The organism is Streptomyces sp. Edi2, assembly GCF_040253635.1.
GTDB lineage: Bacteria > Actinomycetota > Actinomycetes > Streptomycetales > Streptomycetaceae > Streptomyces.
Genome location: NZ_JBEJGX010000003.1, coordinates 1030946 through 1088616 on the forward strand (window position 1 = coordinate 1030946; position 57671 = coordinate 1088616).

A 57671-nucleotide genomic window follows, 5' to 3' on the forward strand; every position below is an offset into this window, starting at 1 on the left:
GCGGGATGCCGACCTGGTGCGGGAACGGGGTGTCCAGCGCGCCGTAGTCGAGCGGCAGTCCGGCGAAGTGGCCGGCGGGAAGGAGGGCCAGCGGCCGGTCCAGTACGGGCTCCAGCCAGCCCCGGCAGTCCAGGACCTCGGCGGTGCGCGGCTGCAGATTCAGCGCTTTGGACTGGCCGCTGCGGTGGGGCAGCCGCTCCGCGATCGCCGTCCGCACTCCGGCCAGTCCAGCTCGTTGGCGAGCAACAGGCCGGTCGGGCCGGCCCCCACGATGAGTACTTCGATATCGGTGTCCACGGCTCCCCTACAACTTCAGGCCGTGCCGGGTGAGGTACCAGTTGTGGAACGCGAACAGCCCGCCGAGCATCACCAGCCAGAGCACGGTGCTGGTGAGCGGGAAGGCGTCCAGCGGGATCGTGTACACCAGCACGACCCGCAGCAGCGCGTCGAGCAGGAAGACCGCTCCCCACACCGCCGTGACCAGTCGCAGGTGGTGACGGAACGCCGGCTCCTCGTCCCACCGCGCCTCCCAGGCCGCCAGTCCGGCCTCGCCGACCTTGGCGATGACGATGCCGCGCGAGGCCGTCATGATGAACGGGCGCCGGGTGAGCAGCGTGCCGAGCACCCAGAGCCCGATCGCGGCGGTCAGCCAGCTGTCCCGGATCATCAGCACCCGCGGACTGCCGGTGATCAGCGACAGCAGCGTTCCGGCCACCACCAGGCTCAGTGTGAACACCGCCATCGCTTCGACGCGGCGCTGCCGCACGATGCCGTAGCCGATCCACGGCAGGAGCAGGACACCTCCGACGACCATCGAGAGCCACTGGCCTGCTCCGGCCGCCCGCAGCCCGTAGTAGGAGCCGAGCGGGATGACCAGCTCGAAGAGCAGTTGTGCGGCGAGCCGGCGGCGCAGCGCCGCCGTGCGGCGTCGGGCGGTCGCCGCGGCGGCGCCGTCCGTGTCGGTCTGCGGTGCCTGGTGCGTTGCCATGATGTGTGCCCCCGTGTCCGCTGTGGTCATGACGTGTTCCTGGTGGCGCGGTCGAACAGGTCCGCCAGCTCCCGGCCGGCGGCCCGCACGTCGAGATCGGGATCGTGGGTGGCGCGGCGCACCACGTCGTCGATGGCGGCGCGGATCGCCCGCATCATCACCCAGGGGTCGAAGTCGCAGAACTCGCCCGCGCGCTGCGCCTTGCGGATCTGCTCCACCTGGACGGCGAGGTTCGCCTCCGTCGAGTCGAGGAAAGCGACCATGCCGGGGTCGCCGCCGCGGAGGTTGGCAAGGATCTCGACGATCGCCGCGAGGTGGTTCGGGTACTCGGCGCACAGGTCGAGGTTGCCTTCGATAGAGGCGCGCAGGCGGGCCGCATAGCTCTCGTGGGCCTCGATGCGGGGGCGGATGTACCCCTCCGCGAGCCGCATCACCTCGGCGACGACCTCGCGCATCAGGTCGTCCCGCCCGTCGAAGTGGTAGGAGATCATCCCCGTGCTGCTCAGCCCGGCGCGCTCCGCGATCTTCGCGAACGAGGCCCGGTGGTACCCGACATCGGCGATGACATCGATCGCCGCGGCGACGATCTGCGCGCGGCGGCCCGTCTCGGTGAAGGAAGCCTTGGTCTTGCGTGCCGCCTTTTGCTTGGCTGTGCTGTTCCTTGCTTGCATGAGCAAGGAGGTAGCGGGGTTTGCTCACCCAAGCAAGATGGTGGTGGCACGCTTGTCCGCGGCGCAGGGCGGCCGGGGGGGGCGGTGCGGGAACGGCGCAGGAGCCCACGGCGCAGGCATGCGCGGTGCGGGCTTTCTCGGTGCGGGCATGCGCGGTGCGACGGTCCGCGGTGCGGCGCAGGACGGGCGTCAGCGGTACGACGCGGTGGGGGCACTCGCCCCCGCACGGGACAGGCAGGCAGCCGACTCGGCCCGTGGAGCGGGTGCCGCCCTACTCGTCAATGGCGGACGGCCGGGCGCCATACTCGGCGGACGACTGAGCGCCGTACTCAGCGGACGGCCGAGTGCCGCACTCAGCGGACGGCCGGCCGCCGTACTCAGCGGCCTCCCGCACCGGCAGGCCCCGCAGCAGGCTGTCCAGGAAGAGGTCGAACCGAAGCGGCGCGTCGCCGAGAAGCCGCTGCTCCTGCGCGCCGAGCCAGGTGACGAGCACGGTTCCGAACACGTACCAGCTCTGCTCGGCCGACTCCGGGTCCGCGCCGCCCGCACGGAACGCAGCGACAACGGCGTCCCGCATCTTGAAGAAGCCGCGGGTGTGCCGGTGGGGGCGGGAGATGCGGGTGGCGTAGCCGGGAGTGGCAAGGAACTCGTCGTGTGCGGCCCAGGCGAGGCGCCCCAGCCACGCACGCCAATTGCCCGGCGTGGGTGCATCGGTGGGGACGATGCGGTCGATCAACGTCTCACTGATCAGGTCGATGACGCCTTCCCGCCCCGGAACCCAGCGGTAGAGGGCGGAGTGCGAGACCCCGAGGCGGGCCGCCAACTGCCGCATGGACAGCGACTCCAGGTCGCCGGACGCGAGCGCGGCCGCCACGATCGCGCCCCTGCTCAGTCGCGCGGGCGGGCCGGGCCGCTTGCCAGGACCAGTCATGCTCCGGACCTTACCGACCCGCCGGGGGCTCCCGCTGACGGCCACCCCTGTCGGTGACGGCCCCCCGTCCGCGACCGCTCCCCACGCAGTAGTGACCAACGGTCTCTATTGGGTTAGTCTCACCTAACTTGGCGACTCGGCTCGCCGAACTCACCTCTGCTTCTCCGGTTTCCTCATGCCGAAAGGAGGGAGTGCTGTGTCCGTACGCACGGAACAGGACGCGCGCCCCCGGAACGGAACGACCAGGCGCCCCGCGAGGGCCGCCGCACCTCCCGGGCTGCTCCTGCTGCTCGCCTGCGGCGCAATGTTCCTGGTCGTCCTCGACGCCACGATCGTCTCCGTCGCCCTGCCCGCCGTCGGGTCCGAACTCGGCTTCGGCGGTGCGGGACTGGGCTGGGTGGTGAACGCCTACACCCTGACCTTCGCCGGTTTCCTACTGCTCGGCGGGCGGTTAGCCGACCTCTTCGGCACCCGCCTGCTGCTGGTGACGGGTCTTGTGATCTTCACCCTCGGCAATGTGTGGTCCGGCCTGGCCGGCGGTCCGGCCCCGTTGGTGACCGCCCGCGCCCTGCAGGGCATCGGCGGGGCGCTCCTGATGCCCGCGACGCTGACCGTTGTGCACCAGGCGTACCGCGACCCCGTACGGCGTGCCCGCGCACTGAGCCTGTGGAGCATGGTGGGCGCGGTCGGCGCCGCCGCCGGAACGGTGTCGGGCGGGGCTCTCACCGATGCGCTCGGCTGGCGCGCGGTGTTCTGGGTCAAGGTCCCCCTGGGTCTCGCCATCGCTGTGGCCGGATGGCTGGTGCTGCCCCGCCGGGCAGCCTCCACCGGGCCGGGCACCGGGCGCCGTCACGTCGACCTGCTCGGGGCGCTCCTGGTGACGGCCGGTCTCGCCGCCCTCATCTACGGCGTCGTGGCGGTGCGCGCACCCGGCACGCGGGGGGCGGCGTTCGCCGGCCTGGGCGGCGGCGTGGCGCTGCTCGCGCTCTTCCTCGTCCATCAGGGCCGCTGGGCTCGCGAACCCCTCGTACCGCTGCGTATCTTCACCTACCGCTCGGTCAGCAGCGCCAACGCGGTCGTCTTCGGTCTGGGCGTCGCCTACCTCGCCAGCCCCGTACTGCTCGCGCTCTATCTGCAACAGGTGCTCCACTACAGCCCCACCCGCGCGGGGTTCGGCTTCCTGCCGACCGCCTTCGCCGTCATGATCGGCGCTCACCTGGCCGGGCGCCTGACCCCGCGCTGGGGCACCCGCCGCACCGCTGCCGTGGGAACGGCCGTCGCAGCCGCCGGCTTCCTGTGGCTGTCGGGCATCGGGGCCCACAGCGCATTCCTGGTGGACATCGCGCCGCCTGCGCTGCTGTTCGGCCTCGGCGCCGGAGTGGCATTCACGCCCATCACCGTGGCGGCCACCAGCGGTATCGACCCCTCGATGACCGGGCTCGCCTCGGGCCTGCTCAACACGACCCGACAGGTGGCCACGGCACTCGGCATCGCCGTGCTCACCACCCTCGCCGAGGCCCGCGGCGGCGCCCCCGGCTTTGCCCTGGCCTTCGCGGTGGCTGCGGCACTGGCCCTCCTCGCCTCCCTCGCCGCCGCGCTGTGGATGCCGCCCCGCGTCGAAACTCCGCACTCCCCACAAACCCCGGACTCCTCGCACTCCCCGGACTCCCCAGTCGCTTGAGCCCGGTTTCCCCTGCAGCCGTGGAAGGACGGCACGGCCGCCTTGGGGGGTGCTATTCCACCCGCCCCGAGCGGAGGAAATCATTCGGAAACGACGTCAAGTACGACAGCCGCACTTCACCCGAACGAGGTCCCCACAGCGGATGGATTCACCCGATCGCCCCCCGTATTCTCGAACCCGCTTCGGGTGAACTACCGGAATGGGAGAGCCACGTGGGCGCACTACTGGATCAGAAGTACGAAAAGCTCTTCTCCTTGCTGGACACCAACGGCGACGGGGTGATCGCCGAAAACGACTTCGAGCTGATGGCCGGCCGAGTACTGACCGCCACCGACGAGGAACGCACGGAAAAGGGCGAGAAGTACGCCGACGAGATGAGGAACTACTGGCGGGCGCTGCGTGATACCGCCGACGCCGACGGCGACGGCCGGATCAGCAAGGACGAGTTCCACCAGGCCCTGCACCAGGTGAGCAACACTTTCGACACGCTGGTCGGACCGCTCTACCAGGCCGGTTTCCACCTCGCCGACAGGGATGACGACGGCCTGGTCGGCAGGGAGGACTTCGTCACGGTCCTCGCCGCCATCGGCGTCCGGGCCCCCGAGGCCGGGGCATCCTTCGACCGGCTCACCGAGCAGAGCGGACAGCTGACGAAGAACCAGCTGATGGCCGCCGCCACCCAGTACTACTGCAATGAGGACCCGGCCGACACCGCAAGTCATCTGCTCTTCGGCGCACTGTGAGGTAATCCCACATTGGACCTGATCGCGGTGGCGGAAACGGGCACGTGCACTACGGCGGACACCACAGCCGCCCCGGTGAACCGAGTGCAGATGCTGAACGATGTGCTCTTCGACGGGCGTTTCGACGATCTGCACAAGCCATGGACGATACTTTTCCGCCGGGAAATTTTCCGCTACCGCGACGGGTTGTCATCTTCAGAACGTACCGACCTCGCTTATGAGCGTTTACGGGTCGTGAACGAAGAAATCGACGACGTCGAGGACTTGGTCAGCGCAACTGACCAACTGGTTTCACTGCACGAATGGCTGGGAGTGGTCGACGGCACGCTGACCACTCTGGCGACCATCCACTACAACCTGTTCCTGGGCAGCCTCCTCCGCCTCGACCCGCGACGCACGGTGGACCTCACACCGTTCACCCGGCTGCGGCGGTACGGCACCGTGCTGATCACCGAACTCGGCTACGGAAACAACGCGGCCGAGTTGGAGACCACGGCGACCTACCAGCCGGAAACCGACACCTTTGTGCTGCACACCCCTTCGCGCGGCGCCCAGAAGTTCATGCCCAACACCGGCCCCGCCGGCGGACCCAAGAGCGGCCTGGTCGCCGCCCGGCTGACCGTCCGCGACCAGGATTGCGGCGTGTTCCTGTTCCTCGTTCCGCTGCGCGACGAACACGGGCCGCTGCCCGGCATCCGGGTGCGCCCGCTCCCCCAGACACCCGGGTCCGCGGTGGATCACGCCATCACCTCGTTCGACCGGGTCGTGCTCCCGCGTACGGCGCTGCTGGCCGGCGACCACGGGGACCTGACCACGGAGGGGGCCTTCCACAGCGCGCTCGGCAGCCGGCGGCGCCGGTTCCTGCGGTCCATCCAGCGCGTCACCACGGGCAAACTCTGCCTGAGCGCGGGTGCCCTGGCCGGAGCCCGGGCGGGTCTCACCATCGCCGTACGGTATGCCCACCGCCGGCACACCTTCGCCCCGGCGAGCAGGTCCGGCGTCCCGGTCTTTGCCTACCGCTGCCACCAGACGAGGCTGCTCGGGGCCGTGGCCCGCGCCTACGCGGCGACGTTCCTGCTGCGCGAGACCACCCGCAGCTGCGCGGACGCGGACGCCGCCGAACGGGCCGACGCGGAGGTTCTGGTCGCCGCGGCGAAAGGCTGGATCACGTGGCAGGCCAGGGACATCGTGATCGAGTGCCGGGAACGCTGCGGGGCTCAGGGGCTGCTGTCGACCAACCGGATCGTCGATCTGCTGACGCCGATCGAGAGCACCATCACCGCCGAAGGCGACAACCTGGTCATCTGGACGAAGGCCGGCGCCGACATGCTGATCGGGCGCGGCTACCGCCCTCCCCCGGCCCCCGCGGTACGCACCGGCGCGCTGACCGACTGCGCCGTCCTGTTCGACTTGCTCGTGCGGCACGAGCTGTACTGCTTCCGGTACGCCCGCGGCCGGCTCAGCCGCCCCGGCGCCGACCCGATGGACCGCTGGAACCACGCGGTGAACCCGGCCCTGGACCTCGTGGGCGCGTATGCCACCCGGCGCGCCGCCCAGGCATTCCTGGCCGCCGCGGGCCGCGTCGGCGACACCGCCACGCGCAGCCTGCTCGCGCAGGTCTTCCCACTGTTCGCGCTGCAACATCTCGCGCCCCACGCAGGGTTGCTGCTGGCGGACGGCCACCTCACCGCCGAGGCGGCCCGGGATCTGGCCCCCGCCGTCGACCGCGTCAGCGCCGCACTGGCCCCCCACGCGCTCACCCTCGTGGAGGCCTTCGCCGTTCCGGACGCCATTCTCCAGGCCCCCATCGCCACCGACGGCTACGACGCCGCCTACGACGACCCGGCGGGACCCTGGCAGCAGGCACCGTCCCTCTGAACCTGAACCTGAACCTGAATCTGGGGTGGCCCGGTCTCGCCCTTCCCGTCCTTCCTGTCCTTCCCGCCCCTCGTTCCGGGGAGCGCTATCGGCCGTGAGCGGAGCGTCCACCGGGGCCCGGCCCGCAGGCGGCGCGTCAGCCGAGGTCCAGCAACTGCTCGTAGAAGCCGCCGATTTCCCGTTCCCTGTCGATGAGGTGGATCTCCAGGATCCAGTGGCAGTGCCGGCCTGACTTGTCGGTCCGCCGCATCGGGGTGTCGTTGGCCGGGGTGATGTAGGACTCGGTGTCGGCGCCGTCGATCTTCTCGTGCGGGAATTCTCCGACCAGGTGGCCCGCGTGCCACCCTCCCAGGGCCCAGCCGGCTTCGACAGCAAGGTCCTCGACCCGCTCGTACAGCTGCTTGCCGGTGATGTCCGGGGCGGCCTCGAAGGCTTGGCGCCCGGCCGCGAAGATCTTGGGCAGGTCGTCGCGCAGGCGGTGTTTGACGGGGTCGTCGCCCAGGACGTAAGTGCGGCCGAAGTCGGCTTCGTACTCCTCGAAGATCGGGCCGAAGTCGGCGAAGGCGATGTCGTCGGCACCGATGGTGCGGTCCGGCGGGTTCTCCCGGTACGGGTGGAGGGTGTGGGGTCCGGAGCGGATGATCCGTTTGTGCCAGTGGCGGGTGGTGCCGAACATCTCGTTTGCCAGGTCACGGACACGGTCACTGACCGCGCGCTCGCTCTCGCCGGGGGCCACCAGGCCGCGGGCCGCGATCTCGTGGAACAGCGCCTCGGCCTTGGCCTGGGCCTCCAGCAGCCGCTCGGCGCGTACGGATTCATTCGCCATGCGACAAAACCCTAAGGGCTGTGCCGTCCTCCCTGCTGGACCGGCACACAGCGGCAGGCTGCCCTCCGGGCACGCGAAGGCTTCGATGGCTCGCCGACGGGGACGGAAGGCCAGGGACGACCACCGCCTGGGGGTCAGGCCGGCTCCCCCGCCAGTGAGTAGGCCCGGTGAGTGGGCCCGCCTCCCCCCAACTCCCGCAGCACGTCGGGCAGATCAGTTAGCCGCTCTCAACTGCCGCATAAGGGGGAAACCTGCCCTTTCCCTTCCTGATGGCAAGGGTCTTTGCCTGCGCGACGACCAGCGCCGGACTGCGTCGCCCCCTGCGGCGCCCCCACCGCGAGACCGCCGCAAGTGGATCTTGTGCTTTAGAACCAAAGGCGAACGCCCCTTTTGGATCTCTGCATAACAGGCTCCTGCAGGGGACTGTCTTTGCATGAGCGATTACACGAATTACATCCGAACTCCCTTGTGGTCTATGCCACTTTCGATGAGTGACTTGAGCCACATCGCCATCCCAGTCAGTTCGTGAACAGGGAATATCACCGCTTGTAACCAACCCTTCACGGCGATCGACTTGGCGTGCCGCTCGAAATACCCCGGCCGCCAGGGCAAGATGGAGGCATTGACCGCTCGGTCGGTGACGTAGATCACTAAATACCTGAAGTGCTTGCGCTTCGGATTGAGCGAAAACCAAGAAGGGCCCTGCCTCCTAGGCGCCAACCCGGCGGAGACAGGACCCGGCTGCAGCGGCCTCGGCTCACCAGCCGAGGCCACACTGCTCAGTGGAGATGCTGAAAGGCCTCCCGCAGGAACTTCAATGCCGCAAAGAGCGGACCGAACCAGCGGACCTTCCGAAAATGGCCTTCCCACGTGCAGCGCCTGCAGCAGCAACCATCCGGGCAAGCGCCCATCGGCCACCACCTCCAATCCAGGGCCGGACTGTCGCAGCCCCGCGGGAGCCGCGAGCTGAAGCCCCATTGGCTGGAGGTAAGGCATCACATTAGCCGGGCCCACCGTCATACACCGTCCCCCATGCCCTCGCCCCGCCTTCCACGACGCCCCGAATCGGGCACCGAGGGCCGCCAGTTCATCCGGCCGCGCCATACTGGCCGCCCGCTTTGCGCCTCGGACCTGCAGGCTCGCTTTTACCGGCGGGTAGTACCGGGTGCCAGTTCCCCACGCTCAAGTTGTCTAAATCACACGGAAACCGCGCTCCCGTGATAGGGAAGCGCGGCCACTGGGGTGCGACATCCGGCCACTCCCACACTGCTCCGTACCGGCGGGAGTCCTCATTCCGTATCAACGGGCGGGCCTTCGCTCCGTATTGCCTGGCGGACCCTCGCTCCGTACCGCCGGGCGGGCGGTCAAGTCGGGGAAGGTCACAGCCACATGGGCAACTGCCGTGTCGGGCGGACTGTCTTGGTGGGGCGAGCGTGAGCCGTCATGGGCCTCGGCGGGCGTTGAGCCGGGCGGCCTGGCGCGTCAAGTGGTCGCGCTCGGCGAGGTTGGGTGCCTGGGCGGCCGCCTCGGCGTACAGCCGTGCCGCCGTCGCCAGGTCGCCGTCGCGCTCGTGGAGGTACGCCGCCACCGCGGCGTAACGGGGCACGGGGTGTCCCCTGCTGGAAGTGCCGGGGGAGGAGTCGTCCAGCTCCGCGAGTGCCGCCAGGCCGGCGCGCGGTCCGTCGGCCTCGCCGACGGCCACCGCGCGGTTGAGTCGGACGACCGGGCTGTCGGTCAGGCGCGCGAGCTCGTCGTACCACTCGACGATCTGCACCCAGTCGGTCTCCTCTGCGGTGGGGGCGTCGGCGTGGAGTGCCGCGATGGCGGCCTGGGCCTGGAACTCACCCAGCCGGTCGCGGGCGAGGGCCGCCTGCAGGATCCCGATGCCCTCGGCGATCAACCCGGTGTCCCACCGGCCGCGGTCCTGTTCGGCGAGCGGCACCAGGCTGCCGTCGGGCGCGGTCCGGGCGGCGCGCCGGGCGTGGTGGAGCAGCATGAGGGCGAGCAGCCCCGCCACCTCGGGGTGGTCGACCTGGGCCGCGAGTTGCCGGGTGAGCCGGATGGCCTCGGCGGCGAGGTCGATGTCGCCGGAGTAGCCCTCGTTGAAGACCAAGTAGAGGACGCGGAGCACGGTGGCGACGTCGCCGGGCCGGTCGAACCTTCCCCGAGCCCCCGGCTTCGCTCGCGCAGGGGATACCCCCGTGCCGGAGACGGTGCGCTTGGCCCGGCTGATGCGCTGCGCCATGGTCGCCTCGGGCACCAGATAGGCCTGGGCGATCTGGCGGGTGGTCAGCCCGCCGACGGCGCGCAGGGTCAGGGCAACCGCGGAGGACGGCGACAGTGACGGGTGGGCACACAGGAAGTAGAGCTGGAGCGTGTCGTCCACCGCGGGCACGGGGCCGGGCGCCGGCTCCTCGTCGAAGCGGTCTTCGCGCCGGCGGCGGGCGGCCTCGGCGCGGGTCGCGTCGAGGAACCGGCGCCAGGCCACGGTGACCAGCCAGCCCTTCGGGTCCCGGGGCGGATCGGCCGGCCAGACGCGGATCGCCTCGACCAGCGCGTCCTGCACGGCGTCCTCGGCCGCCGCGAAGTCGGCTCCGCGGCGGACGAGGATCCCGAGCACGCTCGGTGTGAGGCTCCGGAGCAGGACCTCGTTCACCTCAGGGTCACTCCGTGATGGTGGGGGGCGCGGTCAGGAACGGACGCACTTCGAGCCACTCGTGGATCGGCTTCCCGCCCGCCCCGGGGGCGGCCGACAGCTCCCCGGCCAGCTCGACGGCGCGCTCATAGCTGTCGACGTCGATCACCATCCAGCCGGCGATGAGGTCCTTGGTCTCGGCGAACGGACCGTCGGTGACCGGCGGGCGCCCCTCGCCGTCGTACCGGACCCACGTCCCCTCGGGGGCGAGCGCCTGACCGCCGACGAACTCGCCGGTCCCCTCGAGCCGGTCCGCGAAGTCCTGCATGTACTGCATGTGGGCCGAGATCTCCTCCGGCGTCCACCGGTCCATGGGTACATCGTTCACCGCAGCCGGAGCGCCGCGGTAGTGCTTGAGCAGCAGGTACTTGGCCATCGTGATTCTCCTCGGTGCTGGTGCGGCCCATTGTGGTCGCATTCACTGCAGGGACGGAGCCGGTCACGGGTTCTCGACATCGCGGGCCACATTTTTTTCGCTCTCGTAGAGGAGCCCGGGTGAGCCGTCCAGGGGGTGTCTCCCCGATCTCGGTGGAAGTGCAGGTGGAAGCACGGGGGCGGGACCTCGCCGACGGCATCGTGCAGGCAAGATCAGGTTGCGGGGGGGCAGGGAGGACTCCGGGTACGGTCCGCGAGCGGACGCTCACCGTCCCGGATTGCGGTTGCCGCGGCATGGGCGGTCCCCTCGTGCGGGTCGCATAGGTCGTACGCGTCGCACGGGTCGGCCGCGGTGAGCGTCACCAGGGCGAGGGGCGCGGTCACGCTCACCCACCGGCCGCTGCGCACACCTGCCGCCCCGGCCGGCGCCTGCTGATCGGGGCCGCCGGTCCGGACCGGTCCGGGCAGGGTCGCCTCTGGCGGCTGTTCGCTCTTCATCCGAGCGCTCCGCACCTGTCCGTGTCAGGGGATTCCTGCATTTTCTTCGATCCCTCTCCCCAAGAACCGCCGGACGGCGGCCCCCTGGCCTGCGGCGCGTCTGCGCCATCGGGCAGTGGCTCTGCCGACCGGCTCATCCGATCACACGGTTACGATGATCTCCGCTGCGGCACCATGTCAGGGGCATGCCGCCCCTTTGGCGTGCCACGTCAAGGCGGGCACCACAGAACAGAACACACGGGGGATCGATGGCCGGCAATTCCGGATATCACGTGCAACAGGGCGGCATGGACGCCGAGGCGAAGAAGCTCGACTCGGCGGGAGACGACACCGGCGACATCAAGGCCGCCATAGCCGACGCGGTCTGCTTCGACGACGACATGCTCGGCGGCTCCGATTCCGGCCCCGCCTACCGGTCGTTCTCCACCGCCTGGCAGCAGGAAGCGAAGACCCTCGAAAGCGCGCTCCACGAGCTCGCCGACAAGGTCCGGGCGTCCAAGGGCAACTATGACCAGGCCGACCATGAGGTCATCTCCCAGGTCGGCGGTGCGGCGGGCGCGGGGAACCCGTCATGGACGACCAGGCCGGCCCCCGTGACCGACCGGTCCCCCTTCGGCTGAGCCGGCCTGAGCCTTCCGCCCGACGACAACTTCGCACACAAAGGTCTGTTCACACCCCATGGCCGAGCAGGGATCCACCACAGAGCGTCGCGCCAAGCTGGAGGAGTGCTACAAGCGACTCCTCGACTGCGACGACAAGAACGACATGATCGCCGAGATCAACACCGCCCTCGCCGTCCCGGCCCCGGTGGGCTCCCCCGGCACGCTCGAACTGCTGGGCAAGCGCTATCGCACCCAGTCGAAGTCCGCGGATGAGGTGACCCACAAGGTCGACCAGGTGGCCACGTCCGGTCTGCCGGAGGTCTGGGTGGGGAAGGCCGGTGTGTCGGCGACCGAGGTCGTCCAGGCCGCCGCCCGTGCCGCCCAGCAGATGTCCGAGGCCCTGCAGAAGGGCGGAAACGCGCTGCTGTCCCTGAGCGACGCGGTCGGCGACGCCCAGAAGCTGGACGAGACCGGCCGGGGCCAGTTGCGGGAGGCGCTGTCCATTCTCGGTTCCGAGGACGGGTTCTTCGACAACATGGTGGACACCGACGAGGAGGAGGACGCGATCTGGCGGGCCGGCACGGTCGCCACCGCCGGTGTCGAGAAGATGCGCTCCGCGGCACGGTCCGTCGACGACGCGGGCCGCGCGGCCGCCCGTGACCTCAACAAGTTCGCCTCCGAGGCACGGGCCGGCAAGATGCAGACGACCGGCCTCTCCGCGGCCGATAAACTCGCCCTGGCCGACACCGCGGGCCCCGGCGGCCCGGCGGAGATGAACGAGCTGCTCAGCGCGAACGACCTCGAACGCTCCGGCCGGTACATGGAGAAGATGAACGCCCACGACCGTGCCGCGTTCGACAAGATGCTGGCCGACTCCAAGTCGCCGCAGGAACGCGCCTACCTGGTCAAGGCGTTGGCCGCAGGGTACGACCTCGACGAAGTATCGGATTTCCGCGGAAAGATCCACGGCAAGGACCCGGCCTGGCTCCAGCGTCACCTCACCCCGGTGACCACCGCCGCGGACAGCATGAACGACGAGGGCCGCGCCAAGGACGGCAGGAACAACAACACCGACGACCAGGCCTTCAACGGCGAACGGTGGTCGCAGGACGGAAACACCTGCGTGCCGTCCTCCACCGTGAGCGCACGGGCCATGGTCGACCCCGTCTACGCCCTCGGACTGACCGGCGGTCCCTCGGGCCAGGAGGACGACCCCGACGCCTTCCGCGACCGCCTGGGCGACGAACAGCAGCGGGTGCACGACGAGGGCGACGGGAACTACGACTACGACTTCCCGTTCTCCCGGCACCCCGACGGCATGGACAACGACGGCAAGACCACCGTTGTCGACAAGGAGATCAGCCCGCACACGGGTGCGTCGTACGACTTCCAGGAGACCAAGAGCGCCGATGCCCGGCGCGATGTGCTGCCGGACATCGAGAAGTCCGTGGCCGACGGCAAGCCGGTGCCGATCGGCGTCGAGGGGTACAAGGACGGTGACCGCAGCGGCCACGCGATGATGATCATCGGCCAGGAGGGCGACAAGCTCCAGGTCTACAACCCCTGGGGCACCACCACCTGGGTCAGTGAGGACGACTTCGTCAACGGCCACATGGACAAGGCCTCCGACAACCGCATGCCCGACGCCTACGCCGTCCACCTGCCCGCCGACTGAAGCGACCCATGATGCGCACACACCTGACGAACGCCGCCCTTCGCCGGGGACTCGTACCGGCACTCACCACGCTCACCGCCCTCGCCGCGCTCACCGGATGCGGTCTCATCGGTCCCGCCACGTACGACACGGACGAGACCGCCATCGAGGCCGACTCCGGCGAGGAGTTCACGCTGTCCGTGCCCTCCAACGCCTCGCTCGGCGAACGCTGGTACGTGGCCGAGCCCAAGCCCGCCGCCGATGTGCTGCGCGCGACAGGCGAGGACCAGAAGAACTCGGGGAGCGACGCGGACGGGGCCGGCGACGGCAGCCAGCTCTTCCGGTTCAAGGCCGTCGGCCGCGGAAGCGCCAAGATCCGGCTGATCCACTGCCCCGTGCACGCCTGCATCGACAAGGGTGAGGACTCCGCCACGGCTTCTCCGCCCCCGTCCCCGTCCCCCGGCTCCACGGCCGCACCGGCACAGGTTCGTCCGACCTACCACACCTACACCGTCACCGTGAAGTGACCGATTCCGAGACAGGTATGCATCCCACCCCTCCCCCAGGCAAGACCGACGACGAACTCGCGACGCTCGATGTCGCGGCGCTGCTGCGCTACGGCATCGGATTCGGCGGCTCGCACCGCACCACGCTCTTCGGGGACGGCGCGGTGAGCGCCGCCGTCGTACTCGACCGGCAGGGCGTCCTTCCGCGGGCGGTCGCCTTCCTCGCCGCAGTCGTCCGCAGCGGCGGGACCGGCTACGCCGCGACGCTCCCCGAGCCGGTGCCGGGCGACGCCGCGTCCCAACTGGTGCGTGGCTGGCTGCAGTCGGCCGCGCCCCTGGTGCGTACCGTGGACGGCGACCAGGACGTCGCCCGGTGGCTGGAGTCCGTCGCCGCCCTGATGGCGCTCCGGCTCACGTACCGGGCCAGGACCGCGGGGCCCGGCACCGGCTGAGCGGGCGACGGCCGCCTACCTACCTTCGGGCTCCGCCGGAGCGACGGGCTCCGCCGGGACGACAGGCCGAGCCGGGGCGACAGGCCGAGCCGGGACAACGGGCTGCGCCGGAGCGACGGGCTGTGCAGCCACTCGGCTCCGTGGCGCGGCTTCCGGGGCCGGGCGCTGCATCTTCCCCGTCTTCCCCCGCATCCGCGACACCGCGACGCCGGACAGGCAGAGAAGGCCGCCGCAGAGCGTCAGCAGGCCGGGCACCTCACCGAGGAACAGCCAGGACAGGAAGACGACGAGCACCGGCACCGCGTAGGTCGTGGTGCCCATCTTCCCGACGGTCGTCCGCGACACCGCGTAGGCCCACGTGGTGAACGCAAGGGCCGTCGGGAAGATGCCCAGGTACACGATCTGCAGCGTGGCCGCCACAGGAGCCCGGCTCACCTGCGACACCAACTGCCCGGCGAACGGCAGACAGGCCACCGCCCCGGAGAGCGCACCGAACGTCGTCACCTGCATCGGTGTGGCGTGCTTCAGCGTCGGCTTCTGCAGCACCACACCCACCGCGTTCGCCAGCGCCGCGAACAAGCACAGCAGTACGCCGACGAGAGACGACTGTCCCCCGCCGGACAGGGACAGCCCGACCACCACGGCCCCGGTGAACGACACCGCCATGCCCGCCAGCAGCTTGCGCGGGAAGCCCTCCTTGAGCAGCCATCCGCCCAACAGCGCCATCAGAATCGGCCCGATATTGATGACCAGGGCGGCTGTTCCGGCATCCACGTGCTGCTCGCCCGAGTTCAACGCCACCATGTACGCGCCGAACCACAGGACCCCCGAGGCCACGATGCCGGGCCAGGCCTCGCGCGGCGGGAATCCACCGCCCCGAACGAGCAGCAGGACACTCAGCACAACGGACGCCACCAGCAGCCTGCCCAGGGCAAGCGCACCCGGCCCGAAATCCGCGGCGCAGTTGCGGATCACGATGAATGCCGAGGCCCACAGCAGCACGGTGACCAGGGCCGCCGCGACCGCTCGGCCGTCCAGCCCGCCCACGGAGCCGGCCTCGCAGCTCCCTGTCGTTATTTCCCTCTGTCGGCTCACGATGTGCCCTCCCGGATTCTCTTTACGCTCACCCTGAAATATCCAGGCGGATACGATGCCGAACTCCGGGACGAGCCGGCGCGGAAACCGCCACCGCTAAAGCAACATGTACGGGCTTCACGACAATTACTCCTGGGGAAGCGCTTCTTCGGGAAGTTCCATCACAACAGCCGCCGTCCGAAAGGGCCAGCGAAGTTTGCTGAAGGTGGGGTATTAGCATCGCTTCATGTTCGACCTCAATCGCCTGCGTGCGCTGCGCGCCGTGGCCACGCACGGCTCGGTGACGGGCGCGGCCGCCGCTCTGGGCTACACGCCGTCCGCCGTCTCCCAGCAGATCGCCAAGCTGGAGCGCGAGACCGGCTCCCCACTGCTCGACCGGCAGGGCGGCAAGGTCGGGCTCACGCCCGCGGCCTGGCTGCTCGCCGAGGCGACGGACGAGGTCATGGCGGTGCTGGAGCAAGCCCGCTCGCGCCTGGAGGAAGAGCGCGACCAGCCCACCGGTCAGCTGGTGCTGGCCACGTTCCCCACCGCCTGCCGGGGCTTCGTCGCCGCCTCGCTCGCCGATCTCGCCGGGCGCCACCGCGCCCTGGACTGCCGGCTGGTGGAGTGTGACCCCAACGTCGCCATCAGCCTTGTCGTACGGGGTGAGGCGGATCTTGCGGTCGTGCACGACTGGCACAACACCCCCCTGACGCTTCCCGCCTCGCTGTCCGTCACCGAGCTGGGTGAGGACATCGCCGACGTGATCCTGCCCGAAGGGCACCCGCTCGCCGACCGGGAGAGCGTGACCCCGTACGACCTGCGAGGGGAACGCTGGATCGGGCACGGCCCAGGGGCCATGTGCCATGAGTGGCTGGTGCGTTCCTTCTCCGATCTCGGCATCGAACCGGACCTCGCCTACAAGGTCGGAGAGTTCGAGTCGCAAATAGCGTTACTGGCGGCGGGGTTGGGCGTCGCCATGCTGCCCCGGCTCGGCCGCGGCGCCCTGCCTCCCACCGTCCGTGTCGTCCCGATGCACCCCGCGCCCTCCCGCAAGCTGTCGGCCGTCTGGCGCTCCCAGGCCGACCGCAGGCCCGCGGTTCACGCGGCCTTGGCGGCGCTGCGGGGGCGCCGGCCGGGCGCGGATGCCATCCCCACGCGGGCCTGATGCGGGAGCACAACCCGGCACCTGCCGTCTCTTTGGCACACCAGTCACACCCGATGACTCACACCCGATGACTCATGCCCGATGACTCATGCCCGATGACTCATGCCCGAGGTCTAGCGTCTGAGGACTCAGGTGCCCGAGGCCTCACGGACGGCGGTGTGCTGCGTCGCCGCGGCCACCGGGGCCCAGGAGTCCGGTCGCCTCGAAGGGGGTGCGGGCAGCCAGCCGGGGAAGCTCCCGCCGTGAGAGCCGGGTGACGACGGCCGGCAGGGCGGCACGTACCACCTGTGCCGCCCGGAGCCAGGCCGGTACGTAGACGGCAACGGCACGGCGTTCCACGGCGGTGACCATCCGGGCGGCGACCCACTCGGCCGGGTAGACCTTCCTCGCGGGCAAAGGCATGTGGGCGCGGAGTTCGCGCAGCACAGGGTGCTGGTCCGCGTCCCGGATCATGTCGGTGTCGGTCCAGTTCAGATAGGCGATTCCGACGCCCACGCGGTGCGAGGCGAATTCGGCACGCAGCGAGTGCGCGAAGGATTCCACCCCGGCCTTGGAAGCGCAGTAGGCGCTCATCAGGGGCGCGGCTCCGATGGAGGCCGTTGAGGCGATCTGCAGGAAGTATCCGTGTGCGGCGAGCAGGTCCGGCAGGAAGGAGCGCGCGGTGATCGCACTGCCGGTCAGGTTGACCTCGATCACCCGGCGCCAGGTTGCCGGATCGGACTCGGCGAAGGGCCCGCCCTCGGCGATCCCGGCGTTCGCGACGACGACGGACACCGGTCCCAGGCGGTCGTGGACCTCCTGTGCCACCTGCCGCATGGCGTCGTCGTCGGTGACATCGACCGCCCAGCAGCACGCTGTTACCGGAAGGGACGACGCCACGCGGCGCAGCGTCGCTTCCTCCCGCCCCAGCAGGGCCACCCGCGCTCCTCGCCGGGCCAGCTCGCGGGCGATTTCCTTTCCCAGACCGCGGGCCGCTCCGGTCACCACCGCGGTGCGTCCGTGCAGCGCATGCGGTCGCCGCGAGCCGGCCCTCGCACGCGGTCGCGGTGAGCGCGGTGAGCACGACATCGAGATCTCCCCACTCCGGACGACGATCGGTCGGGCTCCTTTCACGGTAGGCGCGTCGGGGCACCGGCGCGCGCCACGCAGCGGGCCGCCCGTGGTGCTCGGACCGCGCATCCGCCGGGCATCCCGTCCGGCTCCCCCGGGCGCCGTTCGACTCCGCCGGCCATCCCGTCCGGCCCCACCGGCCACGCACTCGGTTCCGCACCATGGTCGTCCCGTCCGGCGGACCGCTTTTCGGTACCTTGCGCGAACGGGTGGCACGTTGTGCGTACGCGTGCCAACCTTCTGTAATCATCGGCGGCTGCCGTTGCCGTCGCTGACGTCGCAGCGGCTGTCATCCCAGTCGCCGGCTGCACAGTCGCCGGCTGCGGACCCGCTGTCCGCACCGTCGCTGTCTTCACGGGGGGCCGAACAGCGTGAAGGAACGTCCGTTGGGGATACAGGGCATCGAGGCCCTGTACGAGGAGTGCCGCAGCCGGCTGCAAGACGGCAGAGACGCCGCCGGCGGGCGCGGGCTTCCCACCGTCGTCCTTGTCGGACCGCGTGGCAGCGGCAAGACCACCACCCTGAACTGGCTCGGCTACCTCGGTTCACGACGCCCGCACGCGTACTTCGACTTCGGCTCCGCCACGCCCCGCAGGCCCCATGAGGTCGCCGGCCGTCTGGCGTACGGGCTGTCGCACCGCTTTCCCCGGCAGACCCCCCTGGTCTTCCCGCGGCTGACGCTGGGCCTGGCCGTGGTGGCCCCCGAGCTGTCGCTGGACGCGACGGATCCCGAGCGGGCCAAGAAGCAGCTCCGCCAGGCGCTGCGCGGCCCCCAGGAGCCCAACGCCGCAGGTGACCGGGTCGCCGCGGTGGCCGGGTTGCTGCAGGACCTCAACCTGGTTCGGATCCCCGGCGTCAGCCTGCTGGCCAGCCTCATCCGGCAGCCGCCCAGCATGCCGCTGCGGGTGACCCGGCACACCGGATTCGCCTGGTACGCCGGTCCGTTGGCCGCCCTGGACGCGCTGGTCGAACTCAACCAGCTGAGCAAGAGCGAGGAGCCGGCGGACCGGGCCACGGCGGACCGGCGGCTGTGCGAGGCGTTCCTGGCCGATCTGCGCGGTGAGTACGCGCGCCGCCAACGCGACCGCAACTGCGTCGTGCTGCTGGACAACATCGATGCTCCCGGCGGGCGCGAATTCCTGGACCTGCTCATGGAGCTCCGGGACGCCAGCGGGCAACCGGATCCGCTCCTGACCGTGGCCGCGGCGTCGAACGTCGGCCGGGTGCCGGCGATGTTCGCCGCCGGCCCGGCAGGGGTGCGGCTCCGGCCCCCCGAGCAGGCCGGCTACGCCGACTGGGAAGCGGCCATCCCGGACCCGCCGCCGAACCGGTCCTGGCGCTGGTACTGCGTTCAGCTGCGCGGCCTGACCGCCGGCGAGACCGCCCAGCTCGGCACGAACATCGCCGCGCGGCTTCCGGAGGCCCCACTGCTCGCCCACCGGTTGACCGACGGACATCCGTGGAGCGTCCGGCAACTGCTCACCGCCTCGGCGCGCCTCGTGGGCCGCGAGGATCCGGAGAGGCTGCTGCGCGCGGTGCTCTCCGGCACCACGCCGTCCGCGGAAGGCGCCGACGAAGGACCGCTGCTGGAAGAGGAGGCGCGGCAGTACCTGCTGCGCGACCTGACCGACGACCAGCACCGTGCGCTCGTCGAGTGCTGTGCCGCCCGTGAGTTCGATGCCGCATGCGACGCGGGACTCCTCGACCGCTTCCAGTTGCACACCCGCGATTCGCTGGCCCGGGTGGTCGCGACCAGATTGTGGCTGACCGATCCGGTCCCCCAGGATGCCGAGGCCCGCGGTGGCCGGGGCAGCGGATATCTGGAAGGCATCCATCCGCACCCGTTACGCGGCAGCTCCGTCCTGCATCCGTGGCTGCGCCTGCTGCTGTTGCAGGAGCTGGCCGTCCGCCCGGACCGCTGGACGGCCGTCCACGGACAGTTGCGCACCTGGCACGCCCATCACGGCCACCCGCTGGAAGTGCTGTACCACTCCCTGGCGCTGCACCGGCTGGACGACGTCATCGAGCATCTCGCCCGGCGTCTGGCCGAACTCTCCGACACGGACGTCTGGTTGTACGAGCTGTACACGATCACCGCCGCACCACTGCGCGAACCGGTGCTACCGGAGCAGCCCGCCACGCTGCGTCTGGAGCAGTTGGCCGCCGATCTCGCACCCCGCTCGTTCGCCGAGCACACGCCCCTGACCCTGCTGGTCGTCGGGCTGTGGCTGGCGTCCGATCCGCGCAACCGGCTGCCCGGCACGAATCCCGAGCTCAACCGGACCATCAACGCGATGCTCCAGGACCTTGCCATGCGCTCCGTCCCCCGCCGGATCGGGCTCATGCACGAGGCCGCGAAGTACGTGTGAGCACACCGCAGCACCCCGTCTCTAGGAGCCGGCACCATGCATCTGACCCCGCAACCCGCCGACGCACTCCCCCCGTGGTGGAAGGGGTGGCGAGGAATCGCCGCCCTCGTCCTCGCGCTGGCGCTGATAGCCGGCGGGCTCTGGTTCCTGTGGCCGGTGGCGGAGGACACCAGCTGCGCGGCGGACCAGCCGGGGCTGCACTGGGACGGCACCGGCCCGCAGCGGGAGTGTGTGGGGATCACGGATGAGAAGGCCTTCGCCTTCGACCCCCGTCTCAAGGGGATCACCGACCGGATCGCCCAGGAGAACCAACGCGTCCGCGCCCAGTGGGAGAAGCCCGCCTCCGGAAAGAGCCGTCTGCCCTACGTCAAGGTCGGTGTCCTGATGCCGATGACGGAGAGCGACACCAGCGCGCTGCCCCTCGCGGAGATCCGCTCGAGCCTGGAGGGCGTCTTCATCGCGCAGTGCCGGGCGAATGCCTGCCCCGAACTGTCCACGACCAGCTCCACCGGTATCCAGGGCAAGACACCGCTGATCCAGCTCGTCCTGGCCCATGAGGGCCGTAATGAGACGCATTGGAAGCCGGTGGTCCGGCAATTGGCCGACCTGGCCGACGACGAGCATCCCCTGGTCGCCGTCACCGGCATGGGCGTCAGCGTCCCGGAGACCCAGGCAGCGGCCACCGAACTCAGCCGGCTGAAGATCCCCGCGATCGGTGCGGTCCTGACCGCCACCGACCTCAACTCACCACGTCTGTTCAAGGTGTCACCGTCCAACGTCGACTACGCCAAGGCGCTCCGCCGGTATCTGGACCACTCTCCGCTGGCGAGGCACCGCGGCTACCTCGTCTTCGACAGCAGGGACGACAACTACGTGAAGACCATGCGCAAGGCGTTCGACGAGGAGTTCAGCGACTACATCGGCCGGCGGCGCGCCTCATTCGTCGGCACGACCGGCCACAACCCCGCGGGTATCCCCCGGCTCTTCTACAACGCCGTCAACAACATCTGCTTGACCAAGGCGCAAGTGATCTTCTATGCCGGGCGCGACCGCGATCTCGCCGATCTCGTCCGTGCCCTGTCCACCCGCAGCCAGTGCGGTCACGATGCGCCGATCACGGTGATGACCGGGGCCACCGGGGCGTTCGCGCAGGGACAGCAGGTGCAGAGCCTGCTCAGGGACAACAAGATCACCATTCTGAACGTCTCGGCGACGAGTCCCGCCCAGTGGGTCCGCGGCGTCCATGCCCCGTCCGGCTTCAAACCCTTCCACCAAGCCCTGCGGGACCTGCAGTTCCCCGACTCGGTGATGGACGACGGATACGCGATCATGCACCATGACGCCGTGCTGACCGCGATCTGGGCCACCCGCAATGTCACCGGCCAGACCGGCAAGGAAGCGCCCGACGTCCAGGACGTGTACAACGAAATCACCAATCTGCATGACGCGAGCACCGTCCCCGCGGCCGGCGGCGAGCTCAGCTTCGACGACGCTTCCCACGGCTGGCCGCACAACAAGCCGATTCCCGTCATCCGGCTGCCCGAGCCCCTCAAGGACCCCGGCCCGCCCTACCTGGTGCCGTGACCTGGGCCGGAGCAAGGGAGCGCGACCCCGTAATCCGCGACCTCGTGAGACGGCGTCAACTTCGGTGGTTAAACTTTCCATTACCGACGCGGCGGTGGCGGCGTCCAGGGCAAGGGGAGCTCGATGGGTGACGGACTCAAGGCGGACATCGGGTCGTTGCGTACGGGTGGCACCGACTTCCACCGGATCGGCAAGGACTACCAGGCTCTCGTCAACACGCTGCAGAGTGGTCTTACCTCCCTCGAAGGCCAGGACACGCCGCCGTGGGGTGACGACGACCTGGGGGAGAAGTTCGGCGTCGTCTACGAGGGTCTGCGGGACGGCATGTACGAGTCGATGGGCCACCTGGCGTCGAAGCTCCAGGAAATCGGCGGCGGACTGCAGAACATGGCCAAGAACCACGAGGCCGACGAAGACTTCAACGAGTCCATGATGAAGCAGCATGTCGCGAACGAAGAAGCGGAGAGCCGGCTGATCGCCCAGGTCAAGCGGCCCAGCGTTTAGGGTCGCCGGCTTCCGGCCTCCGGCCCGGTTTACCGACGGGTCTCCTCGTCACTGTTGCCGGGCATTGTTGTGCTCAGGCTCGGTTCCAGTTCCAGTTCCAGTTCCAGTTCCAGTTCCAGTTCCAGTTCCAGTTCCTTTCCGGTTTCAGTTCCTTTTCTAGTTCCGGTGCGGTTTCGACTCCGGTGCGGTTTCGGCTTTGGGGCCGTTTCGTTCTGGCTCCGGCTCAGTTTCCGTTCTGGCTCCTACTCCCTTTCCTGATCTGGCGCGGTTTCTGTTCTCGCTCGGCTCCTGCTCTGCCTCGATGACGCCGTCCTGACTTACACCGACAGTCCTTGATCCGTACGTACCCGAACCGCCTTACGTACCCAAGCCTCCGTACGTAACAAGCCGCCGTACATGCCCAACCTCCCTGCATGACCAAGCCGCCGTACGTAACCAAACCTCCGTACGCACCCGAGTCACATCAGCCAAGGGGAACGCCGCCGTGTCGTTGATGCTGCCGGACGCACTTGAGTGGGTCCTGGAAATGCTGGGGTTCAACTGGCCCACGGCGGACGAAGACAAGTTGATGGACTCCGCCCAGAAGTGGCGGGACTTCGCGTCCGGGGTGGAAGATCTCCACTTCCAGGGCGTCAAGGCGGCCGGCGATGTGACGTCGCAGAATTCCGGCGACTCCATCGACGGTTTCCACACCACATGGGAGAAATTCGCGGGCGGCTCGGGCTACTTCGCCGACGCCCGTAGTGCCGCGAATGCCATCGCCACCGCTCTCGACGCCGCGGCCGGACTCGTCATCGGGATGAAAGTCGCGGTGATCACGCAGTTGGCGATCCTCGCCGCGGAAATCATCGCGGCTCAAGCAGCAGCACCCTTCACCTTCGGGTTGTCCGAGGCAGCGGCCGTGGCGGCGACCGCCGCGACCCGGGCAATCGCGCGGAAGATCATCAAGGAGGTCGCCAAGCAACTGCTCGACGCGGCTCTGGAGACGGCAAAGGAACCCGCCGTCTCGGCGCTGCAGGCCATGATCTCGGACGTCATCGCGCAGTCCGTGAACATGAACTTCGATGCGCAGAACGGCTTCGACGTCGGCCGTACGGTGAAGAAGGGCGCCGAGGAGGGCGTCAACGCACTCAAGAACTCCGGCCAGACGTTCGCCGAGTCGCTGCGTGACGGTGCGGGCGCCAAGGCCGGGCATCACGTACGCAACGGGATGGAATCGGCGGCGGGGCACGGCTCCGACGCGGATTCCGGGCACGATTCCGCCCCAGATACGGGCGGAGAGTCCGGTAAGGGGTTGTCCGGGGGTAACGGCAGTGAGACCAGTAGCGGTGCCGACAGCGGTGGTTCGGGGGCGGACTCCTCTTCTGGGGGATCCTCGTCCTCCTCGGCTTCGTCCTCCTCGGGGGCGTCGGGCAACGCTTCCGGGGGTGCTCGGGGTGACGCTCCGGGTGGTGACGGGTCGTCCAGTGGTGGCGCTTCACATCGTGGCGGTTCGGGCGGCGACAACTCCGGTGGCGACACCGGTGTCTCGGCCAACTCGGCCTCCAGTAACCCTGGTTCTCCGTCCACCGCTCACGGCGGCCCCGCTCCCGATGGCGGTCATTCCCCGGACGGCGGCGGTCGGTCCGGACCTTCGCATGCGGACTCCCCGTCTCCGGACCGGCTGACTCCGTTCGACGCGGGGTACCACGCATCGCAGAGCGGCGGCGACGCACCGTCGGGCTCTGCTGCCGACTCCACGCAGCCGTCGTCCACGCCGTCGACGTCTTCGTCCTCGTCCTCGTCCTCGGCGTCCCCGTTCTCGGCATCCTCGCCTTCGACCTCCCCCGACTTGGGCTCCTCCTCCCCCGACGCGGGCTCCTCCCCCGACGCCGGGCCGTCGCGGCCGGACTCCGGGACGGGGGCGGACTCCGGCGCGGGGCCATCCCCGGACCAGGATGCCCGTGCCGACGTGGGCGGTACGCCGGACGGCGGCTCGCCTCAGGGCAGCACCCCGGCCGCACCGGAGCCTGCGCACGCCGACGCCCCATCCCCCCAAGGGCCTGACACCACCTCCGATTCACAGCGGGACACCACACGGGACACGAGACCCGACACCGCACCCGACTCCACACGGGACCACACGCCTGCGCCCGATCGATCCCCGGACTCGGGAAACCGGCCGGAAGCGCACGTCCCCTCTCCCTCGCCCGCACCCGACAACACCCCCACATCGGCGGACTCCACCCCTTCGCCGGCGCAGAACCACAGCGGCAACAGCGGCAACAGCGGCGACAACGGAAACGGCGACAACGAGACCAGAGGCGGAAGCGGAAGCGACACCGGCACCGGCACCGGCACCGGCACCGGAAATGGGAGCGGAAGCCGGGTCGGGATGCCTTCGGCCGCCCCTATGCCTCATGCGGCTTCGTCGAGCCCCTCGCCCGCTTCCTCGTCGTACGGCTCGCCTCAGCAGCACAGTCCTCACCAGCCACACGATGACAGCGACGTCACCATGGAAAGGGACAGTGCGACCACCCTCGCGCCGCCCCCCTCCGCTGTGCCGAACACGTCGCAGTCCGCCGGCGATTCGTCCCCCTCCCAGACCCCGCCCACCCCCGCGGCTGCCACCGCGCCGCCCGGTGTGGCCACGGGCGGCGGCCCCGTGCCCACCCCAAGTGCCCCCGCCGGAACCCACGCTCCATCGGACACTCGGCCCACCCCTGCGCCCCCGCGCTCCACACCGGCCGATCACGGCACCCAGCACCGCGACACGCCCACCCGGGGCCCCCGCACCGCGCCCTACGGCGATCCGCGCAGTACTCCTCCGCGTCAGCGCCCGGGCACTCCCGACCAGGACTCGCGTCCCCGGCCAACGACTCCGCGCGCCAACCCGCCTCGTACCGAGCAGCCGCGCGGCAACGAATCGCCGCAGCACCAGACGCAGACTCCGCCACCGAGCACGTCGCCGGAGAACCACGGCGCCGGCCGGCACGCTCCGGAGCAAATCACCCCTGGTCCGCAGCCCCCGCGCAGCGACGTCACACCGCCCGCACCCGACCGCGGCACAGAGACCCCGGACACCCCGGAGACCCGTCCCACGGACCATCCGGCCCCCCACACGGACGGCAGCCACACACCTGACGCCGAGCAGCACCAGCAACAGCAACAGCAACTACCCGACGACGTCAAGGACGACAACAGCACCAGCGACGCCACTCGGCGGGACGATGCCGACCCCGAGGGCAAGGACTCGCCTCAGCCGGGCCCAAGCCCGGACGCGGACACAGACGCGGACGCAAACTCGGACGCGGGCCCAGAAGCGCACCCGAACCCAGACGCGGACGCGGCCCCAGAAACGGACCCGAACTCGGACGCGGGCACCGAGCTGCCCTCGGACACCGAGCCGTCCCCGGACTCCGAGCCGTCCCCGGACTCCGAGCCCCCTTCGGACGCCGAGCCCCACCCGCAGGACGACCGGCCCACCCTCGATGACATCCGCGCCGGAATCCAGGATGCCCCCGGCGGCCTGTTGCCGCCCGACACCGCGGACCAGCAAGCACTCGTCGACGCCATCCCCCGCAACGACGACGGCACTCCCCAACGCTTCCCCGATCCGTTCGGGGACTGGTCCCAGTTGCAGAACGACGGCGGTACGAACGTGCCGGGGCGGTCCAACAACTGCGCCGACTGCAGCCGTTCGTTCCTTGAGACCTGGTACGGAAACCCTCAGGTCTCGGCGCCCCGTACACCGGATCTCGCTGCGGACGGGACCCCGGACCTCTGGTCGCCGGAAGCAGACGCCAACGAGAACATCATCGGCTGGACCGGTGCGCCGCACTCGTATGCGGGCACCAGCCCCGACGGCCACGACGCGATCGCCCAGGACCTTCTGCAGGCCGGTCCGGGCTCGTCCGCGATTGTGCAGGTCAACTGGGACGGGGGCGGAGGCCACGCGTTCAACGCCGTCAACCACAACGGCCGCATTGTGTGGGTGGACACCCAGAGCGGTGAGGTGAGCGAGCAGCCGATCAACACCAAGGGCGCCACGGATGTTTTCTACATCCCGCTGGACGCCGATCGGAACCCGCTCCATCCCCCTCAGGATCCGGCATCCGACCCCGATCCATCACAGGAGTCGAACGCAGCGCAGGAGTCGGACGCGTCACAGAAGCCCAACCCGTCACAGGAGTCCGACCCGTCACACGAATCCGACCCGTCACAGAGCGACCACGCCACCTCTTACGCGAGCGATCCCGCCGACCACCCGGCCGGTGACGCCCCGCAAGAGTCCCGCGGGAACCACGACGTCAACGCGAGTGGCACCGTGCCCCACTCGCCCGCGGAGAGCACCCCGGACGCCGGCCCCGGCAGCTCCTCGGGCACGGACAACACCACAACACACGGTCACAGCCCAATCAACACGTCCCCGGCCCCGGACAACGGCCAGGGCGCCCAGGGCGGGCAAGACGGGCAGGACGGGCAGGACGGGCATGCCGATCACGCCGGCCTCGACGCCCACGACGCCCACGACGCCCACGACGCCCACGACGCCCACGACGCCCAAAGCCATCAGAAGCAGGACGGGCCGAACCCGGTACACGGGAACGATCCGGCACACGGGAACGGGCAGGAGAACAGGCCCGGGCAGGAGATCAGCCACGGCCGGGAGAACGGCCACGAGCAGTCGTCCACCCCCGAAGCTCCCGCTGGAAAGCGCAAGGCCAGCGATCCGCCCCCCACCGACAACCAGCAGTCCGGCTCGGGCGCCGGATCCTCGTCGGAGCACGGAAACAGCCACAAGAGGCCGCGAACGGACCCGGACCACGACGGACTCGCCGCCCTGAAACTGGACGATTCGCCATCGCCCCTACCGGCACCGTCGTCGCCGCCCTCGCCGTCGAAGAGCGATGACGACGCGATGGACGTCGACAAGAAGGAGCCTTACTCCGACCCGCACGACCGCGGGGACAGCGATACCTCCGAACAGGAACGGAGAGGCGATCGCACCCTCGACGCGGAGGCGGAGGGAGCCAAGGAGTACGGGATTCCGCCGGACAGGCTGCAGAACGAACTCCGGCGGGACCGGGACGTACACCGCGTCCCGCTCGACAACGTCCATGCCCACCTGGACAGTTGGGCCAAGGACGGGAATCTGGCGCAGGTTCTGCGTGCCTCGACCGGTGATGCCACTCCCTCGTCACCCGATGCCGGAAAGGGTCCGCGCGCATTCACTCAGAGCGACCTGGAGCAGCGGCTGCCCGGATTCAAGGACCTGGAGCGTGGTGAACGACTCGCGGTCGTTTCGTCCCTGGCCCGGCTCAGCGTCGGATTCCACGAGCGGCACGGTGTGGGAAAGAATCCGGAGAACGTCGACAAGCCGTACCGCAAGAAGGGCGAGGGTGACCCCAAGCCGGAGAGCCCGGACAGTGCGGCCAAGAACTCGGATGAATCGCTCGGTGTGCGGGGACACCGCAAGAGCAGCGACAAACTCCTCAACGGCCTCAAGCTCGGCACCATTCCCCCCAGCCTGAAGCACAACAGCCCCGACCTGACGGACCGCAACTATGCGGTGCTGGAGGTCGAGGGCCCGCCACCGGGACGCGAGACGCACTATGTCACCGACTCCTCGGTGCCCGTGGGTGAGAAGTACGTATCGGGCCGGCACTCGGAAAAGCATCTCGCCGAATGGCTCAAGCGGGTCAATCAGGGCGACGGAACCTATACTCCCAAGGCCGTCTATACGGAGCGTGAACCCTGTGGGATGGGACAGGGCCATGCGAAGTGCTCCACAGTGCTGCGGGACAAGACACTCGACGGCTCAAAGGTGTACTACAGCACGACCTATCGCACGGACCCGGCCGATGTCGCAGCGAAGAAGAAGCTCGACACGGAGAAGACCGTGGAGAAGAAGAAGGTCGACAAGATGACCGCGACCGATGTGCAGCAGAACATCGCCGACCGCATCAACGCACGTTCGGACAAGTCCGCCGAACGAGCCGCCAAGGAAATCGCGGCAGCACAGAAACTCAGCGAGGCGGACGCACGCAAGGAGCTCAAGAAGCTCATCGAGCGGGAATACAGCAAGCGGAAGGAAAATTCGACGACGGAGGAGAAGCAGGCCATGGTCCGGGAGATGGACCGGCACATCGAGCACCTGAATGCGACCTGGCAGAAGATCCAACCGAGCCTGAGGTGACGGGCCTCCCCGGCACCCGGTGCCGCGGCCCGTACCGGCGCAGAGGCGGCGAGCCACCCGGCCCCGCGCCCTGACCCTCAGATGTCCAGCGCGCCCCTGAACCTGCCGTGCCCGACATCCGGGCTGGTCACAGCGAGCCAGCCATGGCCCACCCGGTCGAGCACTTCGACGGCCGTCGGCTGGATGGAGATCCACGACGCCGCTTCCTCCGGGTCGCGGACACCTTCGGCGTACTCCTCGGCCTCTTCCGGGTCGTACAGTTCGTCGTCTTCGTCCTGCACGAGGTCCCGCTCGAACTCCAGGGGCTCGCCGACCCATTCGGGATCGCCGTAGGTGCGGTAGCCGCGCTTGTCCTGCCCGTTCTCCGCGACCCACCACACCCGTGCGCCATTGTGGTCATCCACTGCGTAGAAATGGGCTTCCCGGCAACGGGCGCTGAGCTTTTCGACGGCCTGTGCCCAGTTGTCGTTGAGATAGTCGGAACCGTAGACGAGACGCCAGCCGTCGAATTCGGGCGTGATGAACACGCGGTATTCCGTGGTGGTGGTGCCTTCAGCACCATGGTGCTCGAGCGAATTCTCCTCGTGGACGGCGGCGGACACGCCCATGGCCGTGGTGACGGGGCGCGCGTCGTGCAGCCCCAACGCCCGGACGATGTCCTCCACTTCCGCCCGCGGCACCGCCAGCCAGGACCCGGCCGGAAGGTCACCGGGCGTTTCGTCCAGCAGCTTGATCCGCACAAGTCGCTCGACGGCCGCCCGGTCGGCGGGGGCCAGGGCATCGGCGCCACCGACACTCGCAAGCCAGCGGAGTGCGGCCGGCCGCAGGCGGCCGGGGCCTTCGCTGCGCACCCTCCTCAAGGGCTCGATCGCCGCGGCGCCAAGGCGCTCCATGCACGCCTCCGCGGCCGATCGCCGGGTCCCCTCCCCCTCGACGATCAGCGGCAGAAGGTGCTCCACGGCCGGGGCGCCGACCGCGACCAGCCGGTCCGTCGCTGCCCGGCGCTCGTCCCGTTCCCCAGCGGCCAGTTGACGAACCAGCGCGGCGATGTCCTCACTCATGGGGACGACCCTAGCCGAGCGGGTAATACCGTGGCCCCACAGGTAATGCCCCGCTGAACGGAAATGTCCCTGGCCTAATACTCCAGCAGGATTTCGCTGTTTGACCTGGTCTTTTCGCCGGGTGGCGGGAGTGTAGCGGGACTTCGATCGTGCGGGGGCGGTCTCATGGAGGCCGCCCCTCGATCGTGCGACACCGCCGCAGGTAGTGACAGCGGCGGGGCAGCCTCCCAGGGTGATCACAAAGCCGAGTTCGTCCCTGTCGGCCCGGCCGACCCCGCCCACCTCGGTGGTAAGCCGGGTACCTGGTATCAGCACGACCTGGTGCTCCGGCCAGACAGCACTCATTTGTTGGGGGACCGGCTGTAGAAAGGCTGCGGTCACGGCTGTCGGGCCTGCCGCGCACGCGCCGAGAAGCACGCCGTCACCAGGCACGATCACAGGCCAGCCGTTACCGGCGACAAACTGCATCCCCAACATGAAAGCCGCGTCTATGGCTGGAGCGCTAACAGGTAGCAGGCGCTCCGGGGCGAGCGGGACCCGGTGTGTGCAGCAGGACGATTTCGTAAATCCCGAGCGCTAACCGTTGCCGGAGAGATATCATCTCCTGGTCACTCTGCGGCCTTCCTGACCTTGACCCCCGGTGTCTCGCACCGTGATCACGCTGATCACCGTGATGTGCCGGGCGGCTAGCGGGGCGCAGGGGGAGGCTCCCCCGAATTGCCCTGTGTGTACCCGGTTATGTGTCAAGTGCCGGGCGCTCAGCGCTGCGAAAAAACGTGTCGCGGCCAAGCCTTTTCCGTGGCTCTCGGGCCTGCCTATGTTTCCCCAGGGATCGCCGTACCCCGACCGTCGCACACCGGATACCGGTCATCGGATATCGGTCACCGCATACCAGCCACCGGCCACCGGCCACCGGCCACCTCAGCATCCCTCCTGGAGGACTGCACCTTGCACAGCAACACCACCGCGAACTCCACACAAGCCGTGAACACCACGCAGGCCGTGGATTCCGCACACGCCGCCCGCTCCACCGACTCCATGGACTTCCCACGCCAGTTCGCCCGCAGCCGCCGCTTCTCGCTCGGAGTGCCGCGGCATTTCACCCTCTCCCCCGACGGCAGCCGGGTGCTCTTCGTCCGCACGGTCTCGGGCACCGACCCGGTCGGCCGGCTGTGGCAGTACGAGGACGGGGCGGAACGGCTGCTGGCCGATCCGGCACTGCTGGTGGGGGCCGGTACCGGGGCGGTCCCCGAGGAGGAGCGGCTACGCCGGGAGCGCGCCCGTGAGCGGTCCGTGGGTGTGGTGTCGTACGCGACCGACAGCGCCGCCCGTGTTGTGGCGTTCGCGCTGTCCGGAGCCCTGTGGGCGGTGCGCACCGACGGTGGCGCACCGTTCTCCGTCCCGGCGGCAGGTCCGGTGGTCGACCCGCGCCCCTCCCCCGACGGGCGGCTCATCGCCTATGTGAGCCGCCGCTGTTTCCACGTGGTCGATCTGAACGGCGCCGACCGCCGGCTGGCCGCCGCGGAGGGCCCGGACGTCTCCTACGGACTCGCCGAATATGTGGCCGCCGAGTCCATGCACCGGATGCGTGGCTACTGGTGGGCGCCGGACAGCCGGCACGTCCTGGTGGCCAGGGTCGACACCAGCCCCGTCCAGCGGCGTTATATCGGCGATCCGGCTGATCCGACGAAGGCGCCGCGGGCGATTCCGTATCCGGCGGCCGGCACGCCGAATGCCGAGGTCACCCTGCAGATCCTCTCCCTGGAGGGGGAACGGGTCGACGTGGAGTGGGACCGCACGGCGTACGAGTACCTGGTGGACGCCGGCTGGGATGCACACGGTCCCTACCTCGCCGTCCAGAGCCGCGACCAGCGGAGCGTGCGCACGCTCTCGGTCGATCCGGCGACCGGTGCCACCGCAGTGCTGCATGAGCGGACCGATCCGGCATGGGTGGAGCTCGTTGACGGCACCCCGGCCCGTACGGCATCGGGCGCCTTGGTGCTCCCCGAGGACGACGGCGACACCCGGTACCTGACCGTCGGCGGCCAACGGGTCACCCCGGAGGGGCTGCAGCTGTGCGCAGTCCTCGGGGTCGAGGGCGAACGGGTGCTGTTCACCGCGAGCGAGGATTCCCTGGAGACCCATGTCTGGTGCCATGAGCCCGCCCACGGCTGCCGCCGGCTGAGCCGCGGCCCCGGCAGGTACACCGGTGTGGGGCGAGGTGGCACGGTGGTCCTGGCGGGAGTGACGCCGCGGGGTAGCGAAGTCGGTGTGCTGTGGGGAACGGGGCGGGGGACGGGACCGGTGCCGGGGCCAGGACCGGTGCCCAACACGGTCGCAGGATCGGGGCCGGACGCGGGCGCAGGGACGGGGACAGACGCGGGCACAGGGACCGGGACGGACGCGGGCACAGGGACCGGGATGCAGGACGACGCACCCTATCAGGTCATCGCCTCGCTCGCCGAAGAGCCCTCGGTCGCTCCACGTCCTCGCCATCTCCTCCTCGGGGAACGGCAGTTGCGTGGCGCGCTCTTTCTGCCGTCGTGGCATGAGGAGGGCACCGGGAAGCTGCCGGTGCTCCTCGACCCGTACGGCGGCCCCGGCGTGCAGCAAGTGGAACGGGCCCGCGGATGGCCCAGCTGTGTGTCGCAGTGGTTCGCCGAGCAGGGGTTCGCGGTGCTGGTGGTCGACGGGCGCGGGACACCGAATCGCGGCCCGGCCTGGGAAAAGGCTATACACGGCGACCAGCTCACGCCCGCGCTGGAGGACCAGGTGGACGCGCTGCGGGCAGCCGGGGAGCGCTTCGAAGACCTGGACCTGACGCGGGTGGCGATCCGCGGCTGGTCGTTCGGCGGATTCCTCGCCGCGGCCGCGGTGCTGCACCACCCCGAGGTCTTCCACGCGGCGGTCGCCGGCGCCCCGCCCACCGACCAGCGCCTGTACGACACCCACTGGAAGGAACGGTATCTGGGCCACCCGGAGGAGCACCCGGAGAATTATGTGCGCTCCTCACTGGCCGGCCACGGCCATCTGCTGCGCCGCCCCCTGCTGCTGATCCATGGGCTCGCGGACGACAATGTGGCCGCCGCGCACACCCTGCGCTTCTCGGCGGAACTGCTCGCGGCGGGCAAACCCCACAGTGTGCTCCCGCTCCCCGGCGCCACCCATATGCCGGCCGACGACACGGTCAACGCGCAGCTGCTCCACTTCCAGCGGGACTTCCTGCTGGATGCGCTGGATGTGCTGGCGGCGCGCGTCGACGGGGACTGAGAGAACCGACCCTTGCGCGTCCGGCTCGGCTGTCGTTCACCCCTCGGCGCTGCGTTTCCGCAAAGGGATCACGTCCCGCATTGAACACGCCGGGCGGCCCCTCCGTATGGAGCTTGTGCAACGTCCATGGAGCACGGAGCATCACGCGCACCACAGGCACCACCATGAACCGGAGGCACACGATGGCTCGACAGGCAGCGTCGCAGCAGACGGAGACCGAGGCGACGATCGCGACGGAGGAGACCGGCCAGGCGGTGGCAGGTCGCGGGGCGGCGCGGCGAACCGTCGTCGCGGCGGTCGGCGCGGCCGGGCTGACGGCGGCGCTCGCGGCCTGCGGAGGCAGCATGGCGGACGAGGGGAGCGGCGATTCCAAGGCCGAGGGCGGCGGCAAGGCCGGCAGCTCGGGGGCGAGCGGTGGTGACGCCGCCGGTGGGGGCGGCGGCGCCATCCTCGCCAAGACGTCGGAGATCCCCAAGGGCGGCGGCAAGATCTTCAAAGCCGACAAGGTCGTCGTCACTCAGCCGCAGGACGGCGATATCAAGGCGTTCTCCGCGATCTGCACCCACGCCGGCTGCGTCGTCGGCGAGGTCTCCGGCGGCACCATCAACTGCATGTGCCACGGCAGCAAGTTCGACATCACCGATGGCAGCGTGAAGAAGGGCCCCGCCACGAAGGGGCTGGCCCCGGCCAAGGTGAACGTCAAGGACGGCTCGGTCGCCCTCGGCTGACGGCGCGGCCGTCACAGCATCGAGGGGTTCGCACTCCTGCCGCCGGCTTCAGGCATGATGCGGCGTAGTGGCCCAGCCTGAGGGTCGGGCCGGAACGGCCGAGCCGGCGCGCCAAAGGGCTTCCACATATTCGGTTGAACGATGCCGGCCCACGCCGGAAAGGGCGTGGGCCGGCATCAGTGAGCCGTCACCTCGTCACAGGATTTCGATGACGCTCACCCTCGGCGGACGGTTCGGGAACGAGATCTCGTGCCACCGGTCGATTTTCACCGAATCGCCATTGGCGTCGTAGTAGATCAAGTCATTGTTCCCCGTGGAGATCTTGTCGACCCACCACCCGCCGAAGGAAATCCTCCCACGGTTCGCGTAACAGTCCACGCTCTGCCGCCCGCCGCTGTGCGACCAGATCTTCAGGAAGTTTTCCCCAGCGCGACAGGCGACATGGTCGATGGCGAAGGCAATGCCGGTCGGCACGGTCATGGTGAACGCGGCAGCTGCGGCGAACACCACGGCCACGGAACGCGCGGCCTTCTTCGTTCTTGAGATCACAAGTTCTCCTTGCTTCGAAGCGTCGAACCGGAACTCACGTCGCAACCACCGCGATTGGGGTCTCGGTGGTGCTCGGATGACCCGAGCATGTGGGGTGATTCGTCCCGACTGCAACGGAATCGCGGCAGTTCGGGACGCTGGAACGGAAAGATGAGCCGTGACCAGGGGGTACCCGAGCCTCCTGGAACACGAGAACGGGACGCACAAGGCCACGACTTCGTGGCCCAGCGGGGTATCTCACCACCAGTACGGCCCATGCCCCGACAAGAGGAGCTGTTCCGGATGGTGCGTCGAGTTCGTGTGCTGCTGCTGACCGCCTTACTGCTGGTGACGGGAGTGGTGATGCTGCCCACGCCGGCCACCGCCGTCATCGGCGGATCGACGAGCACCTACGGCCCATGGGCGGTGCGCATGCTCGTCGACGGCAAACCGACGTGCACCGGCACGGCGGTCACACACGAGTGGATCATCAGCGCCTCGCACTGCTTCTTCGAGCAGGCACAGCCGATCGCCGACAGGCGGATCTCGTTCCGGGCCGGCAACCTCGATATGCGGAAGGGCACCACCGTCCATCCGGTGCCCGGTCGGCGCGTCGGAAGCGCGCACGCCGACATGATGCTCATCAAAGTCCCGCCGATGAACATCCGCACGGCGCCTTTGGCCACGGCCCCGGTCCACCCCGGCCAGGCCGTGCGCCAGTACGGGTGGGGTGCCACCTGCACCGGGGACGAGAACACCTGCCAGTCCCCCGTACTCAAGCAGTCGGACCTGCGCGTCGTACGGCCCGACGACCCCCGGTGCGAGGGCTACACCGCACCGGGCGGCTCGGACTTCTGCATGGAAAAGGTGTCCGGGATTCCCGCCGGCGGCGACTCCGGAGGCCCGGTGATGAGCATCGCCCCGCCCGGGACCGAAACACTCCTCGGCGTCTTTGACGGCTCCGACCGGGAGCACATCGCCGAAGCCGGCGAGATCTCCCAGCAACTCGCCTGGATCCACTCGGTCACCCGGCGCTAGCACGAGCGCCGGCAGGGCCGGACGGCTGAGTGCCCCGCGCCCCTGGGTCAGCTGTACTGGGCCCGGTCGTACACCTTCTTGGCCATGACTCCCAGCACTTCCCCTTGCATCTCGGTCGGCGTCAGGGAGTCCAGTGAGCTATTGACCGAGACCAGGACGCCCTTGCCGGTGGTGGCGTTGAAGTCCGCCAGCCCCGAAGCCGCCACCGAAGGAATGCAACTCCACTCGGAGAAGACGCGCACCATGTCGCGCACGGCGGCGACGTCGGCCATGCCGGCGGTGTGCCCGGTGGCCGCCGCGGCAGTGCGCTCGGCGATCTCCTCTACGTAGGGCAGGGGAAGGGCCGCGGCGGCCACCGAGTAGGCCGAGGAAGTGAGGAAGCGGCGCCGGTCCAACTCGAACCTCCACATCGGGAGCAGGCGGCGGTCGGGGCAGCCCTCAAGGCCGGCCCTGGGGCCGGGCCGATGCTGCCATTCTCCTCCGGCCGGCCCCAGCCCGAGGCCGTTTGCTCATACCGGGCGCCGGCGGCTCCCTCCGGCTCACCACCGCAACCCGGCGCCGCGGGGCGCGCCCCTTCACTTCACCGCTCACGCTTCCTGCCCGGCCCGTACCACAGCGGGGGCCTCCCACGTGGGGCCTCACATGAGAGGGGCGCCTGTCCCCTCTTTGGAGATTCCGGTAGTCCGCCCTCCATGGGTGCGACATCGTCGTCTCCGGCGCCCCTCCCGGGCGCGCTCGGGTGAAAGCGAAGCAATTGGAGGGGTGACATGAGTGAGCGGGAGACCTGGACGACGGAGGAGTTCGGCGCCTCGCACGAGGGCGCGGTCGGTGTGCTTCTGGCTGACGGCACCGTTCCGGGCCCGGTCTTCTTCCAGATGAACTCCGGCGGAGGCGGACCGTCGGTCTCACAGTGGAGTGTCTACGACGGCCACTTCGCGCACGTGCCGCGAGCGGCGGCGCTGCGCGCGGTGTGTTCCTGCGGCTGGACCGGCACAGAGCACCGGCTGGACTGGGACGAGATCGGCGAACAGGAGCTGGCCGAGGCAGGCTCGTTCGCGGCGGACGCGGCCCTGCAGGACTGGGATGATCACACCGTTGAAGTGGAGAATTCGGCCATTGCCCTGCCGGAGACGGTCACCGGTCTGCTCACCCGGCTGGAGGAGGAGATCGAGAAGCTGGCGAAGTCCTCACCGCTGGCGGCCGTACGGGCAGCCCGTCGGCTGGAGGTGACCGCTGTACGGGTCGGGTACTGGCCGGCCCACGATGCCCGGCAGGACGCGACCACCGCGCAGGCCGCCGCCCTCGGCCTGGACGAGGACGGGGCGCGGAAGCTGATGGCACGTTATGGCCGGTGGAGCCCGTACTTCTGAGCGGCGGATTGGTTGCTTGGTTGCTTGGTTGGACACGGACTCGGACACAGACACAGACACGGAACCGGACCCGGACCCGGACCCGGACACTCCCGGACGAATTCTGGCCATTGGGCGGAGGAAACATCCCACGTTGTCATGGGTGCGGTAGGAAAGGTGCCGGTCCATGGAACTTCCCAACCGGTACCGGAGGAAGTGGATGAAGGACATGTGCGGTACAGGCACGCGGCTCAGCCGGGGCCGGAAGTCCGTCTCGTCCGGCGGGCATACCTGAACCGTTCGGCCACGGACCGATGTGAATCGTCCGGGTGCCTCCGGGGAGCCTCCCGGAGCACCCTTCCGTGGGCGCCCTCCGCTGGATGTCCTTCCCTCGACGTCCTTCCCTGGGCGTACTTTTCCTGACCTCCCCCAGTGGCTCCTGAAAACTCACCCGAGCCACGGGAGTCTCAATCTCACGGAAGCCAGGGAGATCCCAGGAAGTCACGGGAATTGTCGGCAGGCTCCGGGAAGCCCCGCCCCCGCACTCTCACCCACACTTCACGGGAAGTCGTGGCGCCTCCTGGGAAGTTCCAGCACATCACGGACCGCACGGAAACCCAAGCGCTCTCTGCTCCTTTCAAGTGTTCACGTTTCAAGTGTGCACGGCACATCCCAGCGTTGACGGGGGACCTTCCAGCGTCCTCGAAACGGAGACCATGATGCGAAGACATATCCGTGCCGCGGTGGCAGTTGTCGCGGCCGCGTTCCTCACGCCCCTGCTGACGGCGAGCCCGGCTCCGGCCGCGTCCGCTGCGTCCGCTGCATCAGCCGCCTCGGCTCGACCCGCCCACGGCCCCGGCAAGCCCACGGACTGCCGACCTGCTCTCCAGGTCCTGGCCTCCCTGCCCGGTTCGGGAAGCAGCCAGGTCAAGGGACTCGGGCCGAAGGCCCTGGCAGTGGGGGGATCACGCGGCCTGCCGGTGTACTGGACCGGTACCCGGGTCCACCGCGTACCACTGCCCGCCGGATTCACCGGCGGTGAGGTCGCGGCCGTCAATGCTCAAGGGCTGATGGTCGGGTCCCTGAACGGAGCGGGCCGTACCGCCGCCTTCAGCTTCCGCTCCGGGGCCCGCACGGTGACCCTGCTGCCGGAAGGGGCCCACGCGGCGGACGTCAACGACCGGGGTCTGATCGTCGGCGACGCGGCCAAGGACGGCGCCGTCGTCGGTCTCGAATGGGAGGGCTCCCGGATCCACCGCAGGCTCGCGCCGCCGGCCGGATACTCGCTCAGCTCGGTGACCGCCATCAACAACGCGGGGCAGATCGCCGGTTCCGGCGAAGCCTTCAAGGAGGAGGAGTCGTGGTCGGCGGGCCTCTTCTGGTCCGCCCGGCGCGACGCCGCGGCCGTACCGCTCCAGCGGTACTGGCCCTCGGGGGTCCCTTACGACTACTGGTACCCCCGGGACATCGACCACGCCGGACGGATCGTGGGCACCCACGACTTCACCCGGCTGGACACCCGGACCCCCACCCAGTGGCTTCCGCCGTACGCGACCGAGAGCGAACCGGGGCTGCTCGGGGAGCGCACCAGCGGCACCTTCGAGGCCATCAGTCCCACCACCAACGTGAGTGTGGGCACCGCCATGGACAGCCACATGGTCGGTCCGTTCCCGCCGGAGACAGCTCCCCCGGAGCAGGCCCAGATATGGCCGGGCACCGGCCCCCTGCTGGCGCTGCCCCGGCTCTCCCCTGAGGGCGCCTCCCAGGCGTACGCCGTCAGCGACGACCAGCGCGTCGGCGGTTCCGCGGCCGACGCCGCGTCAACTTCCCATGCCGTCGTCTGGACCTGTGCCCTGCGCCAGGCGTACCAGCCCTGACACCCCGGGGCCGGCCCTGGCACCCGGGGCCGGCTCAGCGGGGCAGCGGGTCAGGGGGCAGGGGTCGGGGGGCAAGGGGTCAGCGGCCACCACGCAGTCCTCGCCATATGGCCAGGACATCATCGGTGCTGGTGACGGTGGCGACCAGAGCGAGGGTGTTGCGGACCATCGCGGTGGTGTAGTCGGCGGGCACCCCCGCGATGGCGTCCGCGGGCACCACGGCCGTGTAGCCCAGGTTGACCGCATCGAACACGGCATTCGGAATCGCCACATTCGCCGACACCCCGGTGACGACGAGCGTCCGGCACCCGAAGTTACGCAGCAGCGCATCCACTTCGGTGCCGGCGACCGGCGAAAGGCCGTGCAGCCTGCGCACCACCAGATCGTTCTCCGAGACGGGTATCGGATCGGCGATACGTACAGCGGTGGATCCGGTGAGCTGCTGGACGGGCAGCCGTTCGGCCGCCCGGAAGAGGCGGGCGTTGTGGCTGGCGCCGCGGCCGTCGGGACGGCGTTCCGCCACGGCATGCAGCACCTGGACGCCGGTGTCGTGGGCAGCCGCCACCAGCCGGGCCACTCGCGCCAGCGCACCCGACTCGCGGGCCGCGTCCGCCAGTTCGGGCAGCGCGCTGTCCGGGCCGACCACGCCGCGCTGGCACTCGACGGTGAGCAGCACCGTGGCGGCCGGGTCCAGTTGCTCAATGAGCTGTGCAGCGTCCGAAGACATCGCATTCCCCTCTGATGGACGTGATTGCCTGCCGGCCTGACTCCGTCCTGAATGCAGCCTGTCTCCGGCCGGACGGACCTGACGCCTTCCGGGCCCGACTTCAGCCGACCTCGGCTCCTCCCGGCTCCTCCCGGCTCCTCCCGGCTCCTCCCGGACCCGCTACCTGGCGCACCTGGCTCCTCGGCCGACCCCAGCCGAGCTACGCCGACCCGGGCCGGGCGAGGGTACCGGCCATTGCGCACGCCAGGAAGAGCCCGCATGATTTCTGACAGCTCGTCAGGTAGATGCGAGATCGGTCGGTGTCAGGCAGGCGGGTCAATTCAGTGCCGCCCCATGAGCGGGAGGGCACATAGCGGAGGGCGATGAAGGATGGCCGACACACAGCGGCGCGGACGCCGGATCATGATGACGCAGGGCGAGCTCGACGCGTTCCTCGCGGCACAGCGCACCTGCCGGGTAGCAACGGTAGGTGACGACGGCGCGCCGCACCTCGGAGCCCTCTGGTTCGTCTGGGACGGCACGGCGCTGTGGCTGTATTCGATCACCCGGAGCAAGCGGTGGGCCCAGCTGCGCAGGGACCCGCGGCTCGCGGTGGTCGTCGACGACGGACACGAGTACGGCGAGCTGCGCGGGGCCGAGCTGACCGGCCGCGCGGACTTCGTCGGCGAGGCGCCGCGCACCGGCGAGCCGTGCCCTGGGCTCGCTGCCCCGGAGCGGCTTTTCGCGGAGAAATACTTCGAGATGTCGGCGATGCCGCACGACGGCCGCCATGCGTGGCTGCGCCTGACGCCGGAGTCGGTCGCGTCGTGGGACTTCCGCAAGATCCCGGGCTGAGCGGTCAGGGCGCGGGCTCGGTGGTGCGTGGTGGTGCCGGGGGCATGGTGGTGCCCGGGGGCGTGGTGGTGCCGGGCGCGTAGTGGTGCCGGGGGCGTGGGGTCGATCCCCGCCCACGGAGGGGGATCGGACCTCCCGATCTCATCGCGTTGTCGGTGGTCTCTGCGAGAGTGGTACGGGTCAGCCCGTTTCGGTACCGGCAGGGGTGCGGGAGCGGGACGGTCCGGCCGCGACGGGCCGGGCGCCGACGAGGACGAAGGAGATCCGGTGAACGTGCTCTTCCCCGCGCTGCGCGACGCTCCGCCCACACCCGCGCTGCGCTTCGGCGACCGCACCCTCAGCTATCGCCAACTGGCGTCGGTGGCGGGCGTGGTCGCCGAGCGGATCGCCGGTGAGACCCGTATCGCCGTGTGGGCGACGCCGACACTGGAGACCTCGGTCGGTGTGGTGGGCGCGCTGCTCGCCGGAGTGGCCGTGGTGCCGCTGAATCCGAAGATCGGCGCATACGAGCTGGCGCATATCGTGGCCGACAGTGCGCCGTCGCTCGTCCTTGCCGAACCGGGCGCCGACCTGCCCGAGCCGCTCGCCGCATTGCCCCGCGTCGACATCGAGGCAGCCCAGCCGCCGGAGGACGCCGTTCCGGGCCTGCTGCCGAACGAACCGGGCGACGAGGCACCGGCCCTCATCGTCTACACCTCCGGCACGACCGGCCCGCCCAAGGGCGTTGTCCTCCCCCGGCGCGCCATTGCGCACACGCTCGACGCCCTGGAGGACGCCTGGCAGTGGACCGCCGACGACGTCCTCGTTCACGCCCTGCCGCTCTTCCATGTCCACGGCCTGATCCTCGGCATCCTGGGACCGCTGCGCCGCGGTGGCTGCGTCCATCACCTGGGGCGCTTCAGCACCGACGCGGTGGCCCGTGAGCTCTCCGCGGACGGCACCATGCTGTTCGGCGTGCCGACGATGTATCACCGCCTGGCCGCCGAGGCCGGCCGTGACCCCGCGCTCGCCAAGGCGCTCTCCCGTGCCCGGCTGCTGGTCTCCGGCTCGGCCGCTCTGCCACTGACCGATCATGAGCGGATCGCGGCGGCCTCCGGCCGACGGGTGATCGAGCGCTACGGCATGACGGAAACGCTCATGAACACCAGCGTGCGCGCGGACGGCCCCGATGCCACGGGCACGGTGGGGGTGCCGCTGCCGGGAGTGTACGTCCGGCTCGTCGACGACGCGGGCCGGGCCATCGAGGGGAACGACGGCGAGACGGTGGGCGAGATCCAGGTCCGCGGGCCGAACCTCTTCGTCGAGTACCTCAACCGCCCCGATGCCACCGCCGCCGCCTTCGACGGGGGATGGTTCCGCACCGGCGACATGGCGATCCGGGACGGCGCGGGGAACTACCGCATCGTGGGCCGCAAGGCCACCGACCTGATCAAAAGCGGCGGCTACAAAATCGGCGCGGGCGAGATCGAGAATGCGCTGCTGGCACACCCCGGGGTCGCCGAGGCCGCCGTCACCGGCGCGCCGGACGAAGACCTCGGCGAGCGGATCGTCGCCTGGGTCGTGGCGGAGACCGGTCCGGACGCGGGACCGGCGCCCTCGGGCCAGGAACTCGCCGATCATGTCGCCCACCAGCTCGCGCCGCACAAGCGCCCACGCACCGTGCACTTCCTGGACGCCCTGCCGCGCAATGACATGGGCAAGATCCTGAAGCGTGAGCTCCGTGCGTAACGGCGGACGGGGCGTGGCCGGGGCCGGAGACGGGGCAGAGGCCGGGGCCGGGGCTGGGGCCGGAGGCGAAGCCGGGTCCAGAGGCGGGGCCGGAAGCGGATGCCACGGCGCGGACGACGACCGGCACGCGAGGGACGTCGGCCACCAGGACCTACAGGACGACCGGACTCCGGCCACCACTCCCACTGCCACCACTGCCACCACTGCCACGACTGCCACGACTGCCACGACTGCCACGACTGCCACGACTGCCACGACTGCCACGACGAAGCCATGGGCCCGGCTGACGGCACGTCAAGCCATCGCGGCAGTAGCGGATAGGTACACCGAGACGACCATGACGACCACGACGACCGGTCGCGCCGGCCACGAAACGCCGGCTGCGGTATCGGCCCCGCCGGACGGCCCGCTCGGCTGGAGCGGGTACGACGATGCCCGGGCCCGTGCGCGCACACTGACCGGCGAGGAGGAGTCGGTGGTCACCGCCCTGGCCACCATAGGCGGCAGGGAAAGCGTCGTGCTCTCCTTCGAGTTCCGCTATCTGGGCGGCTCCCTCGGCGAGCGCACCGGCGACCGCCTGGAGGCCGCCTACACGCACGCCCGCGAGCGCGGTCTGCCGGTCGTTTCGCTGATCGCCACGGGCGGCAGCCGGATGCAGGAGGGCATGCGTGCGCTGACCCAACTCCAGCGCGTGGCCCGGCAGTCGGCGCTGAACCGCGCCGCGGGGCTGCCGCAGATCGCTGTGCTGCGCGACCCGACGACCGGCGGCGGCTGGGCCACCCTCGGCGCGGCCGCCGATGTGATCCTCGCGCTGCCCGGGGCACAGGTCGGCTTCGCGGGCTCGCGGGTGCGCCCGCCGGACGCCGACCCGTTCGCCTACTCCGCCGAGGGGCAGTTCGCCTCCGGCCAGATCGATGCCGTCGTGCTCCCGGATCAGCTGCGGAGCACGCTCCAGCGGTGGATGCACCTGCTGGTCCCGCCCCCGGAGTCCCGCCCGCGGACCGTGGAGCCCGCGCCTCCGCCGTACGCCCTCGGGGCCACCGGGCTGCCGGAGACCGGCTGGGGTGCGGTGGTCCGCGCCCGCGAGCCCGGGCGTCCGCGTGCCGAGGCGTATCTGCGCGCGTACTTCGACGACCACGAGGAGATCAGCGGCGACCGCTGTGGCGGCGTCGACCCCGGGATACGGTGCGGTTTCGGCCGCCGTGAGGGGCGCACGATCGCCTTCGCCGCCCAATGTGGCACGGCCACCCGCCCGGCCGGCTTCCGTACCGCCGCGCGTCTGGTCCGGCTCGCCGACCGGCTGGGCATCCCGGTCCTCACCCTCGTGGACACGCCGGGCGCCGCCAATGATGCCGAGGCCGAGCGGGCCGGCGCCGGCGCGGCCATCGCCGATGTCTTCGCGGCGCTCGCCACGGCCGAGGTCCCGGTCACCTCTCTGCTGATCGGTGAGGGCGGTTCGGGCGGCGCACTGGCGCTTGCCGCACCGGGGCGGCTGTGGGCGACTCCGGACAGCTACTTCTCCGTGATCGCCCCCGAGCTGGCCGCGGCCATCCTCAAACGCGACGAGACGCAGATCCACGACACCGCCGACCAACTCCGCATCCGCCCGCAGGACTTGCTGGAACTGGGCGTCATTCAGGGCATCGTCCCACCGCCCTGATCCGGGACGGAAGGCAAGAGGCGGCAGGCGGCAGGCGGCAGGCGGCAGGCGGCAGGCGGCAGGCGGCAGGCGGCAGGCGGCAGGCGGCAGGCGGCAGACAGTAGGCGACACACAGCACGCAGCACGCGACCAACACCAGGCGGCCAATGGCGTTGCGGCCGGCAGCGGGCTCTTCCGGACTCAGCGGGCCTCCACGTCCCTCCCGGCTGCGCGGAGCGCTCCCACGGCCGCGCGGATCGAGGGCCTACGGTCGGCGTCCGCGCGCCAGATGGCATAGACATGACGGCGCATCGTATGGCGGACGGGTACCACACTCACCCCGTCCGGTACCGGCCCACGGCCGAGGCGAGGAGCCACCGCGACGCCCAGCCCGGCGGCGATCAAGGCAAGCTGAGTGTGGTGCTCCTCGGCCATGTGCGCGATTTGCGGTTCGATGCCCTTGCTGCGCAGCGTGAACATCAGCCACTCATGGCAGAACTCCCCCTGCGGCCAGGAGATCCACTCATCGTCCGCGAATTCCTCCAGCTCCACGGACCGGCGTCCGGCGAGCGGATGGGTGGACGGCATCGCCACATCGGCCGGATCGTCCAGGAGCGGGGCCTTCGCCAGCCCTTCGGGCAGCGACTGCGGCCGGTTGTACCAGTCGAGAACGACGGCCAGATCGATATCGCCGCGCACCACCCCGCGCACCGAGGCGTCCGGTTCCAGTTCCGTCAGCCGCGCCCGTAGCTGCGGGTGCTCGGCCCGGAGGGCAACCAGCGCGGCGGGGAAGAGCCCCCGTGCCGCGGTGGGAAATGCGCCCAGCCGCAGGTCGCCCACCGCCTGGCCACGATGCGCTTCCAGTTCGGCCTGGGCCAGCTCGACCTGGGAGAGGATGCGCGTCGCATGGTCGGCGAGCAGCCGTCCGGCGTCGGTCAGCCGGACCCCGCGCCCGTTCTTCGCCAGCAGTTGCTGTCCGGTCTCCCGCTCGAGTTTGGCGATCTGCTGCGAGACGGCAGAGGTCGTCACATGGAGTCCGTCGGCGGCCGCGCTCACCGAGCCATGCCGGGCGACCGCACTCAGCGTCCGTAGGCGATCAAGGTTCAACATATAAGCAATGCTAAGCGATACCCGCCACGAATTCTCGCTTGTGCTACGAAGTTGCACGCCGCATCGTGGTCCTCATGAGCACCGCCGCCGGCGCAGCCACCGCCGCCTCCTCCTCCGTCACCTCCACGAACTCTTCGACCACGACCGCGACCACAAACGCGACTCGCGCTGCCGACGGGCACACCACGGCAGGCGCGACCGCCTCAGCTCGCTCCGGTGGGCTTCGGGGCCGCACCGGCGCCGCGGCCCCGAAGCCCACCGGCCGGGCCCTCGGTTGGCCAGTCCGCTTCGCCGTCCTCTGCCTGGTCTGGGGCTTCAACTTTCTCTTCATCAAGGTGGGCACCCAGGGCTTCGCGCCGCTGCAGGTCACGCTGGGCCGGGTGGCGTTCGGGGCGCTGGTGCTGCTGATCATCGCCGTGCTCAAGCGGGAGCGGCTCCCCCGCTCCCCCCGCGTCTGGGCCCACCTCACCGTCGCCGCCTTCTTCCTCAACGCACTGCCGTTCTCCCTCTTCGCGTACGCCGAGCTGACCATCCCCTCCACACTGGCCGGCATCTGCAATGCCACCTCCCCGCTGTGGGGCATGGCGCTGTCGGTCATCGCGCTCTCCGAGGACCGTCCCAGCCGGCGCCGGGTCGCGGGGCTCGGCCTCGGATTCCTGGGTGTGCTCACCGTGCTCGGCGCCTGGCAGGGCTTCGCAGGTACGGATCCGGCGGGCACCGCAATGGCACTGGGCGGCTCGCTCAGCTACGCCATCGGCTGGATCTACGTGCGCCGCACCCTGGCGGGCGCCCCGCACTCCCACCTGTCCATGTCCAGTGCCCAGCTGCTGCTGGCAACCGTCCAACTCGCGGTGGTGACACCCCTGTTCACCACCGCACCGGCCGACTACCCGGTCATCCCGCTGCTCGCCGTCTTCGCCCTCGGCGCCCTGGGCACCGGCCTCGCCTTCCTCATCCAGTACGGACTGGTCGCCGAGATCGGCCCCACCACCGCACAGATGGTCACGTATTTCATCCCCGTGATCGCCACCGCCGCCGGGGTGGCCCTCCTGCACGAACACCTGAGCTGGAACACGCCCGTCGGCGCCCTTGTCGTCCTGGCCGGCGCCGCCCTCACCCAGAGCAAGCCCCGCCCGGGCGCCCCCTCACTCCCCCGGCCCGGTTCCACGACCGACTGACGGCACCCTCCGGGCATCGAACCCAGCCTCCCGAGACCCCGCGCTCCCGAACCTCACGCCCCCGTCCCCCGTGCCCCCACTACCCCCAAGCCTCCGTAACCGAGCCTCGCTCCCGTCCCCCCGTACGCCCAAGCATCCTTACCCCCCCCACACCCCCACACCTCCGCGCCTCGAGCCTCCGCACCCCCGGCACCCCGGCACCCCGGCACCCCGGCACCCCGGCACCCCGGCACGGAGGCTCCCGCACTTCCGCCCGAGATCTCCCGCACTTCACCGCGGAGCCCCCGCACATCGGTGCGGCGCTCCGGCCCCCCGCCCCGGCCCTCCTCACTCGTACCGCCGCGCCTCCCCCACACCCCGCGCCGCGGCAACGGCGTCCGCCACGGGGGCGATGTCGTCATCGGTAAGGGCGGAGACGGTGATGCGGATGCCGGGCGGGGAGTGCAGGCGGAAGCGGGCACCGGGCGCCACCGCCCAGCCGGAGTGCAGGAGCCGGGCCACCGCGCCGGTCTCGTCCGGGACCGGTACCCACACGTTCATTCCGCTGCGTCCCCGGGCGAGGACTCCGCGCTCCGCCAGGGCCCGTATCAGCGCATCCCGCCGTCGCCCGTACGCTCCGGCCACCGCCTTCGGGTCGACCGCGGACGTCCGCCAGAGGTGGACGACCACGTCCTGGAGCAGATGGCTGATCCAGCCCGGACCGAGGCCCTGGCGGCCCCGCACCCGGTCGACGGTCAGCGCGTCGCCGGTGAGCACCGCCAGGCGCAGATCCGGGCCGTACGCCTTGGCCGTCGAGCGGACCAGGACCCAGTGGTCGGTGACGCCGGAGAGCGGATGGAGCGGGAGGTCGACGATGCCGTGGCCGTGGTCGTCCTCGATGAGCAGGACACCGGGGTGGGCGGCCAGGAGGGTGCGGAGTTCGGTGGCGCGGGCGCGGCTGACCGCGGCTCCGGTGGGATTCTGCGCCCGGTCGGTGACGACGACGGCACGGGCGCCGTCCTGGAGCGCGCGTGCCAGCTGTTCCGGCAGCGGGCCTTCGTCGTCCACCCCGACCGGGGCGGGGCGCAGCCCGAGCGCCGGGATGAGATCCAGCAGGCTGCCCCACCCCGGGTCCTCCACCGCCACGGTGTCGCCGGGCCGCAGATGGGCGGCCAACACCCGCTCGATGGCGTCCAGTGCCCCGCTGGTGACGGCGACGGGGCCGGCCGGCACGCCGTCGCCGTCGAACGCCGCACGGGCGAGGGCCGCAAGGTCCTCGTCCACCGCAGGCGTGTCGTAGAGCACGGGGCGCTGCGCGCTGCGCGCCGCGGCCTGCGCCAGCGCCCGTTCGAGCGGGGGCAGCAGGGCCGGATCGGGGTTTCCGCCGGAGGCGTCACGGACGCCGGGCGGGACCTCCACCCGCAGCGCCTCACGGGGCGTGCTCGCCGGCCGGGGACGCACCCGGCTGCCCCGCCGGCCCGCGGTTTCGATCACCCCGCGGTCGCGGAGCGTGCGATAAGCGGCCGCGACCGTATTCGGATTGACTTCGAGATAGACGGCCAACTCCCGCAAGGGGGGCAGGACTTCGCCCGGTTGCAGCTCACCGGCACCGACGGCTTGCTCGACACTGGCGGCAATCTCCGATGCGCGCCGCCCCGCGATCCGATACTCTCCTAGCACAAACTTGATTATGCACTAGTGCAATGGAGTTGGCAATGCCCCGAGCCGAGGCGTACGAACCCACCACCCGCACGACCCCCACCCGCGCCCGTGACCGCGCGGCCTACGACCACGAAACGGTGCACGCCATCCTCGACTCGGGATACGTCTGCCATCTGGGCTTCGTCCGCGACGGCTCCCCCGTCGTCCTGCCGACGCTCTACGGCCGCGTGGGCGACCGCCTCTATCTGCACGGCTCTTCCGGTTCCCGTCCGCTGCGGATGGCAGGTGAAGCACCGGCCCCCGGCCTGGAGGTGTGCGTCACGGTCACCCACGTCGACGGTCTGGTGCTGGCCAGGTCCGCGTTCCACCACTCCATCAACTACCGCTGCGTCGTGGTGCACGGCACCGCGCACGACGTCACCGAGCCGGAGGAGAAGAAGGCCGCTCTCGACGCGCTCGTCGACCATGTGGTGCCGGGACGCGCCGCGGACTCCCGGCCCGGCAACGCCAAGGAACTCGCCGCGACCGCCGTGATCCGCCTCGACCTGCGCGAGGTCTCCGCCAAGATCCGCAGCGGCGGCCCCAACGACGAGCCGGAGGACCTGGCGCTGCCGTACTGGAGCGGTGTCCTTCCTGTGGCACCGGTGTACGGCGCGCCCATACCCTCCGAAGATCTCGCGCCCGGCACACCCGAACCGGCCTACCTCTCCGCCCGCTGAGGAGCGACCGTGCTGATCCATCCCTGGGACGCGCCCACCGAAGAGGCCGAGTGGCAGCAGTGGCTCGCGGTGCACGACTTCGGCCAGCTGGCCGCCAACGGGCGGCCCGGCGAGCCTCCGATGCTGCAACCGCTGCACTTCGCCTACGACCCCTCCCGCCGCGAGGCCATCGCCCACCTCGCCCGCCCCAACCCCCTCTGGGACGCGCTGGAGGACCGGCCGACGGTGCTGCTGAGCGTGGTGGACGACTACACCTTCATCCCCGGCCCCTGGCAGGCGGCCGAGGACCAGCCGCCCGAGCACGGCGTCCCCACCAGCTTCTACGCAGCGGTCCAGCTGACCTGCACCGCCCATGTGGTGGACGATCCGGAGGAGAAGGCCGAGCTGCTGCAGCGGCAGACGGACCACTTCCAGCCGGACGGCGGCTCGGCGCCGGTCGCCGCCGGCGCGGCTCCGTACGGGCGGATGCTGTCCGGCATCCGCGGTCTGCGCCTCGAAGTGCACGAGGTCCACGCCAAGTTCAAGTACGGAGGCAAGCGCAGCGAGGCCGTCCAGCAGCGCATATCGGAACGCCTCACCGAACGGAACGGCCCCGGGGACGCTGCGGCCCGCACCCACCAGCAGCGCCGGCTGGCAGCGCTCGGCACGCCCACCGGCCCACCTCCCTCTGCACGGCGTCCCTGAGCCGCCGCGCGACAGCCCGACAGCCCCTAAGAAGTCGAGGATGCCGAGGTCGGGGATGCCGGGGAGACACCGCTCCCCGGCACGCCGGCGTCCGCCCCGTCCTCCACTCCCGTGCCCGGTCCGGCGTCGGCCACCCGCACGGTCTCCGTCGCCTTCGGCTTGGCCGACTGCGCGATGAAGGCGCCGGCCAGCACCACCACTCCACCGACGATCTGCGGCGCGGAGAGGTGTTCACCGAGCAGGACCCAGGCAAGGACCGTCGCGATCACCGCCTCCAGGCAGGCGACCACCCCGGCCACCTGCGGCGAGAGCCGGCGGATCGAGACCACTCCGGTGAGGTACGCGGCCACCGTCGCGATCAGCACGATCCAGGCGAGCAGCAGCACAGCGGGCACCCGGGTGCCGTTCATCTCCGCGCCGCCGCCGAGCACCGACCAGTCCATGCCCCAGGGCCGGGCGATCACGGTGAGGACGGCGGCGCCGGTCAGCAGGCCGTAAGCGATCACGCCGAGCGGGTCAACGGTGTCGTCGCCGTCGGTGCCGTGATCGGAGAGCACGAAGTAGCCGACCTGGCAGCAGGCGGCGCCGAGCGCGAGAGCGAGCCCGAGGGCATCGAAGCTCAGCCCGGACCAGACCTCCACGACACAGGCCAGTCCGCCGACCGCCAGCACCACGCCGACCGCGGCGGCACGGCTGACCGGCCGCTTCTGAACGAACCGGACCCAGCCCAGCACGAGGGCGGGCGCCAGATACTCGATGAGCAGCGCCACACCGACGGGGATACGGGAGAGCGCGGCGAAGTAACAGGCCTGTACCCCCGCGACGGCGAGCAGTCCGTAGCCCGCGAGCAGCGCGGGGCGGCGGCGCGGCAGGTCCCGGTGGCGCCAGGCGAGGGGCAGCATGACCAGCGCGGCGCCGGCGACCCGCAGCCAGGTGACGTGCAGCGGTTCGAGACCGGCGGATATCAGGGGCTTGGCGGCCACGCCCGAACCGCCGAAGGCGAGCGCGGACAGCAAGGCGATCCCGAGGCCGGCGCCCCGCCCCCGGGGTGATGCGCCACGGCCCGCCCCGAGATCGGGTAGTGACGACTGGGCCTCCCGGGACCCGGATATTCCCTGACCCGGACCGGTCGCTGGACCCGCCTGGTTCCCCGATGACGCGTGCATCGGGTCATCATGGCAGCCGCCGTCAGCAGTGACACCCCCGATGCCCCTGTCCCTTGCCCTGCCCTTCGCCCCTGCCCCTTTGTCCTGCCCTTCGCCCTGCCCGGGCGGTGCTCCCCGTCACTCGCAGCCGGCGCGCTCCCCGTCCAGACGGGCGGCGAGCCGGCCGGTGTCGACGGAGGCCCGGCGCAGCACTTCGACGGCCCGGGATTCGGGGTCGTCCACCAAAGCGGCGAGCAGGTCGAGGCAGCCTGCGCGGGTGTCGTAGCGGGCATGGGCGCGGTCCAGGGCGCCGTCCATGGCGGCGGCCGCGGCCGGCGACCAGCCGGGGACCCCGCCCTCGGCGACCATGGGCACCGCGCCGGAGTCCTCGATGGTCCCGTGCCATTGGAGTCCGTAGCCGATGCTGCGCTGGACGAGGTAGCCCAGCAGGCGGGCGACCTGCGGGGGGCCGTCGAAGGCGTCGCGTACGGCGGGGTCCGATTCCAGGAGGCCGTGCAGCAGATGCGCGGTGTCGACCTGCCGGTCCCCGTCGCGGGTGGCCCGCCTGCGGGCGGCGGATACGACGGTGGCGAGTTCGACGGTGAGCAGGCTGTCGAGCTCGTCCTGGGCGGGCCCGTCGCCACCACTGTACGCAGTACGGTTTTGCACAGCACCCACCCCACCAGCCCCTGAGCACCGGAACATCCCCGGCGGGAAGCATTTGTACATCCCACGATGGTTGGGCACGGCCGCACACGATCTCATCCTTACGGAGGAGATGCGGGGAAATCGTGGAGGCCGGACATGCGAGCCCGGGACGGCCGCTTGCACGTCGCGGCCGCCCCGGACAGGACTTCGCAGATTTCTGATGACCCATCAGCAAGAGCCGGTCATCTGTATTGAACCTTCACCCTCGTGCGGCTAGGTTCCGCGGCATCAGCCAGGGACCGTCACCGAAGGGGTGATCGCATGGCCGAAGTGACCGCGCAGGCCCGTATCGAAGCGCCGGCCGGGAAGGTCTGGGACCGGCTCACCGACTTCGACTCGTACGGGGAGTGGAACGCCACCCACACCGCCTTCCCCACAGGCGGGCCGGAATCGCTCGAGGTCGGCGCGGCCTACGAGGAGAACATGAAGCTGATGGGCTTCCCCGCCGAGGTCGTCTGGACCGTGCGGGAACTGGAGCCCGGCCGCCTCCTCGACATTCAGGGCAAGGGCCCGATGGGGGTCAGCCTGGGGATGCGCTACGAGCTCGTTCCGGACGGCGGGGCGACGGCCGTGCGGATCGACGGGGCGTTCACCGGCGCCGCGGTCTCGCTCATGGCCGGCAAACTCAAGGACTCGGCGGGCGCCGCACTGAACGAATCACTGCGCAGGCTCGCCGGCCTCGTCACCTGACCCTCCGGGAGCCGCCCGCACACTCCGGCCCCCGAAGGCTCCGACACCGCAGCAGCTTCCGCTGCCGCGACCTCCGCCCCGCGCTCGCTCAGTCCTCCTCGGCGAGGATCAGGTACAGCTCCTTGCGCGCCCTGTTGACCACCGCCATGGCCTTCTCCCGCTGGGCGGGACTGCCCGTGGCCCACACCTGACGGAATGCCTCGACCAGGCCGCTGCCGGCCTTGCGGATCTCGTTCATCGCCTCCCAGTCGACGCCGCGGCCGGCGTCCTCCCAGGGGGCGTCCGAGCCACTGTCGGCCTCGGTGCGCCCCGCGTCGGTCAGCGAGAACAGCTTCTTGCCGCCCTCGCTGGCGCTGGTGATCAGCCCCTCGTCCTCGAGGAGCTGCAGCGTCGGGTAGACCGAGCCGGGGCTGGGCTTCCACGCCCCGCCGCTGCGCTCGGCGATCTCCTGGATCATTTCGTAGCCGTGCATCGGGCGGTCCTTGAGCAGCGCCAGTATCGAGGCGCGCACATCGCCGCGCCGCGCCCGGCCGCGCGGTCCGCCGCGCCCCCGCCCGCCCATGGGCGGCCCGCCGAAGGGCGGGCCCCCGAACGGCGGGCCGAACGGGCCGAAGGGGGAACGCCTCCGCTCGCCGCCCGGGAAGTCGCCGCGGCCGCCGCGGCCGCCATGGTGGCCGGGACCGCAGCGCTCGTGTCCGTGTTCATGTCCGTGCTCGTATCCATGGGAACGCATGAGGGCGTCCTCCCATTCTGTCGTTGATCGGTCGCGATACCTCAACGATATATCGGGACTGTTCGTCGAAGCAAGGCCCCGAGTGGAGTTGGTGTGACCTGTGCGTCGCGCACCGGATCCACAGGTTCGAACTGCGTGTCCCCACTCGGCCCCGGTGAGCGGCACATGAGCCTGCCGTTGAGGGAAAAGGCCCGGTCCGTTCAGTTGGCGCAAGGACGGTCAGGGCTTCGCGGGCTGGTACCACTCGGCGACAGTGCGGGATCACGTGGGTGACGAGTCATGGCTGGGTCGGTTGTTGGCGTCCGGCCCGCGCGGCCCAGGCTTCGGCGAGCCGGCACGGTGTGCGGTGGACCCGGTCCGCGGCCGAACCCTCAGGGGGCGGCTGACGGAACCGAACCCGACCCCCGTGGGCCGCCCAACCGCCGGTCGAGCGCGGCACCGGCGTCCGGGCAGTTCCGGCGGACGGTGTCGAGGAAGGCGCCCAGCACCGGGGAGCGGTCCCGGTCGGCGAACGACAGGACCAGGTCGGGCAGCGCCGTGCGCGGAGTCACCTCGCAGAACCAGACGCCCGGGCGCGGGGTGGCCGAGATGCGGGAGGGCCCGAGACCCACGCCGACGCCGCAGGCGGCCAGGCCGATGATCGTGTGCACGTCCCTGGCAAAGGTCGCACCGTCCACCGCGTCGTCGCCCAGCAGGGTGCGCAGCCCGGCGGTGACCGCGGGCTCGTCCTCCCCGGCGGCCACGATCAGCGGCTGCCGCCGCACCTGGTCCACGCTCACCGACGCCTGACCTGCGTAGGGGTGCGTGCTGCTGACGACGGCGATCAGGTGGTCATGCCCGATCGGGACGGACACCAGGTGCTCGGCCCCGGTGCCTCGTGGCGGACCCAGGGTGACGGCCGCGTCCAGCTCTCCGGCGATGAGTGCGGTGGCGCTGCGGCTGGATGCCATCTCGTGCAACTCCAGCCGCACGTCGGGCCGTTCGCGGCCGAACCTGCCCAGGACGTCGGGCAACGGGTCGAGCAGCGCGGAGGCGATGAAACCCAGGCGCAGCCGCCCCGTCTCGCCGCGCGCCGCCCGGCCGGCGTCCACCGTGGCCGCCGTCATCTCCTCCAGTGCCCGCCGCGCCCGGGCGAGGAACGCCTCACCCGCGCCGGTCGGGAACACCCCTTGCCGCGTGCGGTCGAACAGCCGAGCCCCGATCTCGCGCTCCAGGTCGGCGATCTGTTTGGACAGCGGGGGCTGCGCGATGCCCAGCGCGCGGGCCGCCCGGCCGAAGTGCGCGTGCTCGGCGAGGGCGAGTGCGTACCGCAGATGCCGCGCCTCCATGGGCCTCCTTCATACATGGAAAGTATCGCCGCCCGGCGTGCCATATCTTCCGCTGGATGACGCAGCCGTCGCCGACTGGGATAGCAGCCATGACAACCTCCCCGAACACCGAGGTGAACGACACCGTCCTCGTCCTCGTCCACGGCGCCTGGCACGGCTCGTGGCAGTGGGCGGCGACGCAGCGCGCACTCGCCGGTCTCGGTGCCGCGAGCGTGGCCGTCGACCTGCCCGGGCACGGCTTCGACGCCCCCCTGCCCAGCGGGTACCTGCGGCCCGGTCAGCCCGATCTCCTGACCGAGAAGTCGCGGCTCGCCGACGTGACGATGGACGACTGCGCCGATGCCGTCCTGGACACGCTGCACCAGGTCCGCCACTACGGCCGCGTCGTGCTCGTCGCCCACAGCGCGGGCGGCGGCCCCGCGTCGCTGGCCGCGGAGCGCGCGCCCGAGCTGGTGGACCGCATCGTCTACGTCTCCGCGTACGTTCCCGCCGGCCGCCCCCGGTTCGTCGACTACCTCGCCGCCCCCGAGAACGCCACCGCACGGGGACAGAGCCTCCCCCTCGGTGATCCCGAGGCGCTGGGCGGCATCCGCATCAACCCGCTCTCGCCGGACCCCGCCTACGTCGAGGAGCTGCGGCAGACCCACTACCACGACACGCCCGCCGACTGCTTCGACCGCTGGCGCTCCGCGCTCAGCCCCGACCTGCCACTGGCCCTCGCGTCAACTCCGGTCACCCTGACCGGGGCACGGTGGGGCCGCATCAAACGCACCTTCCTGCGCTGCGCGGAGGACCGGGCACACAGGACCTGATGATCGCGGAGGCCGACCGGGCCATGCCGGGCGAGCCGTTCACCGTCCACACCCTGCCGGGCAGCCACAGCCCGTTCGCCGCCCGGCCGCGAGAACTCGCCGAGGCCCTGGTCCGGTGAACGGCACGCGGTTCCTGCTGCCGGTGGTGCCGAGTGCGACCTTCGTGCGGCTGCCGGCACAGGTCAACCTTGTGCCGACGGTGCGCCACGAGCAGCCACGACCGTCCCCGCCCTCTGTGGCCAATTCCCTCGGATTGGCCTTGGCCTGCGGCTTTGCGGCACCTCTACGCTCGCGGCCATGAGGATTCGTATCGTCGACGCCTTCAGTGCGCGTCCGTTCGCCGGAAACCCCGCGGGAGTCGTGCTCCTCGACGCCGCCGCATTCCCCGATACGGCCTGGCTGCAGCAGGTCGCCACCGAGGTCAACCTCTCCGAGACCGCCTTTGCGCACCCGCTGCCCGAGGGCGAGGACGCCGACTGGGCGCTGCGCTGGCTCACCCCGGCCGCCGAGGTGAACATGTGCGGGCACGCCACACTGGCCACCGCACATGTGCTGCACACCACCGGGACGGCCACCGGGACCGTCCGCTTCCGCACCCGGAGCGGGGTGCTGACCACGACGGCCGGCGCCGGCGGGGCGATCACCATGGACTTCCCTACCGCCCCGCTCACGCCCGTCGAGGTGCCGCCGCTCGTCGCGGACGCCCTGGGCGCCGAGATCCGCTCGGCGCACGACACCGGCCCGGATGTCGGGGATCTCCTGGTGGAGCTGGCCGACGAGAAGTCCGTACGGGCGCTCGCCCCGGATCTCAAGGCGCTGGCCGGACACGGCGGCCGCGGCGTGATCACCACGGCGCGCGCCGAAAACCCCGGCGGCGGCTATGACTTCGTCTCGCGCTGCTTCTTCCCCGGGGTGGGTATCGACGAGGACCCGGTAACGGGCAGCGCGCACACCGCGCTCGCCCCGTTCTGGTCGGCACGCCTGGGCCGTGACGCGCTCGTCGGCCTGCAGGGCGCCGCCCGCACCGGCTTCGTACGCACCGAGCTGCGCGGCGACCGTACGCTGCTGACCGGCTCGGCGGTCACGGTCATCGACGGCGAGCTGCTGGTCACCGGCTGAGCCGGACCGGGTAACAGCGGTCCCTGAGGACCGTCCCGTAGCCCCTGGCGGACGCAGGGATTACGGGTCAGTCCTCGGGTGCGCGCCCGGCGCCGGCGGTGACCCGCGCCTCGTCCGTCTCACGCCGTCGGCAGCCACCCCACATGCCCGGCGAGCACCGCATAGCCGACGAATGCCACGGTGTCGATCAGGGCATGGGCGGCGACCAGCGGCCCGACCCGCCCCCAGCGCCGGTAGAGCAGGACGAAGATCACGCCCATCACCATGTTGCCGACGAAGCCGCCGATGCCCTGGTAGAGGTGGTAGGAACCGCGCAGCAACGAACTGGCCAGGAGCGCCGCCAGCGGGGACCAGCCCAACTGCCCCAGTCTGCGCAGCAGATACCCGACGACAATGACCTCCTCCAGGACGGCGTTCTGCACCGCGGAGGCGATCAGCACCGGGATCTTCCACCACACCGCGGGCAGCGCCTCGGGGACCACCGTGAGATTGAATCCGGCCGCCCGCGCACCCAGATAGAGCAGCAGCCCGCTGCCACCGATGACGGCAGCCAGCCCGGCCCCGCGGCTCAGGTCGAAACCGGGCCGCCGCCGGTCGAAGCCGATCGCCCGCAGCCCCCCGGCCCGTTCACGCAGCAGAAAGTGTGCCACCAGCACCACGGGGACGAGGGCCGTCGCGATACCGAACAGCTGCCAGGCGAGATCCAGCCAAGGCCGCCCTGGCGCATGCGAGCCGTTGAGCGTCGCCGCCTGGTGCTTGAGGCCGCCGGGCTTGGTCAGCGATCCGATGAAGCTGATCAGCGCCGACACCGCGCTGGCGCCCAGCGAGAGGGCCAGGACGATCAGCGTCTCGCTGCGCAGGATGCTCCGGGACGGCTCCTCGGCCACGCCCGTTCCCGGCCCCGCACCGGTCCCTTTACCGGGAACGTCCGCATCAGCCACGGGACTTGTATCCGACTGCACGCTTCCTCCACTTCCGCATTACCGCCTCTTCGCCACCACCGCCCCGCTAGGGTCTCGGCAGCAGCTACGAAGATCGCGCGCGACAGGCCGGGGACGGGCGCCATCCACGTGGCGCGCTTCCCCTCTCCCCATCGAATCCCGATCGAGCTCCGAGAAGGAGAGGCGCTACCGCAATGGGACGACACAGCTTGCCCGACGGCTCCGCACCGGAGCGCACGGGGGCCCGCTCAGATGCACGCCGGCGCACCCTCGTCCTCTCCACCGGCCTGGTGCTGGCCGTCGTCGCGGGCTCGGTGGTGGCGCTGCGCAGCGGTCTGCTCCCGTTCGGGGACCCGTGCGACGGCCGGTCGGCGCGGCTCGACGTGGCCGCCTCGCCCGATATCGCCCCGGCGCTCGACGCGGTGGCCAAGACTGCCCGCGAGGACGCGACGCGCACCGACGGCAGATGTCTGGACGTCAGGATCACCGCGCGGGCTCCGGGCGACGTAGCCGACGCGTTCGGGCAGCGGCCGGTCAACCCTGAATTCCAGGTATGGATACCGGATTCGAGCCTGTGGGTGGACCGGGTCGACGCGGAGCGTGGCACTCCGCTGACCGCCGCGAGCACCATCGCCTCATCCCCGATCGCGCTGGGCGCCGTCCCCGGTGCCGCCGGCTCGCTGGGCTGGCCCGGGAAGACCTACACCTGGACGAAGCTGATCAGGGCCACGACCTCTGGCGACGCGCCACGCCTGGGCGTCGCCGACCCGGCGCGCAGCGCCACCGGGCTGCTCGCGCTGGACCGGATCGGCGCCGCCAACGCCAAGGACTCCCAGGACAGCGGCGAGGCCGGCACCCGCACCGCCGCGACGGCCAAGCTTCTCCACCAGCGGATCGCGGACGGCGACGGACAGGCCCTGGCCACCCTGCCGCGGGACGGCTCCGGTGCGGAGCAGGGCAATCCGCGCCGCAACCAGGCGCTGCTGCTGTCGGAACAGGCCGCGTATGCCCACAACGCCGCGGCGGGCGGCGGCCCCCGTCTGGACCTGTTCTATCCCCAGGACGGCACGGCCCGGCTCGACTACCCGTACACCTTGGTCGACGACGCGGAGATGAACCCCGAGCAGACCCGTGCCGCCAGCCGTTTCATGACGCTGCTGGGCGAGGCCGACGGACAGCGCACGCTGCGCCGGCACGGCTTCCGGGCCGGCAACGGCGAGGCGGATGCGAAGGTGGTCACCGCGGCCGGCGGGCGCGCCCCGCAGCCGTACTCCGCCGCCCCCGCCGATCCGCCGACCGTCAAGGAACTCCAGGCGGTGATGGGCAGGTGGACGGTCACCGTCCAGAACCTCCGCCTGACCACGGTCGTGGACGCCACGGCGTCGATGGGCGTCCCCGTCCCGGGCGGCGGCGGCCGGTCCCGGATGGATCTCGCCAAGCATTCCCTGCTCCAGGCGCTGGCCACCTTCACGCCCGAGGACGAGATCGGGCTGTGGGAGTTCGCCACCTTCCTGGACGGCGACAAGGACTATGCGGAGCTGTCCCCCACCGGCCGCCTCGGCGACCGGGACCCGTCCGGCGGCACCCACCGTGATGC

At 70.6% G+C, this 57671-nt stretch carries 47 protein-coding genes and 1 pseudogene (2 of these 48 running past the window's edge); 27 read left to right on the top strand and 21 right to left on the bottom strand.

Going from position 1 to position 57671, the window contains the following annotated elements:
• The 5 genes from ABR737_RS07980 to ABR737_RS08000 all read right to left on the bottom strand — a co-directional run.
• A protein-coding gene (locus ABR737_RS07980) for an FAD-dependent monooxygenase (protein WP_350249480.1) crosses the window boundary here: on the bottom strand, positions 1 to 217 show its 5' portion. The gene continues 620 nt to the left of window position 1, outside the view; 217 of the gene's 837 nt are visible here — the first part of the coding sequence; the start codon lies at positions 215 to 217; its stop codon lies beyond the left edge, outside the window.
• Complete coding sequence (locus ABR737_RS07985) at positions 160 to 297, bottom strand: FAD-dependent monooxygenase (protein ID WP_350249481.1); 138 nt, start codon at positions 295 to 297, stop codon at positions 160 to 162. Before ABR737_RS07985 ends, ABR737_RS07980 begins: the two co-directional genes overlap by 58 nt.
• Positions 298 to 304: 7 nt before the next feature.
• Positions 305 to 1018, bottom strand: coding sequence for a VC0807 family protein (locus ABR737_RS07990; RefSeq protein WP_350249482.1), 714 nt, complete (start codon positions 1016 to 1018; stop codon positions 305 to 307).
• Positions 1015 to 1659 (bottom strand): TetR/AcrR family transcriptional regulator, encoded by a 645-nt coding sequence (locus ABR737_RS07995; RefSeq protein WP_350249483.1) that lies wholly within the window; start codon positions 1657 to 1659, stop codon positions 1015 to 1017. Before ABR737_RS07995 ends, ABR737_RS07990 begins: the two co-directional genes overlap by 4 nt.
• A 271-nt stretch (positions 1660 to 1930) precedes the next feature.
• Entirely contained in the window at positions 1931 to 2590 is a 660-nt protein-coding gene (locus ABR737_RS08000) for a TetR/AcrR family transcriptional regulator (protein WP_350249484.1), read from the bottom strand.
• A gap of 196 nt (positions 2591 to 2786) precedes the next feature.
• Here ABR737_RS08000 and ABR737_RS08005 point away from each other — a divergent pair, with 196 nt between their 5' ends.
• The 3 genes from ABR737_RS08005 to ABR737_RS08015 all read left to right on the top strand — a co-directional run bounded on the left by ABR737_RS08005 (position 2787) and on the right by ABR737_RS08015 (position 6892).
• The gene (locus ABR737_RS08005) at positions 2787 to 4271 is read left to right on the top strand and encodes a DHA2 family efflux MFS transporter permease subunit (protein ID WP_350249485.1); all 1485 of its coding nucleotides are present in this window, start codon (positions 2787 to 2789) and stop codon (positions 4269 to 4271) included.
• Positions 4272 to 4483: 212 nt separating this feature from the next.
• A complete protein-coding gene (locus tag ABR737_RS08010; RefSeq protein WP_350249486.1) occupies positions 4484 to 5014 on the top strand; it encodes an EF-hand domain-containing protein in 531 nt (176 codons plus the stop codon).
• A 234-nt stretch (positions 5015 to 5248) separates the two neighbouring features.
• On the top strand, positions 5249 to 6892 hold the full coding sequence (locus tag ABR737_RS08015; RefSeq protein ID WP_350249487.1) for an acyl-CoA dehydrogenase family protein: 1644 nt from the start codon (positions 5249 to 5251) through the stop codon (positions 6890 to 6892).
• A gap of 136 nt (positions 6893 to 7028) precedes the next feature.
• Here the strand turns inward: ABR737_RS08015 and ABR737_RS08020 are convergent, their stop codons facing one another.
• From ABR737_RS08020 to ABR737_RS08030, 3 genes are all read right to left on the bottom strand, one after another.
• A complete protein-coding gene (locus ABR737_RS08020) occupies positions 7029 to 7718 on the bottom strand; it encodes a M24 family metallopeptidase (RefSeq protein ID WP_350249488.1) in 690 nt (229 codons plus the stop codon).
• 1441 nt (positions 7719 to 9159) lie between these two features.
• Entirely contained in the window at positions 9160 to 10374 is a 1215-nt protein-coding gene (locus tag ABR737_RS08025; protein WP_350249489.1) for an RNA polymerase sigma factor, read from the bottom strand.
• A gap of 7 nt (positions 10375 to 10381) precedes the next feature.
• Positions 10382 to 10789, bottom strand: coding sequence for a YciI family protein (locus ABR737_RS08030; protein WP_350249490.1), 408 nt, complete (start codon positions 10787 to 10789; stop codon positions 10382 to 10384).
• A 745-nt stretch (positions 10790 to 11534) separates the two neighbouring features.
• Between ABR737_RS08030 and ABR737_RS08035 the strand changes: the two genes are divergently transcribed.
• From ABR737_RS08035 to ABR737_RS08050, 4 genes are read left to right on the top strand one after another with little or no spacing between them, the layout of a single operon-like run.
• A complete protein-coding gene (locus ABR737_RS08035; RefSeq protein ID WP_350249491.1) occupies positions 11535 to 11906 on the top strand; it encodes a WXG100 family type VII secretion target in 372 nt (123 codons plus the stop codon).
• Between the two features lie 58 nt (positions 11907 to 11964).
• Positions 11965 to 13563 carry a C39 family peptidase gene (locus ABR737_RS08040; RefSeq protein ID WP_350249492.1) on the top strand — a complete coding sequence of 533 codons (1599 nt, stop codon included), beginning with the start codon at positions 11965 to 11967 and terminating at the stop codon, positions 13561 to 13563.
• 8 nt (positions 13564 to 13571) lie between these two features.
• Entirely contained in the window at positions 13572 to 14069 is a 498-nt protein-coding gene (locus tag ABR737_RS08045; RefSeq protein ID WP_350249493.1) for a protease inhibitor I42 family protein, read from the top strand.
• 17 nt (positions 14070 to 14086) lie between these two features.
• The gene (locus ABR737_RS08050) at positions 14087 to 14500 is read left to right on the top strand and encodes a hypothetical protein (RefSeq protein ID WP_350249494.1); all 414 of its coding nucleotides are present in this window, start codon (positions 14087 to 14089) and stop codon (positions 14498 to 14500) included.
• A gap of 15 nt (positions 14501 to 14515) precedes the next feature.
• Here the strand turns inward: ABR737_RS08050 and ABR737_RS08055 are convergent, their stop codons facing one another.
• Positions 14516 to 15547, bottom strand: a complete 1032-nt coding sequence (locus ABR737_RS08055; RefSeq protein ID WP_350256714.1) for a DMT family transporter — start codon at positions 15545 to 15547, stop codon at positions 14516 to 14518.
• A gap of 274 nt (positions 15548 to 15821) precedes the next feature.
• Here ABR737_RS08055 and ABR737_RS08060 point away from each other — a divergent pair, with 274 nt between their 5' ends.
• Positions 15822 to 16742: a LysR family transcriptional regulator gene (locus ABR737_RS08060; RefSeq protein WP_350249495.1), complete on the top strand. Its 921-nt coding sequence runs from the start codon at positions 15822 to 15824 to the stop codon at positions 16740 to 16742.
• Between the two features lie 144 nt (positions 16743 to 16886).
• Here ABR737_RS08060 and ABR737_RS08065 read toward each other — a convergent pair whose 3' ends face one another.
• The gene (locus ABR737_RS08065; protein WP_350249496.1) at positions 16887 to 17810 is read right to left on the bottom strand and encodes an SDR family oxidoreductase; all 924 of its coding nucleotides are present in this window, start codon (positions 17808 to 17810) and stop codon (positions 16887 to 16889) included.
• Between the two features lie 428 nt (positions 17811 to 18238).
• Between ABR737_RS08065 and ABR737_RS08070 the strand changes: the two genes are divergently transcribed.
• From ABR737_RS08070 to ABR737_RS08085, 4 genes are all read left to right on the top strand, one after another.
• Positions 18239 to 20221: a hypothetical protein gene (locus ABR737_RS08070; RefSeq protein ID WP_350249497.1), complete on the top strand. Its 1983-nt coding sequence runs from the start codon at positions 18239 to 18241 to the stop codon at positions 20219 to 20221.
• A gap of 36 nt (positions 20222 to 20257) precedes the next feature.
• A complete protein-coding gene (locus tag ABR737_RS08075; RefSeq protein ID WP_350249498.1) occupies positions 20258 to 21805 on the top strand; it encodes an ABC transporter substrate-binding protein in 1548 nt (515 codons plus the stop codon).
• A 123-nt stretch (positions 21806 to 21928) separates the two neighbouring features.
• Entirely contained in the window at positions 21929 to 22309 is a 381-nt protein-coding gene (locus ABR737_RS08080; RefSeq protein WP_350249499.1) for a hypothetical protein, read from the top strand.
• A gap of 493 nt (positions 22310 to 22802) precedes the next feature.
• Positions 22803 to 28487, top strand: a complete 5685-nt coding sequence (locus ABR737_RS08085; protein WP_350256715.1) for a toxin glutamine deamidase domain-containing protein — start codon at positions 22803 to 22805, stop codon at positions 28485 to 28487.
• 77 nt (positions 28488 to 28564) lie between these two features.
• Here ABR737_RS08085 and ABR737_RS08090 read toward each other — a convergent pair whose 3' ends face one another.
• Entirely contained in the window at positions 28565 to 29548 is a 984-nt protein-coding gene (locus tag ABR737_RS08090) for a HEAT repeat domain-containing protein (RefSeq protein WP_350249500.1), read from the bottom strand.
• A gap of 1038 nt (positions 29549 to 30586) precedes the next feature.
• Between ABR737_RS08090 and ABR737_RS08100 the strand changes: the two genes are divergently transcribed.
• The gene (locus ABR737_RS08100) at positions 30587 to 32818 is read left to right on the top strand and encodes a S9 family peptidase (protein ID WP_350256716.1); all 2232 of its coding nucleotides are present in this window, start codon (positions 30587 to 30589) and stop codon (positions 32816 to 32818) included.
• A gap of 182 nt (positions 32819 to 33000) precedes the next feature.
• A complete protein-coding gene (locus ABR737_RS08105; protein ID WP_350249501.1) occupies positions 33001 to 33546 on the top strand; it encodes a Rieske (2Fe-2S) protein in 546 nt (181 codons plus the stop codon).
• Between the two features lie 195 nt (positions 33547 to 33741).
• Here the strand turns inward: ABR737_RS08105 and ABR737_RS08110 are convergent, their stop codons facing one another.
• A complete protein-coding gene (locus tag ABR737_RS08110; RefSeq protein WP_350249502.1) occupies positions 33742 to 34095 on the bottom strand; it encodes a beta/gamma crystallin domain-containing protein in 354 nt (117 codons plus the stop codon).
• A gap of 282 nt (positions 34096 to 34377) precedes the next feature.
• Between ABR737_RS08110 and ABR737_RS08115 the strand changes: the two genes are divergently transcribed.
• Positions 34378 to 35112 (top strand): S1 family peptidase, encoded by a 735-nt coding sequence (locus ABR737_RS08115; protein WP_350249503.1) that lies wholly within the window; start codon positions 34378 to 34380, stop codon positions 35110 to 35112.
• 47 nt (positions 35113 to 35159) lie between these two features.
• On the opposite strand, the gene ABR737_RS08120 is transcribed toward ABR737_RS08115, so the two are convergent.
• A complete protein-coding gene (locus ABR737_RS08120; RefSeq protein WP_350249504.1) occupies positions 35160 to 35522 on the bottom strand; it encodes a hypothetical protein in 363 nt (120 codons plus the stop codon).
• Between the two features lie 357 nt (positions 35523 to 35879).
• On the opposite strand from ABR737_RS08120, the gene ABR737_RS08125 reads away from it, so the two are divergent.
• Both ABR737_RS08125 and ABR737_RS08130 read left to right on the top strand, forming a co-directional pair.
• Positions 35880 to 36482, top strand: a complete 603-nt coding sequence (locus ABR737_RS08125; RefSeq protein WP_350249505.1) for a hypothetical protein — start codon at positions 35880 to 35882, stop codon at positions 36480 to 36482.
• Between the two features lie 698 nt (positions 36483 to 37180).
• The gene (locus ABR737_RS08130) at positions 37181 to 38338 is read left to right on the top strand and encodes a hypothetical protein (protein WP_350249506.1); all 1158 of its coding nucleotides are present in this window, start codon (positions 37181 to 37183) and stop codon (positions 38336 to 38338) included.
• 79 nt (positions 38339 to 38417) lie between these two features.
• Here ABR737_RS08130 and ABR737_RS08135 read toward each other — a convergent pair whose 3' ends face one another.
• Positions 38418 to 39065, bottom strand: a complete 648-nt coding sequence (locus ABR737_RS08135; protein WP_350249507.1) for an isochorismatase family protein — start codon at positions 39063 to 39065, stop codon at positions 38418 to 38420.
• A 369-nt stretch (positions 39066 to 39434) separates the two neighbouring features.
• Between ABR737_RS08135 and ABR737_RS08140 the strand changes: the two genes are divergently transcribed.
• From ABR737_RS08140 to ABR737_RS08150, 3 genes are all read left to right on the top strand, one after another.
• On the top strand, positions 39435 to 39899 hold the full coding sequence (locus ABR737_RS08140) for a pyridoxamine 5'-phosphate oxidase family protein (RefSeq protein WP_350249508.1): 465 nt from the start codon (positions 39435 to 39437) through the stop codon (positions 39897 to 39899).
• Positions 39900 to 40166: 267 nt separating this feature from the next.
• On the top strand, positions 40167 to 41627 hold the full coding sequence (locus tag ABR737_RS08145; protein ID WP_350249509.1) for an acyl-CoA synthetase: 1461 nt from the start codon (positions 40167 to 40169) through the stop codon (positions 41625 to 41627).
• 337 nt (positions 41628 to 41964) lie between these two features.
• Positions 41965 to 43287: a carboxyl transferase domain-containing protein gene (locus ABR737_RS08150; RefSeq protein ID WP_350249510.1), complete on the top strand. Its 1323-nt coding sequence runs from the start codon at positions 41965 to 41967 to the stop codon at positions 43285 to 43287.
• 180 nt (positions 43288 to 43467) lie between these two features.
• Here the strand turns inward: ABR737_RS08150 and ABR737_RS08155 are convergent, their stop codons facing one another.
• The gene (locus tag ABR737_RS08155; protein WP_350249511.1) at positions 43468 to 44376 is read right to left on the bottom strand and encodes a LysR family transcriptional regulator; all 909 of its coding nucleotides are present in this window, start codon (positions 44374 to 44376) and stop codon (positions 43468 to 43470) included.
• A gap of 74 nt (positions 44377 to 44450) precedes the next feature.
• On the opposite strand from ABR737_RS08155, the gene ABR737_RS08160 reads away from it, so the two are divergent.
• Positions 44451 to 45554 (top strand): DMT family transporter, encoded by a 1104-nt coding sequence (locus ABR737_RS08160; RefSeq protein WP_350249512.1) that lies wholly within the window; start codon positions 44451 to 44453, stop codon positions 45552 to 45554.
• A gap of 327 nt (positions 45555 to 45881) precedes the next feature.
• On the opposite strand, the gene ABR737_RS08165 is transcribed toward ABR737_RS08160, so the two are convergent.
• Positions 45882 to 47213 (bottom strand): aminotransferase class I/II-fold pyridoxal phosphate-dependent enzyme, encoded by a 1332-nt coding sequence (locus ABR737_RS08165; protein ID WP_350249513.1) that lies wholly within the window; start codon positions 47211 to 47213, stop codon positions 45882 to 45884.
• Positions 47214 to 47248: 35 nt separating this feature from the next.
• Between ABR737_RS08165 and ABR737_RS08170 the strand changes: the two genes are divergently transcribed.
• Entirely contained in the window at positions 47249 to 47914 is a 666-nt protein-coding gene (locus tag ABR737_RS08170; RefSeq protein WP_350249514.1) for a pyridoxamine 5'-phosphate oxidase family protein, read from the top strand.
• 9 nt (positions 47915 to 47923) lie between these two features.
• Positions 47924 to 48598, top strand: a complete 675-nt coding sequence (locus ABR737_RS08175; protein ID WP_350249515.1) for an FMN-binding negative transcriptional regulator — start codon at positions 47924 to 47926, stop codon at positions 48596 to 48598.
• Positions 48599 to 48624: 26 nt separating this feature from the next.
• Here ABR737_RS08175 and ABR737_RS08180 read toward each other — a convergent pair whose 3' ends face one another.
• Together ABR737_RS08180 and ABR737_RS08185 are read right to left on the bottom strand one after the other, a co-directional pair.
• Positions 48625 to 49764: an EamA family transporter gene (locus tag ABR737_RS08180; protein WP_350249516.1), complete on the bottom strand. Its 1140-nt coding sequence runs from the start codon at positions 49762 to 49764 to the stop codon at positions 48625 to 48627.
• A gap of 117 nt (positions 49765 to 49881) precedes the next feature.
• Positions 49882 to 50412, bottom strand: a complete 531-nt coding sequence (locus tag ABR737_RS08185; RefSeq protein WP_350249517.1) for a Clp protease N-terminal domain-containing protein — start codon at positions 50410 to 50412, stop codon at positions 49882 to 49884.
• 300 nt (positions 50413 to 50712) lie between these two features.
• Between ABR737_RS08185 and ABR737_RS08190 the strand changes: the two genes are divergently transcribed.
• On the top strand, positions 50713 to 51141 hold the full coding sequence (locus ABR737_RS08190; RefSeq protein WP_350249518.1) for a type II toxin-antitoxin system Rv0910 family toxin: 429 nt from the start codon (positions 50713 to 50715) through the stop codon (positions 51139 to 51141).
• Positions 51142 to 51229: 88 nt separating this feature from the next.
• On the opposite strand, the gene ABR737_RS08195 is transcribed toward ABR737_RS08190, so the two are convergent.
• A complete protein-coding gene (locus ABR737_RS08195; RefSeq protein WP_350249519.1) occupies positions 51230 to 51874 on the bottom strand; it encodes a PadR family transcriptional regulator in 645 nt (214 codons plus the stop codon).
• A 371-nt stretch (positions 51875 to 52245) separates the two neighbouring features.
• The gene (locus ABR737_RS08200) at positions 52246 to 53202 is read right to left on the bottom strand and encodes a LysR family transcriptional regulator (protein WP_350249520.1); all 957 of its coding nucleotides are present in this window, start codon (positions 53200 to 53202) and stop codon (positions 52246 to 52248) included.
• Positions 53203 to 53291: 89 nt separating this feature from the next.
• On the opposite strand from ABR737_RS08200, the pseudogene ABR737_RS08205 reads away from it, so the two are divergent.
• Positions 53292 to 54133 (top strand): annotated as a pseudogene (locus ABR737_RS08205) (alpha/beta fold hydrolase).
• A gap of 178 nt (positions 54134 to 54311) precedes the next feature.
• Positions 54312 to 55133: a PhzF family phenazine biosynthesis protein gene (locus ABR737_RS08210; RefSeq protein ID WP_350249521.1), complete on the top strand. Its 822-nt coding sequence runs from the start codon at positions 54312 to 54314 to the stop codon at positions 55131 to 55133.
• A 119-nt stretch (positions 55134 to 55252) separates the two neighbouring features.
• Here the strand turns inward: ABR737_RS08210 and ABR737_RS08215 are convergent, their stop codons facing one another.
• Positions 55253 to 56095, bottom strand: a complete 843-nt coding sequence (locus ABR737_RS08215) for a CPBP family intramembrane glutamic endopeptidase (protein ID WP_350249522.1) — start codon at positions 56093 to 56095, stop codon at positions 55253 to 55255.
• Positions 56096 to 56268: 173 nt separating this feature from the next.
• On the opposite strand from ABR737_RS08215, the gene ABR737_RS08220 reads away from it, so the two are divergent.
• Positions 56269 to 57671, top strand: partial view of a substrate-binding and VWA domain-containing protein gene (locus ABR737_RS08220; protein ID WP_350249523.1) — the 5' portion only. It continues 382 nt past the right edge of the window; only the first 1403 of its 1785 coding nucleotides appear in the window; it begins with the start codon at positions 56269 to 56271; its stop codon lies beyond the right edge, outside the window.

Coding starts and splice junctions, on each gene's coding strand:
- ABR737_RS07990 (WP_350249482.1), bottom strand. CDS start 1,018: ATGACCACAGCGGACACGGGGGCACACATCATGGCAACGCACCAGGCA.
- ABR737_RS07995 (WP_350249483.1), bottom strand. CDS start 1,659: ATGCAAGCAAGGAACAGCACAGCCAAGCAAAAGGCGGCACGCAAGACC.
- ABR737_RS08000 (WP_350249484.1), bottom strand. CDS start 2,590: ATGACTGGTCCTGGCAAGCGGCCCGGCCCGCCCGCGCGACTGAGCAGG.
- ABR737_RS08020 (WP_350249488.1), bottom strand. CDS start 7,718: ATGGCGAATGAATCCGTACGCGCCGAGCGGCTGCTGGAGGCCCAGGCC.
- ABR737_RS08030 (WP_350249490.1), bottom strand. CDS start 10,789: ATGGCCAAGTACCTGCTGCTCAAGCACTACCGCGGCGCTCCGGCTGCG.
- ABR737_RS08035 (WP_350249491.1), top strand. CDS start 11,535: ATGGCCGGCAATTCCGGATATCACGTGCAACAGGGCGGCATGGACGCC.
- ABR737_RS08040 (WP_350249492.1), top strand. CDS start 11,965: ATGGCCGAGCAGGGATCCACCACAGAGCGTCGCGCCAAGCTGGAGGAG.
- ABR737_RS08045 (WP_350249493.1), top strand. CDS start 13,572: ATGATGCGCACACACCTGACGAACGCCGCCCTTCGCCGGGGACTCGTA.
- ABR737_RS08050 (WP_350249494.1), top strand. CDS start 14,087: ATGCATCCCACCCCTCCCCCAGGCAAGACCGACGACGAACTCGCGACG.
- ABR737_RS08060 (WP_350249495.1), top strand. CDS start 15,822: ATGTTCGACCTCAATCGCCTGCGTGCGCTGCGCGCCGTGGCCACGCAC.
- ABR737_RS08065 (WP_350249496.1), bottom strand. CDS start 17,810: ATGTCGTGCTCACCGCGCTCACCGCGACCGCGTGCGAGGGCCGGCTCG.
- ABR737_RS08075 (WP_350249498.1), top strand. CDS start 20,258: ATGCATCTGACCCCGCAACCCGCCGACGCACTCCCCCCGTGGTGGAAG.
- ABR737_RS08080 (WP_350249499.1), top strand. CDS start 21,929: ATGGGTGACGGACTCAAGGCGGACATCGGGTCGTTGCGTACGGGTGGC.
- ABR737_RS08085 (WP_350256715.1), top strand. CDS start 22,803: ATGCTGCCGGACGCACTTGAGTGGGTCCTGGAAATGCTGGGGTTCAAC.
- ABR737_RS08090 (WP_350249500.1), bottom strand. CDS start 29,548: ATGAGTGAGGACATCGCCGCGCTGGTTCGTCAACTGGCCGCTGGGGAA.
- ABR737_RS08100 (WP_350256716.1), top strand. CDS start 30,587: ATGGACTTCCCACGCCAGTTCGCCCGCAGCCGCCGCTTCTCGCTCGGA.
- ABR737_RS08105 (WP_350249501.1), top strand. CDS start 33,001: ATGGCTCGACAGGCAGCGTCGCAGCAGACGGAGACCGAGGCGACGATC.
- ABR737_RS08115 (WP_350249503.1), top strand. CDS start 34,378: ATGGTGCGTCGAGTTCGTGTGCTGCTGCTGACCGCCTTACTGCTGGTG.
- ABR737_RS08120 (WP_350249504.1), bottom strand. CDS start 35,522: ATGTGGAGGTTCGAGTTGGACCGGCGCCGCTTCCTCACTTCCTCGGCC.
- ABR737_RS08125 (WP_350249505.1), top strand. CDS start 35,880: ATGAGTGAGCGGGAGACCTGGACGACGGAGGAGTTCGGCGCCTCGCAC.
- ABR737_RS08130 (WP_350249506.1), top strand. CDS start 37,181: ATGCGAAGACATATCCGTGCCGCGGTGGCAGTTGTCGCGGCCGCGTTC.
- ABR737_RS08135 (WP_350249507.1), bottom strand. CDS start 39,065: ATGTCTTCGGACGCTGCACAGCTCATTGAGCAACTGGACCCGGCCGCC.
- ABR737_RS08140 (WP_350249508.1), top strand. CDS start 39,435: ATGGCCGACACACAGCGGCGCGGACGCCGGATCATGATGACGCAGGGC.
- ABR737_RS08150 (WP_350249510.1), top strand. CDS start 41,965: ATGACGACCACGACGACCGGTCGCGCCGGCCACGAAACGCCGGCTGCG.
- ABR737_RS08155 (WP_350249511.1), bottom strand. CDS start 44,376: ATGTTGAACCTTGATCGCCTACGGACGCTGAGTGCGGTCGCCCGGCAT.
- ABR737_RS08160 (WP_350249512.1), top strand. CDS start 44,451: ATGAGCACCGCCGCCGGCGCAGCCACCGCCGCCTCCTCCTCCGTCACC.
- ABR737_RS08170 (WP_350249514.1), top strand. CDS start 47,249: ATGCCCCGAGCCGAGGCGTACGAACCCACCACCCGCACGACCCCCACC.
- ABR737_RS08180 (WP_350249516.1), bottom strand. CDS start 49,764: ATGCACGCGTCATCGGGGAACCAGGCGGGTCCAGCGACCGGTCCGGGT.
- ABR737_RS08190 (WP_350249518.1), top strand. CDS start 50,713: ATGGCCGAAGTGACCGCGCAGGCCCGTATCGAAGCGCCGGCCGGGAAG.
- ABR737_RS08195 (WP_350249519.1), bottom strand. CDS start 51,874: ATGCGTTCCCATGGATACGAGCACGGACATGAACACGGACACGAGCGC.
- ABR737_RS08200 (WP_350249520.1), bottom strand. CDS start 53,202: ATGGAGGCGCGGCATCTGCGGTACGCACTCGCCCTCGCCGAGCACGCG.
- ABR737_RS08210 (WP_350249521.1), top strand. CDS start 54,312: ATGAGGATTCGTATCGTCGACGCCTTCAGTGCGCGTCCGTTCGCCGGA.